We start from the raw sequence: 45,244 nt of genomic DNA, 5'->3' as shown, positions 1-45,244 counted from the left end.
CTGTGCGGGGAGGGACCGCGCGCCGCCGTCGGAGCCGCCGGCCGAGGCGGCTTCGTTCTTGAGACCGCGCAACGCCTCGTCCGGCGTCGGCAGGTCGGCGGCATAGGCGAGGCGCACCAGCGCCATCTCCGCCGCCGCGAGCGGGCGCGGCGCGGCCTGCACCTCCGGAATGGCCTTGAGCAGGATCTGCCAGGCGCGCGACAGCGCCCGGATCGAGAGCGTCTGGGCGAATTCGGCGCCGCGCGCGCGCTCGACGTCGCTGAGCGACGGATCGGCAGCCGCCGCCTCGGGCACCAGCTTAAGACGCGTCACGAGATGCGTGAAGCCGGCGAGATCCGAGAGCACCACGGCCGGGTCTGCCCCGGATTCGTACTGCCCCCGCAACTCCGAGAAGGTCGCCGGGATGTCCCCGCGCATGGCGGCCTGGAACAGGTCGACGATGCGGCCGCGATCGGCGAGCCCCAGCATGTCGCGAACCGATGCGCCGCTCACCGCGCCGGCCCCGTGCGCGATGGCCTGGTCGAGCAGCGAGAGGGCGTCGCGCACCGAGCCCTCGGCAGCGCGCACGATCGCGGCGACCGCCTTGGGCTCGGCTTCGACGTGCTCGGCTGCGCAGATCTTGTTGAGGTGCACCGAGAGCACATCCGCCTCGACGCGACGCAGGTCGAACCGCTGGCAGCGCGAGAGGATCGTCACCGGCACCTTGCGGATTTCGGTGGTGGCGAAGACGAATTTCGCGTGTGGCGGCGGCTCTTCGAGCGTCTTCAGGAAGGCGTTGAACGCCTTCTCCGAGAGCATGTGGACCTCGTCGACGATGTAGACCTTGTAGCGCGCCGAGACCGGCCCGTAGCGGATGCCGTCGATGATCCCGCGCACGTCGTCGATGCCGGTATGCGAGGCGGCGTCCATCTCCAGCACGTCGAGATGGCGCGACTCCATGATCGCCTGGCAGTGCAGGCCGAGTTCCGGCATCACCACGGTGGGGCCGGTATCGGGCTGGCCGGCCCGGACGTAGTTGAGGCCGCGGGCCAGGATGCGGGCAGTCGTCGTCTTGCCGACGCCGCGCACGCCGGTAAGCATCCAGGCCTGCGGTATCCTGTTCGCCTCGAAGGCGTTGGCCAGCGTGCGCACCATGGCGCCCTGGCCGATCAGGTCGTCGAAAGTCTGGGGGCGGTACTTGCGGGCGAGCACCCGGTAGGGCGTCGCGGCGGTCACCTGCGCGGGCGCCGGCATGCCGGGGAACCCCGGCTCGTCGATCAGCGTGCCGAGGGTGTCGTCCATGCCGCTTCGGATGTCGGTGGGTTGCCCTCGGGGGGCGCCGCTCTCGCCAAGGGCGAAGGTGGGAGGCTGGACGAAGACCCGCTCGGTCTCGTTAGGGCTGCTTCCTTCCGGACCTGACCCGGTTGGCGAGTGAAACGTCCCTCGCCAACCTCCCGCGCCGTATATGGCCGGGCCGCGCGGGCGATGCAAGCCGGTCCGCGCGGCTTCCGGGCGGAGGTTCGTCGGGGCGCCAGACCCGCCGTCATCCCCGCCCGCCTTGGCCGAAGCCCGGCCCCATCACTCTCCGTGTCTCTCCGACAGGGGAGGGACGGAGGGCGCCGCCGTGAAAAAGCTACTCGGCCTTGCGCTTCACGATTTCCAGCGTCTTCGGATCGAGCTTCAGGTCGGACTTCTTGCCGTCTGCACCGATCGCGTCGTCGACTTCGATGAAGCCGTCGTCGAGCTCGATCTCCTTCCACTTGGTGAAGCCCTCCTTCTTGAGGACGTCCTCCACCTTGGCCTGCTGATCGGCCGGCAGCTTCTCGTCGGCGAAGGCCGGGGCGGCGAAGGCGAGCGACAGGGCGAGGGCGGACAGGCCGAGTGTGCGAACCAGCATGAGGGTCTCCAGATCCGAGGGGAACGGCGTTCGAACGGTCGAGCGCCCGGAGGGTTCCGGACCCATCCCCTGCGAGACGGCGGCCTACGATTGTCACGGCACGCCGCCACGCCTAAGCTTCCGCCCCGCACAGGGGGCTCGCTTTTCGCCATGGTCACGCGCGTCGCCACCGTGGCCTTCGAGGGGATCGAGGCGCGCGCCGTCGACGTACAGGTCCAGATCGCGGCGGGCATCGTCGCGTTCAACGTCGTCGGGCTGGCCGACAAAGCAGTCGCGGAATCGCGCGAGCGGGTGCGCTCGGCGCTGATCGCGTCCGGTCTGGCGCTGCCGGCCAAGCGCATCACCGTGAACCTTGCCCCGGCCGACCTGCCGAAGGAAGGCTCGCATTACGACCTGCCGATCGCGCTGGCCGTGATGGGCGCCATCGGCGCGCTGCCCTCGGATGCGCTCGCCGGCTATTGCGTCCTCGGCGAACTGGCGCTCGACGGAACCATCACCCCGGTCGCTGGGGTGCTGCCGGCGGCGATGGCCGCAAATGCGCGCGGGCTCGGCCTGATCTGCCCCGCCGCCTGCGGGCCGGAAGCAGCCTGGGCGGCCAGCGACATGGACGTGCTGGCCCCGCGCTCGCTGATCCAGCTCGCCAACCACTTCAAGGGCAGCCAGGTCATGGCGCGGCCCGAGCCGGCCATCGCCGCATCGGGCGGCCCGCTGCCGGACCTGCGCGACATCAAGGGCCAGGAGGCCGCCAAGCGCGCCCTGGAGATCGCGGCCGCCGGGGGCCACAATCTGCTGTTCAACGGTCCGCCGGGAGCCGGAAAGTCGATGCTCGCCGCACGGCTTCCGTCGATCCTGCCGCCCCTGTCGCCGCGGGAATTGCTCGAAGTCTCGATGATCCAGTCGGTGGCCGGGCAGATCAAGGGCGGCGCGCTCTCGAACCGCCGGCCGTTCCGCCAGCCGCACCATTCGGCCTCGATGGCCGCGCTCGTCGGCGGCGGGCTCAATGCGCGGCCGGGCGAGGTCTCGCTCGCCCATGGCGGCGTGCTGTTTCTCGACGAGCTGCCGGAATTCGTGCCGCAGGTGCTCGATTCCCTGCGCCAGCCGATGGAGACGGGCGAGGTGATGATCGCTCGTGCGAATCACCGCGTCACTTATCCGGCCCGCTTCCAGCTCGTCGCCGCGATGAATCCGTGCCGCTGCGGGCAGGCGCTGGAGCCGGGCTATGCCTTCCGGCGCGGGCCGAACGAGCGCTGCATGGCACAGTACGGGGCACGCATCTCCGGGCCGCTGCTCGACCGCATCGACCTGCGCATCGAGGTGGGCGCGGTGTCCGCCGCCGACTTGATCCTACCGCCGCCCGCGGAGGGCTCGCGTGAGACCGCCGCCCGCGTCGCCGCCGCCCGCGAACGCCAGAGCACCCGCTATGCCGAACGGGGGCTGGGGCCCGCCATCACCAACGCCACCTGCCCGGCGACGGTCATCGAAGAAGTCGCCGCCCCCGACGCCGAGGGCACCGCCCTGATCCGCAACGCTGCCGAATCGATGCGCCTGTCGGCCCGGGGCTTCCACCGCACGCTGCGGGTGGCGCGGACCCTGGCCGATCTCGACGGGGAGGAGACGGTGCGGCGGCTCCATCTGGCGGAGGCCCTGTCGTACCGGGCGAGGGCGGACAAGCCGGCGACGGGCTGAAGCGATCCCGCAGGCAGGACGCGCCTCCGCAGCGCGAAGGACCGGAGGATCATCCCGCCACGAACGACCCGTTGCTCTGATCGAAATCCAGATAGGCCGTCTCGATCACGATCTGCGTCCGGCTGATCACTTCCAGCTTGCGTAGGATCTCGGAGACGTGGGCCTTCACGGTGGAATCGCCGACCTGGAGTTCGTGGGCGATCTGCTTGTTGAGCTTGCCCTGGCGGATCATCATCAGCACGCGCATCTGCTGCGGCGTGAGGAGCGCCACGCGCACGTCCAGCGGCGATTTCGTCCCGCGGGCCGGGTTCGGCTCGGGCGAGCCAGCCAGTTCCGGCGGCATGAACAGGGCACCGCTCATCACCTCGGAGATCGCGCGGGTCAGTGTCGCCTTGTCGACCGCCTTCGGCACGAAGCCGGCGGCACCGTGGCGGAGCGCCTCGCGCATGATGCGCGGATCTTCCAGCCCCGACACGATGAGGATCGGGATTCGCGGAAACCGGGTGCGGATGGTGACGAGGCCGTCGAAGCCGGTGACGCCCTGCATCGAGAGATCGAGCAGCATCAGGTCGATGGACGGCGTGGCGGCAAGCACCTCGCAGGCGGCGCGGATCCCGTCTGCCTCGCGCAGATGGGCCTGTGGGAAGGCGAGGGTGATCGCGCTGGCGAGCGCTTCCCGAAACAGCGGATGGTCGTCGATGATGAGAAGCTGCAACGCGAGGCCCTCCGGCCGGGCGTTCATACCCTCGCCCGCGGGCATCATATCTGCCCCCGACGGAGAAATCGTCCGGTTGGTTAATGCGCCCGGCTTTTCGGCCGGGTTCAGGCCGCGATCTGGCGCCGCGCCGACACCTCAGGCGGCCCGTCCTGGACGTACCGGTCGGCGTCCATCTTCGACATCGGCTTGCCGAAAAGGTAGCCCTGGCCGAAATCGCAGCCCTGGCCCTCCAGCCAGTCGAGGCTGCCGGAGCACTCGATGCCTTCGGCCGTCGTGACGAGCCCGAGGCTCGACCCGAGCTTGATGATCGCATCCACGAGCTTCGCGCGTTCGTCGCTCATGGTGATCGTGTTCACGTAGCTGCGGTCGATCTTGAGCTTGTCGAACTTCAGCTCGCGCAGGTGATACAGGCTCGAATAGCCGGTGCCGAAATCGTCGAGCGCGATGCGCACGCCGAGATTCTGCAAGGCGGTCAGGGTCGCGCGCGTCGCCTCAAGGTCGTGGATCAGGGCGCTCTCGGTGATCTCCACCTCGAGCCGGTTCGGCGGGAAGCCGGTCTCGTCGAGGATCGCGAGAATCTGCTCGGCGAGCCAACGGTCCTGAAACTGCTGCGGCGAGATGTTGACGGCGAGTTGGAGGTGCGGGGGCCAGGTCGCGGCGTCCCGGCAGGCGCGGCGGAGCAGGGCGTAGCAGAGATCGCCGATCATCCCGGTCTCCTCGGCGACCGAGATGAACTCGCTCGGCAGCAGCACGCCGCGTTCGGGATGCAGCCAGCGCGCGAGCACCTCGAACCCGATCAGCTCGCGGCCGGGCAGCGCGACGACCGGCTGGTAGAACGGCTCGATCTGCCCTTCGGTGATCGCCTTGCGCAGGTCGCGCTCCAGCAGGGCGCGGGCGCGAAGCTCCTCGTCCATCCCGCTCTCGAAGAAGCGATAGGTGCCGCGGCCGTCCTTCTTGCCCTGATACATGGCGAGATCGGCCGCATGCAGCGCGGCTTCCGCGTCGCCGACGGCACCGTTGGCCAGCGCGATACCGATGGTCGCGCCGATCTTCAGCTCCGAGCTCTGCCAGGTGATCGGGGCCGACAGCGTCGTGATCACGGCCTGGGCGAGGCGCGCGATCGTCTCGCTGCCGATGGACGACGGCAGCAGAGCCGCGAACTCGTCGCCCCCGAGTCGGGCGGCGATGCTGCCGGGTGGAAGCACCTGTTCGAGGCGTTCGGCGACGGTGCAGAGCACGACGTTGCCAGCGGCATGTCCGTAGAGGTCGTTGATCGGCTTGAAGCGGTCGAGGTCGATCAGGAGTACGGCCGCGGCCGCTCCCTCGGGAACGCGCCGGAATGCGGCGTCAACGCCCTCGACGAAGCGGCGGCGGTTGGCGAGGCCGGTCAGGGAATCGTGGCGCGCGACCGACGCGGCCTGACCCTCCGCGAGGTCCCGCTCGCGCATCGTCCGGCGCAGCCTCAGGGACTTGTGGACGCTGGCCATGAAGGCCGCGATCCCGACGAAGAAACCGAGCATCACGATGTCGGACAGACCGTAATCGATCATCACGGCATCCAGCAGGCGGAAGGCGCCGAGCTGGATCCCGGCGATCCAGCCGCAGACGCCGATCATCATCAGGCAGAGAACTTCGTAGAGTTCGGTCTCGCCCCAGCTCACCCGCTTTGCCACGCAACGCCTCCCTGCCTGAAATCAAGGAACGGGCAAGGCAATTAACGTATGTCTAATTCTCTCGCCCTCGCCGGCGCGAACCGGCGATCGGCCGCGTCGAACTGTCTAAATGGTGACCGAAGGCTCAACGGCCGGCCTCAAGTCCGTCCAAGTCTTGCGGACGCCCGAATTCGCGATACCCGCGCCGCCATTCCATGACGTCCGGGTCGGATCGGGACGCCGCGTCGCCCCGAAGGACCACGACGTGCGGGACGTCTTCCGCCGGGCGGCGTCCCGAGGGCCGTCCGGGCCGCGATTGCCAGGGTTCTGCGATGCGGACATATAGTTCCGTCGCGAAGATCCGCCGGACGCGGTCCCTCGCGCGTGGGAACGAAGCAGTGATGCAGGCAACGCAGATGCGCGCGCATCTCTGCGGGATCCAGACGGCCTGGACGGATGCCTCCGACGCGCGGGAGGCCGTCGAGGCCGTCGCGTCCGTGATCGATCGTGCGTCGATCGGGCATCTGCTCGTGTTCTTCTCGCCCGCCTATTCCACCGCCGAGCTCACCGCGGCCATCGCCGAGCAGTTTCCCGGCGTCGGCCTCGCCGGATGCAGCACCTCCGGCGGGATATGCCCGGCCGGCGCGATCGATCGCGGCTTCGTCGTCATCGCCTTCCCGCGCGAGGGGTTTCGTATCGTTTCGGGCGTGCTCACCGAGATCGACCGGCTCGACGTCGAGACCACAGCTTCCTCCGTCAGGGCGCTGCGCCGCGCCCTCGACCAGGGCCGGCCCGACCGCGATCCCGGCCAGCGCTTCGCCCTGTCGCTCATCGACGCCCTGGCGAATGCCGAGGAGACCGTCGTCTCCGCCGTGGCCTGGGCGCTCGACGGCATCCCCCTCGTTGGCGGTTCGGCCGGCGACGACCTCGCCTTCGCCGGAACCGTGCTGATCCACGACGGCGGGATCCACACCAATGCGGCCGTGCTGATCCTCGTCGAGACCGACTTTCCGGTCCGGATCTTCAAGAGCGACAATTTCGAGCCGACCTCGCAGAAGTTCGTGGTGACCGCCGCCTCGGAGGAGAATCGCCGGGTCCACGAGCTGAACGCCGAACCCGCCGCGCACGAATACGCCATGGCGGTCGGGCTCGACCCCGAGCATCTGACGCCGATGAGCTTCGCGGCCTATCCGCTCGCGGTGAAGATCGGCGGTGAATACTATTGCCGCTCGATCAGCCGGCTCGACCCGGACGGCTCGCTGACCTTCTTCTGCGCGATCAGCGAGGGCGCGGTGCTGACGCTGGCCCAGCCGCGCGACATCGTCGAGGCGACCCGGGCCGAGCTGGCGAGCCTCGACACGGCGCTCGGCGGGATCGACGTGGTGATCGGCTTCGACTGCGTGCTGCGCCGGCTCGATGCGGAGAGCCGGCAGGTCCGCCACAAGATCTCGGACCTCTACCGGCGCTACGGCGTCGTGGGGTTCGAAACCTACGGCGAGCAATATCGCTCGATGCACCTCAACCAGACCTTCACCGGCATCGCCATCGGCCGCGGCAACGCCGCCTGATGTCGGCCGGAGACGCTACAGCCGCCGATCCGCCGCCGGCCGGCACCGTCGAGGCGCTGGGCCGGCGCGTGTACAAGCTCGAGCGCATCAACGCCTCGCTGATGGCCCATGTCGAGCGGGCCATGGACCAGCAGGGCGGCGCCTACTCGCTGTTCCAGACCGCGATCACCCTCGAAGGCCGGGTCCGCTCGCGCACCGAGGAGCTGACGGCGCTGATGCACAGCCTGGAGCGCTCGAACGAGGCGCTGCAGGCCGCCAAGGAGGAGGCCGAGACCGCCAACCGCTCCAAGACCCGCTTCCTTGCCGCCGCGAGCCACGACCTGCTGCAGCCGCTCAACGCTGCCCGCCTCTCGCTCTCGGCGCTGACGGACCTCGCGCCGAGCCATGAGGCGCAGACTATCGCCGGACAAGTGGAGCGGGGTCTCCAAACCATCGAGGACCTGATCAAGACGCTGATCGACATCTCGAAGCTCGATGCCGGCGTGGTGCACCCGGTGCCGAAATCGGTGCGGCTCGCCGACCTCGTCGCCAATATCGAGGCGAGCTTTCGCCCGTTCGCAGAGCGCAAGGATTTGCGCCTCGTCACCCGCTGCCGCGACGTCGTGGTCGAGACCGATATCGTGCTGCTGCAGCGCATCCTGCAGAACCTCGTCTCGAACGCCGTCCGCTACACGGAGCGCGGCGGCGTGCTCATCGCGGTGCGGCGCCGGGGACAACACTGCCGCATCGACGTGGTCGATACTGGCCGCGGCATTCCGGTCTCCGAGCAGTCGCTGGTCTTCGAGGAGTTCTATCGCGGCAGCAAGGATACCGACGACGCCGAAGTGAGCCTCGGGCTGGGGCTCGGCCTGTCGATCGTGCAGCGCATGGCGAGCGCGCTCGGCCACACGATCACGCTGCATTCGCGGGTCGGCCACGGCACGCGGATCACCATCGACCTGCCCTGCGGCAAGACGCGGCCCGACGCGCCGGTGCGCATCGCGCCCGTGGCCACGACGCTGACCGGCGCCCGCGTCCTCGTCGTCGAGAACGACGCCTCGACCGCCGAGGCGCTGGAGCGCCTTTTGACGAACTGGGACGCGCAGGTGCGCACCCACCGCGACCTCGCCGGCGTCGCCGAGGCCCTGCGTACCGGCATGAAGCGGCCGGACGTGATGATCATCGACTACCACCTCGACGACGGCACCTGCGGCCTCGACGTGGTGGCCTATCTGCGCCGCACGCAGGGGTGGGTGACGCCCGTGATCGTCACGACGGCCGATTACGGCAACGCGATCGAACGTCAGGTCATCGAGACCGGCGCCGAACTCGTCCACAAGCCGATCAAACCGGCGCAGCTTCGCTCGCTCCTCGCCTACATGCTCGCCTGAACCTCTCCCGCGCTCTGGACGGAATCGGGTGGCCTGTGCCATTCAGCTTCGACGGCAGACCCAAACCTCGCGATCGTCGTGAGCGAAGACGGCACTGCCGCATGCGGGCGTGGTGGAACTGGTAGACGCGCCGGACTCAAAATCCGGTTCCGCAAGGAGTGTCGGTTCGATTCCGACCGCCCGCACCACTTTTTTCGATGTCTGCGCCCGCCATCTTGCTTCGGCCGAAGCATCGGATTGCCGCCGAATCTGTCAACGACGCTTTACATCGCCCGCTCGCGGCGGTTGGATGCGCTTCGAGAACGGGCTGGCCGTTGAAGCCAGCAGCTTCGGAGTGACGTGGACGTGTTCGGAATGGTTCTGCGCCCAAGCGAGCCATCGTGACTGCGGTTCACGCCGAGACCCACATGGCCTCCGCCCCGCCGGTCTGGGCGCCCGCGGTCGCCGACGCAGCCCCGCGAGACCTCTGCACAGATTGCGGCGTCTCGCGCATGGACGACGCCCGGCGTTGCGGACGGGCCTGCCAGTTCATCAAGCCGGATTACGCTGCGCTGGAGACCAGGGTCCACGGCCGGGCGCGCGATCCGGAGCGGACCGACGAGCGCTTCTTCGGTCCGTTCCGGCGGATGCTGCGGGCGAGCCTCGTGCGGCCCATCGACGGCGCGCAATGGACCGGGATCGCCACGCGCCTCGCGGAGCGCCTGCTGGAGACCGGGGCGGTCGACGCCGTTCTCGCCATGGCGCCCGACCCGGACGACCGCTGGCGGCCGATGCCCGTGCTAGTGACCAAGGCCGAGGGCATGGCCTCCTGCCGCGGCATGCGCATGGGCTACGCGCCGCTGCTGGCGCTGCTCGAACCGGCGCGGGCGCGAGGTTACCGCCGTCTCGCGATCATCGGCATTCCCTGCCAAGTCTACGCGCTGCGAGCGTTGGAGACGGAACTCGGCTTCGAGCGGCTCTACGTCATCGGCACGCCCTGCTCGGACAACACCACCACCGAGCGCTTTCACGACTTCCTCGCGCTGCTGAGCGATGCGCCCGAGACCATCGTCTATCTCGAATTCCGGGCCGATTATCACGTGGAGCTGCGCTTCGCCGACGGTCGGGTGAAGGAAATCCCGTTCCTGCAATTGCCGATCTCGCAATTGCCGCCGGATTTCTTCCCGCTGACCTGCCGCACCTGCGTGGACTATACCAACGTGCTCGCCGACATCACCGTCGGCTATATGGCGGGCCAGGGCGAGCAATGGCTGATCGTGCGCAACGCGCGCGGCGAGGAGCTGCTTGATCTTCTTGGAGATGAAGTTCGCACGCAGGCACCGGGCAGCGCCGGCAAGCGCCAGGGGGCGGTGAAGGGCTTCATGGCCAATGTCGAGCGCGCGGCCGGCGGGCTGCCGCTGCGGCGCATGCCGAACTGGGTCCGTCCCATCGTCGGCTGGATGATGCCGCGGTTCGGTCCGCGCGGGCTCGAATTCGCCCGCACCCGCGTCGAGATGAAGGCCGTCGAGACGGTGCTGCACCTGCGCCGCGAGGTGCCCCGGCGTCTGCGCCACATGGTGCCGCCGCATGTCTGGGCGCTGGTCGAACCCTATGGGCTGAGGCCGCATGCGGACGAGTTGCCCCGCGGCGAGCGCCGTCTCGATGAATCGTGAGGAGCCGGAGATGCAGGGCGTGACCACGACCGCCAGGACCTATCCCGCCCCGTCGGCCGTGCTCGAACTCCTCAAGCCGGTGACGTGGTTCCCGCCGATGTGGGCCTTCGGTTGCGGCGTGGTCGCGTCGGGGGTGCCGCTCGCCGGCAACTGGGGCATCGCCCTCGTCGGCATCCTGCTGGCGGGTCCCCTGGTCTGCGCCACGAGCCAGGCGGTGAACGACTGGTACGACCGCGAGGTCGACGCGATCAACGAACCGCACCGGCCGATCCCCTCGGGACGCATTCCCGGCTCCTGGGGCTTCTTCATCGCCGTGGCGTGGACGGGGCTGTCGCTGCTGGTGGCGGCGAGCCTCGGTCTCTGGGTCTTCGTCGCCGCGGTCGTCGGGCTGGCCCTGGCCTGGGCCTACAGCGCGCCGCCGCCGCGGCTGAAGCGGAACGGCTGGTGGGGTAACGCCGCCTGCGGGCTCTGCTACGAGGGGCTCGCCTGGGTCACCGGCGCGGCGGTGATGATCGGCGGCGCGCTGCCGCCGGCCCCGACCCTGATCCTCGCGTTCCTCTACAGCGCGGGCGCCCACGGCATCATGACCCTAAACGACTTCAAGTCGATCCGGGGGGACCTGCAGATGGGCATCCGCTCCCTGCCGGCGATGCTCGGGCCGGAGCGCGCCGCCCGCGTCGCCTGCTGGGTCATGGCCGTGCCGCAGGTCGTGGTGATCGGGCTGCTGCTGTCGTGGGGCCGGCCGATCGAGGCGGGGATCGTCGCCACCTTCCTGCTCGGCCAGATCGCGATGATGCGGCGCTTCCTGAAGGCGCCGAGCGAGCGGGCGATCTGGTACAGCGGCTTCGGCGTGCCGCTCTACGTGTTCGGCATGCTGGCGAGCGCCTTCGCGATTCGCGGGATCGTGGCGTAGCGCGGCGTCGTCCGTTGCCTCCCGGACGACGAATGCTCTATCTCCCCGCGACACCAACAAAAAACTGGAGAGAACGCCATGGTCCTGATCAGCGTGATGTATCCCGCCGGAGCCGGCACGCGCTTCGACATGGACTACTATCTCAAGAAGCACATGCCCCTGGTGAGCGAGCGCTGGTCCGCCCAGGGCCTGCACGGCTACGAGGTGATCAAGGGCGTCGCCACGCCGGACGGCACGACGCCGCCTTTCCAGGTGATCGCGCTGCTGCGCTTCGAATCGGCCGAGGCCTTCAAGGCGGCCGCCGCGGCGAACGGCCCGGAGATCTTCGGCGACATTCCGAACTTCACCGACACCCAGGCCGCCGTCCAGATCAACGACTTCGCCGAGTAGGGCAGGCCTTCCCCCGATGATCGACGTCATACAGCAGGTCCGGGGGAGCAATCCGTCGCTCCCCACGACCATCATCGTGCTGCGTTCGGATTCCCGCGCACTCGCCGACCCCGAAACCCTGATGCCGGAGGCCCAGGCCTGGATCGACGAGAAGACGCCGGGCGCCCGGCTCTCGCGGGAATCGGTGCTGCTCGCACCGTATCCCGGCGCGATGCCGACCGAACGCAAGGTCACGGTTCTGGCTTTCACCGACGCCCGCCACCTCGCGGCCTTCGCGACGGCCTGGACGGCGGACCCGATCCCCGAAGGCGAGGACTGAGCCTGAGAGGCCCCGATCCGATTGCATCGGCTCGGGGCCTCTCAGCTCTCGTTCTGCCGCGCTTTCTTTCGACCGACGGCATCCCCCCGGTCGGAGAGCGTTCTAGGCCGCGCGAAGCGCCTGGATCGTCCGGATCGTGCCGCCGCGCAAAGCTGTGAGGCGGCGGATCAGGGGACCGAGATCGTCGCCGGCATGGCAGGCGGTCTCGACCTCGCGGCAGAGCGCCGAGAGGCCGGCGAAGCCGAGGATGCCGGCCGCCGAGATCATGGCATGCGCATCGTGTGCGAGCTGGTCCCTGTCGACCTCCGCCTGCCTGCCCAGGTCCATCGCCGCGAAGCGGGCGCGCAATTCGGCCTCGAGCAGCATCAGCAGCGATTGCGTCCGCTCCGGCCCCATGCGGTCCCGGATGCTGGCGAAGGCGTCCGCATCGAGGATCGTCTCGCCGCGCTCGGTCTCCTCCGGATGCAGCGTGGCCGGAGCCGCCTGGTCGCGGCGCCGGGCGCGCTCGCGGCCGACCCAGAGATCGATGGCCGCGTAGAGCTCCGGCCGCTTGAACGGCTTCCCGACATGGTCGTTCATGCCGGCATCCTGCAGATCGTCGATCTGCCGTGGCAGCACGTTCGCCGTCATCGCGACGATCGGCACCTGGCCGGCATGGCCGGGCATGGTGCGGATCAGGCGTGTCGCCGTCAGGCCGTCCATGCCGGGCATCTGCACGTCCATCAGGACGAGGTCGTAGGGATCCGATCCGTTCGCCGCGGCCCGGACCCGGGCGACCGCGTCGGCACCGTCGTCCACGACGTCGACCCGGTAACCCTTGACCTCCAGAACCGCGCGAGCGAGCTCCTGGTTGATCCGCACGTCCTCGACGAGGAGTAGGTGTACCCGGGGCTCGCCGTCCTCGCTCTCGGGTACGGCCGCAGTGGCGACGGGGCACACGGCGGCGTCGGCGAGATCCGGCACGCCCTCGCGCCGCGGCAAAGCCAGGGTGAACCAGAAGGTCGAGCCGATGCCGGCCTCGCTCTCGACGCCGATCTCGCCGCCCATCATCGTCAGCAGATGCCGGCAGATGGCGAGCCCGAGGCCGGAGCCGCCGAAGCGTCGGCTGATCGAACCGTCGACCTGGCTGAAGCGCTTGAACAGCCGCTCCAACTGCTCCGGGGCGATGCCGATGCCGGTATCGGTGACCGTGAAGCGCATCGCCTCCGCCGTCTCGCCCGTCGGCAGGATGCGTTGGCCCTCGTGCGTGACCGCGAGCGTCACCGAGCCGGTCGGCGTGAACTTCATCGCGTTGTTCAGGAGGTTGAGCAGTACCTGCCGCAGGCGGTTGGCATCGCCGAACACGAAATCCGGCAGGGCCGGATCGATCCGGCATTCGATCGCGAGCGGGCTCTTGAGGGCGCTGCCGCGCACGATCGAGACCGTGTTGTCGACGAGCCCGTGCAGCGGAAAGGCGATCGGATCGAGTTCGAGCTGGCCCGCCTCGATCTTCGAGAAGTCGAGGATGTCGTTGACGACCGTCAGCAGCGCCGCGCCCGAGCCCTGAATCAGTTCCAGCCGGCGGCGATCCTCCGGCGTGTGTCGCTGGGCTTCGAGGAGCAGGTCCGCGTAGCCGAGGATGCCGTTCAACGGCGTACGGATCTCGTGGCTCATGGCCGCGAGAAAATCGCTCTTGGCCTCGCTGGCGCGCTCGGCCTCGGCACGGGCCGCCTCCGCCGCCGCCGTCGCCGCCTGGAGCGCGGCTTCCGCGCGCTTGCGTTCGGTCACATCGAAACTCAGGCCGACCATGCGGGTCGGCCGGCCGGCGGCGTCGTAGAGCGCGCGGCCGCAGACATGCATCCAGCGCTCGGACACGCCGGCGACGATCCGGTACTCGGCAACGTAATCCTCGCGCAGATCGACGGCCCGGCGAACCGAGTCCCAGACGATGCTGCGGTCGTCGGGATGGACCATGCCCGTCCAGGCCGCGGCCGGCATCGCGACCGGGCCGTCGTCGGGCAGGCCGTAGAGCCGCTGGTGCTCGCGGTCGAGGGCGACGACCCCCGTCAGCATGTCGTAGTCCCACGCCCCCGCGTCGGCGGCTTCCTGGGCGAGGCGCAGGAGGTCGCCGGTCTCCTGGAGACGCCTCTGCGTCGTGATGATGTCGTCGACGTCGAGCGCCGTGCCGAGCCATTCCGCCGCCGCCCCGTCATCCGACGGCGCGATCGGGATCATCACGATCCGGTGCCAGCGGTAGACGCCGTCGTGCCGGCGCAGCCGCACCTCGACGTTGAACGGCGTGCCGTCGGTCCGTGCCTGCCGCCAGGCCGCATCGAGGCGCTCGGCGTCGTCGGGATGGGCACGGTCGCGGCGGTCGGACCGCTCGCGGCCGATTGGGCCGTAATACTCGTTGAACCAGGTATTGGCGTAGGTCGCCGTACCGTCCACGGTGCGCGCGGCCCAGACCAGGAGCGGCAACGCCTCGGCGAGAATCCGATAGCGCGCCTCGCTGCGGGCCAGCGCCGCTTCCGCGGCCTTGCGCTCGGTGATGTCGAGGACGGTGCCGAACAGTCCGGTGACGTTCCCCTCCGGCCCGGTCTCGCAGATCCCGCTCACCGTGACGTCGCGGATCTCTCCGTCGGGACGCAGGACCCGCGCCTCGTAGGCGTAGCCGGTACCGGCCTGCATGGCATTCTGAACGATGGCGGAGACATGCGCGCGGTCGTCCGGATGGTAGACCTCGGTCAGCGCGCTGCCGAGCAAGGGCACCGGCGAGCCCGGCTCGAGGCCGAGGATGCCGTAGGTCCCGTCGGACCAGACCGGCCTGCCGTCGGAGAGGGCGACCCGCCAATGGCCGACATGCGCCATGCTCTCGGCCAGCGTCAGCAGCCGGTTGGCATCGCCGAGGGCGGCCTCCCGGATGCGGAGCTGGGACGCCTGGGCCTCGATCACCTGTTCGCGGGCCGTGCGGGCCGCGGCTTCGTGCTCGCGCAGGGCGTTGGCCTCCTGCAGGTGCAGGTGGGCGACGACGATTTCGGCGAGGTCGCGCAGGGCCGCCGCGTCGTCATCGGAGAAGGCACGCGGCGTCGTGTCGACGAGGCAGAGGGCGCCCACCCGGATGCCCGAGCGCAGGATCAACGGAGCGCCGGCATAGAAGCGGAGATTGGCCGCGCCGGCCACCAGATCGCTTGCCGCGAAGCGTGGATCCCGGCTGGCGTCGGAGACGACGAAGACGGCGTCGCTGCGGATCGTGTGGTCGCAGAAGGCCTCCGAGCGCGGCAGATTCTGCGGCATCAGCGGGCAGGCGGTCTTGAGCCATTGCCGGTCGGATTCGACCAGCGACACGAAGGCCGCCGGCACGGAGAACAGGCGCTTGGCCGTGCGGCAGACGGCCTCGAAATGCTCTTCCGGCGGCGTGTCGAGGATATGCAGGCCGCGGAGTGCGGCGAGACGATCCGCTTCTCCGAACGCAGACATAGTCACCTGATGAGGGCTCCCGGCATCGCGCACCCGACGCACGTTCCGTGTCTGCGCGCGCAGCCGTTAACGGGATCGGTAATTAACGATGATTAACGCGTCGTTAATGGCCCAGATTCGGTCTGTGGAGCGCGCGCGTTGCGGGCGAGCCAAAGCAATCGGGCGGCCTCCATACCCCAGACCATGCCCAGCATCATGTAGACGTGGCGCCATTTCTCGATGTCGATCTGCATCGCCTGCAGGAAGAACATCAGCAGCGCCGGCCAGACCACCTGCGCGTGGGCACGCAGCGGCGTCCGGCAGGTCGTCAGCCTGAAGCCGACATGCGCCGTCGCCAGGACGAGTACGATGAAGACTGCGCCGCCGAACCAGCCGCCGTTGGCGAAGCTTCCGATATAGGAATTGTGCGGCTCCAGCTGGAAGATCAGCCGCCAATGCATCGGGCCCATGCCGAAGGGTCGTTCGAGCAGCATGGCGATGCCGCGCAGCTGGTTGCCGAAGCGCCCGGTCTCGCCCTCGTCGTAGTCCTGCGTCACCGAGGCGCGGCTCTCGAACATCTTGGCGACGTGGTCGACCGAGAGCAGCCCGATCACCGCGACGATCCCGAGCGCGACGGTGACGAGGGTCAGGGTCACGATGCGTCGGCGCAGCCGGGCCGAATCGCTGGTGCGGTACACCGTGAGGACCATCAGCCCGGTCGCCACCACCGTCCCGCCCCAGGAGCCGCGGGAGAAGGACAGGAAGATGCCCGTGAGGATGATCAGCAGCCCCACGAACGACAGCAGCGGCCGCCGGGTCGTGCCGGTGAGGAGGGCATGCATCAGGTAGAGCGCGCCGAGCGTCAGGAACGAGCCGAACACGTTCGGATCCTGGAAGGTGCCCGACGCGCGGCCGTACTTGTAGAAGAGGTCCTCGATGCCGAGCACCTGCAGGTAGCCGACGATGCCGAGGAAGGCCGAGAAGACGCAGCTCGCCGTGTAGGCCTTGAGCGCGAGATCCATGCGGTTCTCGGTGTCGTCGGAGAACAGCATGGCGAAGAAGATGCCGGTGAGCACGAGATAGACGAGCTGGATCGTCCAGGTGACCGGGAACGGCTCGGCCAGATACGGCATCAGGCTGGTGCCGATCGCCACGAGGTAGAGCAGCAGCAGACCGAACAGGGGCATCACGCCACGATGCAGCCGGATGCCGAGCGCGAACCACAGCGCCATCGTCGGGAAGGCGACGACGTCGTAGGGCGCGACGTCGGAGAAAGCGAAGCAGGCGAAGAAGATGAACGCCGCGAGCAAGACCTTCGCGAACCCCGTGAGGGCCGCGACGACCGGGATCTCGGCCCAGGCGCCCGCGCTGTCGCGCGAGGGCAGGGCGGCGGCCGTGGACGGCATGGCTCGACGCACTCCGCTTATCCGCCCGACGCAACACCCGGAACGCCGTCCCGCTCACGCGCGGTCCCGTACAGGCTCCGATACAATCATCGAATGGTTGAGATTCATGAAAGACGCCGAGGAACCGGCGTCAGGCAGCCGCCCGGCGCAAGGGCTGGATGCGGTCGATCTCAGGGCCGATCTCGCGGGCCAGGGTATCCATCTCGAAGCTTTGTTGGAGGTTGAGCCAGAATTGCGGCGTGGTGCCGAAGTACCGTCCAAGCCGAAGCGCCGTATCGGTGGTGATGCCGATGCCTTCCGCGGCAACGCGCTCGATCCGTGTGCGGGGCACGCCGCAGGCGCGCGCGACCACGCCGGCCGACAGACCGAGAGGGATCAGAAATTCCTCACGCAGCACTTCGCCAGGGTGCAGCGGCGGCAGGATTTTGTCAGTCTCGTACGCGATGCCCATCACGGGACTCCTCTTGAGCTGGACGTTACCCGCTAGTGATAATCGACGATCTCCACGTCGGCCGGTCCGAGTGCGGTCCAGCGGAAGCAAACCCGGAACTGGTCGTTGATCCAGATGGCATGCTGTCCGGCGCGATCATCCTTCAACGGATGGAGCCTGTTACCCGGCGGTTCCTTGAGATCGGCCAGTTCGCCAGCTGCATGGACCATCCTCAGCTTGCGCCGAGCCGTCTTGAGAAGATTGGCTGGGAAGCCTTTCGGATGCCGGCCACGAAATACCGCTTCCGTCACCGGATCGATAAAGCCCTGGATCGGCAACGTCGCGCACCCAATGACCCGAACATGCGCAGTATCACTGAGTGAGACATATCCGTCAAGAATTTGTATCACTTCGTGATCGACAGGGCGGCAACAGGCCGGCAGTGCGATACTTTGCGGAGAGCTGAACCCAAGGGCGTTTCCCGAGAATCCTTGGGACGTCCGAACATCTCGGGCGTTGCCCCTCTTTAGGAGGCCGCATGAAGAATCCCGTGATGAGCTTCTGGCTCTCTTCCGCCAACCAGGCCGCCGGCTGGTGGATGGGCCACGCCGCCAATGCCGTCCGGGCGCAGCAGCGCGCGGCGGTCAGTGAGATGACGAAGGCCGTCGCCGGCGCCAAGCCGAAGCGCAGGCGGCGCGTGAAGCGGAAGACGGCGTCGGTCCGCCGCTAAGCCGGCCCCCCCGCCCGTCGCGGGACGTCGGCCTACCGTACCGCCGTCTCGTCGGCCATCGTGCAGTGATGATCGAGCAGCCACTCGGTGTGGCTGTCGCCTGCCCGATAGGCGAGGAGAAAGGCGCCTTGGACCGGATCGTCCGCCGCCGTGACGACCATGGCGAAGCTCGTGCGCCGCAGGTCGTGCGGCCCCGGCAGCCGCGCGAGTTCCGCGAACGGGTTGAGGCCGTCGAGGGATGCCGCAGGGACCAGCCTGCCATAATAGCGCTCGTCTTCGAGCGGGAAGGGCAGCGGCCGCCACTCGCCGGTGAAGGTCCCGGCATTGGCGTGGAGCGCCGCGCGCACCGCCGGCCGAACGCAGTCGAGGTGGATGTGCAGCTGGTCCTGCGACCGGCCGCCCCGCGAATTCACCGCCATCGCCACGTCACGCAGGTCGAGACGACCCTTCAGGGCGTCAGTGACATGGAAGCGGGCCTCCATCGCCGCGCCCCAATAGGCGGCGCCCGCCGGGCCGCGCAGGGACGCCTCTTCGAGGCCGACGACCTTGGCGGTCGGCATCACCACGACCTCGGTCTTCAGGAGCGGCGCCTTCAGTACCGCGAAACCGGGTTTCTCGGAGCTGCCGGGGTCGACCCGGAGGCAGGGGAAGGGCTTTCCGAAGGTGGATTGCGCCGCGACGCAGGTCCGCGTCACCACCCACAACGTGTCGCGCGTCACCCCGGCGGCGGCCGCGCTGGCGGCGGCGAGCAGGACGAGCGAGGCGAGGGCGGCGCGCATGGATCCGTGTACCGCGCAGGGCCGGCCCGCGCATAGGTCACCCACGGCGAAACGGCCCGCCGGCTTCGATCCCAATGCAAGTACGGCCGGCACACCCGGCTGCACGCGGAGCCCTGGACATTTCAACGCCGGGCTGTCTCCCTCCGGCCCGGAAAAGCAGGAAGCGGGAAAAACGGATGCTGTCCAAGTTGCGGAGGTTGGCCGACGGCCACACCGTTCACGTCTGGGACCGGGCCGAAGCCGGCGTCTGGGGCGATCCGCTAGCGACCCTCGAACGGGTGGCCGAGCGCTGGCGCCGGTATCGCAGCGCCACGGTCGACCCGGCCGTGACGGAGCACGACGACATGCTGGCCGAGCAGCCCGGCGGCGACGCCGCATACCGGCAAATCGGGGAATCGGCCCTGCGCGTCATCGCCGAGGCGATGATCCTGTCCGGCCGCACGCAGTTCGACACGATCCTCGACCTGCCCTGCGGCGGCGGACGAGTGACGCGCCATCTCGCGCAATTCTTCCCCGATGCGGACATCCACGTCGCCGACATCGATGCGGCGAAGCAGGAAGCCGTGGTCAAGCAGTTCGCCGCGACACCCTTCGCCTTCCCGCATGATTTCCGGGGTAGCCCGAACCGAAGCTTCGATCTCGTCTTCGTCGGTTCGCTGCTGACGCATTTCGATCGGAAGCTATTCGAGCGCGCCCTCGACTTCTTCATCAAGGCCCTGTCCCGGGGCGGTATCGCCGTGCTGACCACGCATGGCCGCAACAATGCCGCCGAGGTCGTCCGTTCGCCGTCGTTCCCGGAATTCAAGGCGAAGCAATTCGAGTTCATTCGGCACATCGAGGATACGAAGGCGAAGATCAAAACGAACTTCGATCCCGAAAAGGCGATCGTCGAGCAATTCCGGAAGGACGGCTTCGGATACTTTGCGACGCCGATCCATTCGTCCCTCTACAAGCAGAGCTACGGCGGATCGTTCTCGTCGCCGTCCTGGCTGCTGCGGCGGATCGAACGGCGGGCCGACTGCGCGGTGCTCGGATTCAAGGAGCGAAGCTACGGAAACATGCAGGACGTGCTGATCCTGCAGAAGCTCTGATCGGGCGGACGACGGCATCGACGGGCCGGCGCTTCGCGGGCGATGTGCCGCGCAGCGAAACAAATGGCCGCGTTCGCCGTTCGTGACACGCAGAGGGAGATCATCGATGGACCGCGAACGCGACCGCGACGCAGCAACGAGCCTGATCGAGGAGCACGACGAGAAGGTCGGCCGCGACACGCCGGATCGGGACCGGCCCGGCCAGGGCGACCCGTCCAGCAAGCCGGTCGACAGCCAGAAGCCGCCGCCGAAGACCGACAAGACCTCTGAGGAGGACGAAGCGCCCCGGAGCTCCGACCCGAGCCCGTTCGCGCCGCGCTGAACCTTGCCGAACGATCGAGTCCAAGCCGCCGTACCGCCTCGCAGGGGCAGACGGCGGCTTTTTCGCAAATAGGGACGGCATCGGCCTCAGGGTCGGGAGATCGGTTGCAGGGCGAGGACGTCAGACCGGATCGCCATCGTCCAGCCGCCCGCGCACGAAGCCGCGCGAGATGAGCCGGCTGCGTTCCCGTGCACGGCGTTCGCCCTCCATCAGGTCGGAGAGCGCGTCGGTGACGGCGCAACGCAGGGCCAACCCGGCATCGCCCTGGGCAGTCTCGAGATAGGCGCAGACGATGGTCTCGATCGGACAGGAAGGCTGTGCCTCCCGTCCGGTTGGCGCGTTCGTCGGCATGAACCTGTCCTTCGACTCGAATTAGAACGAAAGAAGAACACGCCATGAGGCCGATGGTTCGGTCAACCGTCGGATTGGCGGTTTCCGACGACGGCGACGCCGCAGCCGCCATGCGCGGTTTACCCCTTGCCGAGCTAAGCCGCCGACCGCGCCGGCGCCCGGCCGCCGGCCTCATCTCAGGCCTTGCAGGACAGAAACCCTTCGCGGATCGCCTCCGGGTCGAGCTTGCGCCCGATGAAGACGACGCGCGACACGCGCGCCTCGCCGTCCTTCCACGGTCCCTGGAGATCCCCGTCGAGGATCTGATGGACACCCTGGAACACGAAGCGCTGCGGCTCGTCGGGGAAGGCCACGATGCCCTTGCAGCGCAGGATATCCGGCCCCTGGACCTGGGTCAGGGTCGAAATCCACGGCATGAATTTTTCCGGATCCACCGGCCCGTCGATCTTTGCCGAGACCGACTGCATGTCGTCATCGTGGTGATGGTGGTGGCCCTCCTCGAGGAAGTCGGGCTCGATGTCGAGGATGCGCGACAGGTCGAAGGCGTTGCGGTCGAGCACCTGGTCGAGGGGCACGTCGCAGCGGCTGGTGCGGTGGACCTTGGCATAGGGGTTGATCGCGCGGATCAGGCCCTCGACGCGGTCGAGATCGGCGGGCTCCACGAGGTCGGCCTTGTTCAACAGGATCACGTCCGCGAAGGCGATCTGGTTTTTGGCCTCCGGCGCGTCCTTGAGCCGGTCGGCGAGCCACTTGGCGTCGGCCACGGTCACAACGGCGTCGAGGCGTGCGGCCCCGCCGACATCCTCGTCGATGAAGAAGGTCTGGGCGACGGGGGCCGGGTCGGCCAGCCCCGTGGTCTCGACGATGATCGCGTCGAACTTGCCGCGCCGCTTCACCAGCCCGTCCATGATCCGGATCAGGTCGCCGCGCACGGTGCAGCAGACGCAGCCGTTGTTCATCTCGAACACCTCCTCGTCGGCGCCGATGACGAGGTCGTTGTCGATGCCGATCTCACCGAACTCGTTGACGATCACGGCATAGCGCTTGCCGTGGTTCTCGGTGAGGATCCGGTTCAGCAGCGTGGTCTTGCCGGCGCCGAGATAGCCGGTGAGCACGGTGACGGGGATCTTGTCGGAGGCGGGGCGCGCGGTGTCGGACATGGTGGCTCGTCGGGCTGTTGGCGGGCGGACGGTGGATGACCGCGTGCACCTCACGAAACTCCCGATCGAAGGGAGTCTCTCCGCCGGCCGTGACGGCGCGGCGGGAGTTTCATGAGGACACTTAGCGGACCGTCATATTGTGTCATCGGACGCCGGATAGAAGGCATCCCGCATCGAACGCATGGAGCGCTCGCCGCAGCGTCTCGCCATGTCCCGCCTGCCCTTGCTCGGCCTGCCCTTGCCAGCGCAGCTCAAGCTTGGCAGTGCAACCCCTATGGAACGGCTTTCGCCGGGCCTTCGAAAGATGCCGCGGACCTTGCCTTATAGAAGCCGGAACAAGTGGTTCTGTGCATCGCTCGGTGTGGTTCGCTTCGCTGATTCGCGCACGATCGACGACACCCGCGGCACCGTGAGCTTGAGCCTGAGACCGAATGGACGCGCGCACACCCATTGAGCCCGAAGCGGATTCCGCCCGGGACATGTTCGAGGAGACGCGCGAGCGGCCCCGCCGCACGATGCTGAGCCTCGTACTTCTGCTGTCGGTCGTCGTCGTGCTCGTCGCCGCCGTGGCGATCTGGCCGCAGCCGGTGCGAGACCTGGCCGAGAAGGCCGTCGCCTTCGCGCAGGGCATAATGCCCGGCAAGAGCGAGCCCAAGGACGACACCGCCGAGACGGCGAAGGTCAAGAAGGACGCCGCCGCGGGCGAGCGCGTCTTCCGTCCGACCAAGGAGCAGCGCACCGCGCTGGAGATCAAGCCGGTCGCGGCCATCACCTTCCGGCCGGAATACTCGGCGGAGGGCCGCATCGCGGTCAACGAGGACGACAACGTGCCCGTCACCTCGCCCTATTCGGGCCGCGTGACCAAGGTGCTGGCGCGGGCCGGCGACGACGTGAAGGCCGGCCAGGTCCTCCTGACCATCGAGGCAAGCGACATGGTCCAGGCCCAGAACGACTACCAGGGTGCCCTCAACGGCTTGAACAAGGCTCAGGCCCTGTTCAAGCTCGAGCAGAACATCGCCGGGCGCCAGGAAGAACTGTTCAAGGCCCGCGCCACCGCGCTGAAGGACTACGAATCCGCGCAGAACGACGTCATCGCCGCGCAGAGCGACCTCAAGACCGCCGAGGCGACGCTGCAGGCCGGGCGCAACAGGCTGCGCCTGCTCGGCAAGACCGACGAGGAGATCGCGGCCTTCGAGAAGGCCGGCCGCATGACCGCCGAGACCGAGGTGCGCGCGCCGATCGCCGGCACCATCGTCCAGCGCAAGGTCGGCGTCGGCCAGTACATCTCGTCCTCCGGCGACCCGCTTTTCGTGATCGGCGACCTCTCCACCGTCTGGCTCATCGCCAACGTCCGCGAGAGCGAGGTGCCGAAGATCCGCATCGGCCAGGAGATCGACGCCCGCGTCGTCGGCTTCCCGCGCACGATCTTCCGGGCCAAGATCAGCTACATCGCCACCAGCCTCGACGCGGCGACGCGGCGCCTCAGCGTGCGCAGCGAGCTCGACAACCCCGACCGCTCGCTCAAGCCCGAGATGTTCGCGAACTTCACCATCGTCACCGGCGGCGAGCGGTTCTCGCCGAGCGTGCCGAGCGCGGCCGTCGTCTACGAGGGCGACAAGGCGCATGTCTGGGTGTCCCGGGCGGACGGCGCGATCGAGGCGCGGGACGTCCGGCTCGGCCTGACCAACGGCGACAACGTGCAGGTGGTCGAGGGCCTCAAGACCGGGGAGGAGGTCGTCACACGAGGCGCCATCTTCATCGACCGCGCAGCGACCGGCAGCAACGCGTCCTGACGATCGGACCGAGGGCGCACCATGAACAGTCTGATCGTCTTCTCCCTCAAGCAGCGCGTCCTCGTCTTCCTGCTGTTCCTGATGACCCTCGGGATCGGCTACGCGAGCTATCTGCAGCTCAACATCGAGGCCTATCCCGACCCGGTGCCGCCGCTCGTCGACGTCATCACGCAGGTGCCTGGGCAATCGGCCGACGAGATCGAGCGCTACATCACGATTCCGCTGGAGGTGCAGCTCGCCGGCATCCCCAACGCAACGGTGGTGCGGACGATCTCGCTGTTCGGCCTCTCCGACGTGAAGGTGCAGTTCAACTACGAATTCACCTACCAGGAGGCGCTGCAGCGGGTGCTGAACCGCCTGTCGCAATTGCCGGCGCTACCGAACAACGCACAGCCGCAGATCTCACCGACCAGCCCGGTCGGCGAGATCATGCGCTACAAGGTGACCGGCCCGAAGGGTTTCACCCCGACCGACCTCAAGACGCTGCAGGACTGGGTGCTGCAGCGCCGCTTCAAGGCGATCCCCGGCGTCGTCGACGTCACCGCCTTCGGCGGCAAGGCCAAGGAATACGAGATCGCGGTCGACCTCAACCGGCTACAGGCCTACGGCCTGACGCTGGTCCAGGTGATCACCGCGCTCAACAATTCGAGCATCAACGTCGGCGGTCAGACGCTGAACGTCGGCGAGCAATCGGCCGTGGTGCGCGGCGTCGGCCTGATCCGCGACATGGACGACATCCGCGAGACCATGCTCACGCAGGTCAAGGGCGTGCCGGTGCTGGTGCGCCACGTGGCGGACGTGCGCGTGTCCAGCGCGCCGCGCCTCGGCATCGTCGGCCATGACGGCCAGAGCGACATCGTCGAGGGCATCGTCCTGATGAGCCGCGGCGGCGAGAGCCTGCCGACGCTGCGCCGGGTCGAGGCCGAGATCGAGCGGATCAATTCCTCGACGATCCTGCCGCCGGGGGTGAAGATCGAGCGGATCTACGACCGCAGCGGGCTGATCGAGACCACGACCCACACGGTGATGCACAACCTCGTCTTCGGCGTGGTGCTCGTCTTCGTGGTGCAGTGGCTGTTTCTCGGCTCGCTCCGCAGCGCGATCATCGTCGCGGCGACGATCCCCTTCGCGCTGGGCTTCGCCATCGCCATCCTCGTCATCCGCGGCGATTCCGCGAACCTGCTCTCCCTCGGGGCCATCGATTTCGGGCTGATCGTCGACGCGACCGTGATCATGGTCGAGAACGTCTTCCGGCACGTGGCCGAACCCGAGCACAGCGAGGGCCAGACGGCGCCGGGGGGGCTCACCGGGCGTCTCGGCATCATCGGCATCGCCGGAGCCGAGGTGAACCGGGCGATCTTCTTCTCGGCGACGATCATCATCGTCGGCTTCCTGCCGCTCTTCACGCTGACCGGCGTCGAGGGCCACATCTTCGGGCCGATGGCCAAGACCTACGCCTACGCCCTGATCGGCGGCCTGCTCGCGACATTCACGGTGTCGCCGGCGCTGGCCGCGCTGATCCTGCCGAAGCACGTCGAGGAGCGCGACACGCTGATCGTCCGGGCCATGCGCTTCGGCCACGTCATCATCCTGCGCCTCGCCCTGACCCACAAGGTGATGGCGCTCGGCATCATGATCGCGGTGCTGGCGGCGGCCGGCATCGCCGGCAAGACGCTGGGCCTCGAATTTCTGCCGAAGCTTGAGGAGGGCAACCTCTACATCCGCGGCACCATGCCCGGTTCAATCTCGCTGGAGGCCGGCAACGCCTATGTTGAGAAGATCCGCGGCATCGTGCGCGAGGTGCCCGAGGTCGTCACCGTGCTCTCGCACCAGGGCCGCCCGAGCGACGGCACCGACGCCACCGGCTTCTTCAACGTCGAGATCCTGGCGCCGCTGAAGCCCATCGACGACTGGCGCAAGGGCGTCAGCAAGGAAGAGATCATCGCCGACCTGCAGGCCAAGTTCGCAGCCGATTTCCCCGGGATCGAGTTCAACTTCTCCCAATACATCGAGGACAACGTCCAGGAGGCGGCCTCGGGCGTGAAGGGCGAGAACTCGGTCAAGATCTACGGCAGCGACCTCGAGGAGATCACCAAGGCCGCCAACAAGGTCAAGGCGGTGCTCGCCACCGTTCCGGGCGTCGAAGACCTCGCGGTCTTCACCTCGCTCGGACAGCCGACGGTGCGCATCGACGTCGACCGTCGCAAGGCGGCGCGGTTCGGGCTCTCGCCCGGCGACGTGAACACCACCGTCCAGGCCGCGATCGGCGGACAGGCGGCGGGCGACCTCTACGAGTACGGCTCGGACCGGCATTTTCCGATGCGCGTGCGCCTCGCGCCCGAGTACCGCCGCTCGCTGGAGACCATCCGCAACATCACCATCGGCGCCAACGCCCCGAACGACACCGTGGTGCAGGTGCCGCTCTCGGAGATCGCGAGCGTCGACCTCGTCTCGGGCGCGGCCTTCATCTACCGCGAGGATCAGGAGCGCTACATCCCGGTGAAATTCTCGGTGCGCGGGCGCGACCTCGGCAGCGCCGTGATCGAGGCGCAGGAACGCGTCGCCCGCGAGGTCGAGCTTCCGGCCGGCTACCACCTGGAATGGGTCGGGCAGTTCACCAACCTGCAGGACGCCGTGGCCCGCCTGTCCGTGGTGGTGCCGATCACCCTCGCGCTGATCGCCCTGCTGCTCTACGTCAACTTCGCCTCCGTCGTGGACATGCTGCTCACCCTCAGCGTGATCCCGATGGCGATGATCGGCGGCATCTTCGCCCTGGTGTTCACGGGCACGCCGTTCTCGATCTCGGCGGCGATCGGCTTCATCGCGCTCTTCGGCATCTCGACGATGGAGGGCGTGATCCTGCTCGCCTACTACAACCAGCTGATCGAGGAGGGGCAGACGCGCAAGGACGCGGTCTGGAACGCGGCCAACATCCGCATGCGGCCCGTCATGATGACCTGCGTCGCAGCCTGCGTCGGGCTGCTGCCGGCGGCGGTCTCGACCGGGATCGGCTCGCAGGTGCAGAAGCCGCTCGCCCTCGTCGTCGTCGGCGGAATCACGCTGGCGCCGAACCTGATCCTCGTCGTCGTGCCGGTCCTGATCTCCCTGTTTTCGCGCCGGCGCCCCCAGCCGATGGCCGCGGGGCAGGGCGCTCACCGGCATGCAGTCGCGGCCTGATCGGACACGCCCCGTGATGCACCGGCAACAGCCTGACGAAAGGGTCGTGCGTGCGCGAAGCTTCGCGTTGACTCCACCTCCCGGCGAGCGCCTGTGCAGTGCGAATACACGGTGCGGATCGCCGGACGGGGGCATGACGGCAGCCACACAGATCTCGAAGCGCCTGCGCTCGACCGTGGCCGTCCTGGCGCTGGCCGCGGGCCTCGGCGGCTGCGCCGTCGGCCCGGATTTCATGGCGCCGGCCGACCCCGCAGTCGCCGGCTACACCAAGGAACCCCTGCGCGATCCCCGCGCCGCAAGCGGCCTGACCACGCGCCAGGGCGGCTCGGCCGACCAGGACTTCGTCAAGGGCGCCGACGTCTCGGGCCAGTGGTGGACGCTGTTTCGCTCAAAGGCGCTGAACCGCCTCGTCACCGAAGCGCTCGCCAACAACCCGTCCCTCGACGCGGCCCAGGCCGCGCTCCGCATGGCGCGCCTGAACACCGAGGCGCAGCGCGGCACGCTGTTCCCGCAGGTCGGCTTCAACGGCCTCGCCTCGCAGCAGCGGGCGCCGGGCGGCGAGTTGCAGAGCCCACTGAACGACCAGCGCCAGCTGACCTACAGCCTGTTCACGCCGCAGGTGCAGGTCGCCTTCGTGCCGGACGTGTTCGGCGGCAACCGACGGCAGGTCGAGGCCCTCGAGGCCCAGGCCGAGAACCAGCGCTTCCAGCTGGAAGCCGCCTACCTGACGCTGACCACCAACGTCGTGCTCGCCGCGATCCAGGAAGCGTCGCTGCGCGCCCAGATCGACGCCACCAAGAAGGTCATCGCGGCCCAGACCGAGGTGCTCAACCTCTACAACAAGCAGCTGTCCCTCGGGCAGATCGCCGGGGCCGACGTGCTCCAGCAGCAGGCCCAGCTCTCGGTCTCGCAACAGCTTCTGCCGCCGCTGGAGAAGGCGCTGGCGCAGCAGCGCAACCTCCTCACCGCCCTGGTCGGCCGCCTACCGAGCGACGAGGTCTCGGAGACGTTCGCTCTGAACGCGCTTCACCTGCCGACGAAGCTACCCGTCAGCCTGCCCTCCATGCTGGTGCAGCAGCGGCCGGACGTGAAGGCGGCCGAGGCGCAGGTCCAGCAGGCGAGCGCCGGCGTGGGCGTGGCGGTCGCCAACCGGCTGCCGCAGTTTAACATCACCGCCGCCGGCGGATCGAGCGCGGTGCGGATCGCCCAGCTCGCGAGCTCCACCGCGTTCTTCTACAGCGTGGTTGGGTCCGTAGCGCAGCCACTCTTCGACGCCGGCACGCTGTTCCGTCGCCAGCAGGCCGCCGAAGAGGGGCTGAACCTCGCCCAGGCCCAGTACCGCCAGGTCGTGCTCACCGCCTTCCAGAACGTCGCCGACGTGCTGCGCGCCCTGCAATCCGACGCGGACGCCGTCGCCGCCGCCACGGCCGCCGAGAAGGCCACCGGCGACAGCACGGCCCTCATTCGCAAGCAGTTCGAGGCCGGTGCCATCAACAGCGCCCAGCTCCTGATCGGCCAGCAGGCCTATCTCTCCGCCCTAGTGACCTCGGCCACGGCCCGCGCCAACCAGTATTCGGATACGGTCGCGCTGTTCCAGGCGCTTGGCGGCGGCTGGTGGAACCGGGTGGATGTGAAGCCGCCGCGTAAGGACAACGATCCGGCGCCATTCCTATGAAGGATCAGAGGGTAGACCCTCTTTCGGCGTTGCCAGAAAATAGATTTTGTTGAACACTCCTCGCGCATAGCGTGATGGGTAGGCATTCGACCATGGCAGGAAAATCGAAGACGGCGACCATCGATCAGGCGGCATCCAATGACGGCGCCTCGCCCGGCGGCAACCGAGATCGCATCGCGGCGGTCCTGACGCGCGCCAGCGAGAGTGGCCTGACCGCCGGCAAGGGCGGTCGCATATCGGGGCGCGTCTCGCCCGCGCTCATCGAACGCGCGAAGATGCGGACCGGGCTACAATCCGACACCGAACTCGTGGAATTCGCACTGGCGAACGTGGCAGTCGAAGACGATTTTGCGCGCGTATTTCGCGAGTTGCGCGGCACGGTGCCCGCCGACCTGGACCTCGACGTCTAGGGGCATGGCCTTCCGCTTCGAGACGTCCGCACGCGTACGTCGGCACGATCCGAAGTCCACGCTCAGCCGGCGCCCCGACGAAGCGCTGCCCTTCGTCGGGGCGCGGGTCGAGGCAGGGAATGGGCTGCTGCTCGATACCTGCGTCTACATCGACCAGATGCAGGGCAGGACGCCTCAGGTGCTCGACCACTTGATCGCCATCAGGGTCGTGAACCACAGCGCCGTCGCCGTGCAAGAGTTGCTCCAGACCGTCGGTGTACTCGATCCGGGCGACCCGCGCAGCAAAACGGCCATCGCTGCGATCAAGACGGCCGTGGACGCGATGCCACCGCATCGTCTCTTCACGCCCGATCTCGACACCCTGGCCGTGGCAGCGATCTACGCTGGAATTCTCTGCCGGACACAGGGCTACGCCAAGGACGACCGGATGCGGGCGCTTCACGACTGCACGCTGTTCGTACAAGCCATGAGGCTCGGCCTGACCGTCCTCACCCGCAGCGTCCGCGATTTCGATGTCTTGCTGCAGTTACGACCGCGCGGGCGCGTACTGTTCTACCGCTGAGCGGGAATTAGAGCGCTTTCCGACCAAGTGGATACCGGTTGGTCGAAAGAAAGCGCGGCAAAACAAAACCTTAGAGACGCCGAGCCGATGCAATCGGATCGGATACGGCTCTAGCCTCGCGCGGGCCGCAAGCTCTCACCCAGCGCCGTCAACGTATTCCCGAAACCCTTCGCGCCCGCCAGCAACCGTTCCAGCAGCAGCGCCCCCTCCAGCGTGGCGACGACCATCCGCGCGGACGCGGCCGGGTCGACGCTCGCGCGGATGCTGCCGTCGGCGACGCCCTCGGCCAAGACATGCTCCAGCCAGGCGATGTGCTTGTCGAAGAAGCGGGCGACATCCGTCCGCACCGCCTCGGGCAGCGTGTCGAGTTCGACGGCCAGCGCCGCGCAGAGGCAGCCGAGGCCCGTCTCGACGCCGCTGAGGTAGAGCCGGCCATAGGCCTCGATCCGCGAGAGGCCATCCGCGGTCTCGTCGAGGATCGCGGCCAGCGCCTCGTCGTAGCGCGCGTCGTAGGCGGCGACGAGGGCGACGGCGAGGTCTTCCTTCGTGCGGAAATGATGGTGGATGCTCGCCTTGCGGATGCCGACGGCGTCCGCGAGATCGGCATAGCTGAAACCGGAATAGCCGCGGCCCCGCACCAGGGTCTCGGCCTGCATCAGCAATTCGCTGCGTGTGTCCCTCATCGTCTGCCGTCCGTGTTCATCAAGCGCGCTTGATTGTAGATCTTGCCGACCACGGTCGCCGGGCACTTGACCGGAACTCTGGCTACCTACTAAATGGTAGAAAGACAAGACGGAGGAAACGGCAGATGGTCGCGCCCGCATTCGGCGGAACGGCGTTCCGTGCCCAAGTTGCCTCGGGGCTCGCCCGATGAGAGGGGCTGCGAACCGGCGCGAGGCCTTGTTCGGCGGCTTCTGTCTCTGCTGCCTGCCGACGCTGGGGCGCTCGGCCGAAGGCTTCGCGATGGACGAGGTCGGCCCCGGCATCTTCATCCGGCACGGCGTGATCGCCGACGCGAGTGCCGAGAACAACGACGCCATCGCCAATATCGGCTTCGTCGTCGGCAAGGAGTCCGTGCTCGTCACCGAGTCGGGCGGAAGCCTCGTCGACGGGCAGTGGCTGCGCGGCGAGATCCGGAAACGTACGACCAAGCCGATCAGCCACGTCGTTCTCACGCACGTCCACCCCGACCACGTCTTCGGCGCCGCCGCCTTCACTGAGGACAAGCCGGTCTTCATCGGTCACGCCTCGCTCCGCGAAGCCCTCGACTCACGCGGCGAGTATTATCGGAAGCGCCTCGTGGACATGCTCGGCGCCGACAAGGCCGGCAGCGTGGTCTATCCGACCCTCGAGGTGAAGGACGCCGCCGAGATCGATCTCGGCGACCGCAAGCTCAGCTTCCACGCCCACGGCAAGGCGCACACCAACAGCGACCTCTCGATGCTGGATTCGCAGAGCGGTCTGCTGTTTCCGGCCGACCTGCTCTCAGTCGACCGGATTCCCTCGCTCGACGGCAGCCTGCTCGGCTGGTTCAAGGAGATCGAAAAGCTCAAGAGCTTCGGCGCCACGGGCGGCATCCCGGGCCACGGCCCGACGCGGGTCGAGCTGGAGCCGGCCTTCGCGGCCATCACCGGCTACCTCGCAGCGCTACGCGACCAGACCCGCAAGGCCATCGCCGCGGACGTCCCGATCGAGAAGGCCGTGAAGACCGTGGCCATGGACCAGCGGGACAAGTGGCAGCTCTTCGACAACTACAACACTCGAAACGTCACCCAGGCCTACCAGGAACTCGAGTGGGAGTGACCCGCGCGAGCCCGCATCCCCATCGTCGACACTTGCGCTAGATTCGTCAGCAATCAGGAGGACGCCATGAAAGCCTTGATCCTAGCCCTCGGCCTCTCGCTCTCGGTGACGGGGATGGCGCATGCAGCCGGAGCTTCGGACACCGATCAGGAGCGCGTCGCGCGCTGGAACGATCTCAAGAAGGAAATCTTCGCCGGCAAGACGATCGAGCCGAGCGAGACGATGGTCCGGATCGATGCCCCGAAGCGCGCCGAGGACGCCGCGCTGGTGCCGATCACCCTGGCCATGTCCGACAAGGACAAGGTCAAGGGCGTGTCGCTGATCATCGACGACAACCCGACGCCCTATGCCGCCCATTTCATCTTCGGGCCGGCAGCCGACCCCGGCGAGATCAAGCTGCGCGTGCGCGTCAACAACTACACCGACGTCCACGCCGTGACCGAGACCAAGGACGGTAGATTCTTCGAATCGAAGCAGTTCGTGAAGGCGTCCGGTGGTTGCTCGGCCCCAATGGGCATGAGCGACGAGGAAGCCATGAAGGGCATGGGGGACATGCGCCTGAAGTTCGGCGAGGCGACCCCCGGCAAGCCGGCCGAGGCGACCCTGATGATCCGCCACCCGAACTTTTCGGGAATGCAGATGAATCAGGTCAGCCGCGACTACACCCCGGCCCGGTTCATCCAGAAGCTCGATGTGTCGTACGGCGACACGCTGATCTTCCACATGGACGGCGACATCTCGATCGCCTCGAACCCGGTGATCAATTTCGGCTTCAAGCCCGAGGGCAAGGGCCCGATCAAGGTCGTCGCCTCCGACAACCAGGACGGCCGGTGGGAGAAGACCTTCGAAGTGCCGTCGGCGAGCAACTGAGGCTTTCGATGCATCGCTCGCGTCTCGTCCGGCCGCTCGCGCTCGTCGCTCTCGCCGCCTTGCTCGGGGCGGCGGGCCCGGCGGATTCGCCGGTGAACGTGACGGAGCCGGCCGGGCTCTATGAAGGCCCCCAGCACGGCTACACGCCGCCGACCCTCAACGGCGCGACGGTCGTCGACCTCGCCGCCCTCGACAGGCTGATCGCTGCCGACGAGCCTGTGCTGCTCGACGTGGTGCTCGCCGACCGCAAGCCGCAGGGCCTGCCCCCGGGGACGCCCTGGCTGCCCTCGCACCGCTCCATCCCCGGCGCGGTCTGGCTGCCCGGCGCCGGCGTCGTGCCGCTGACGGCCGAGCAGGAGGCGGAATTCCTCAAGCGCATCGCCGCGCTCACCGGCGGCGACAAGGCGAAGCCCATCGTCACCTTCTGCCGGCCGGAATGCTGGGGCAGCTGGAACGCCGGCAAGCGTCTGGTCGAGGCTGGCTACAGCCGCGTGCATTGGTGGCCGCTCGGCGTCGAGGGCTGGCAGGACACGCACGACACCACCGTGGTGAAGGCCGACAAGGCCTGGACCGCCATCGCCAGCGAGAAGGCGACGCCACCGGCCCAGCCGTAACGCTGACGGCCGAGTGGAATGGCTCGAATCGTTCCGGGAAAAGACCCTCTGAGACCGGCGGTGGGGAGCACGTGCCCGGCCCACGGGCAATCCTTACCGTAAGCCTAAAAATTCAGCGATTTCAAAACCATCGCTACAGATATCCTTGTTGACACTCGTCCACTTGTGGCAGAAAAAAGGCTGCCCGGAGACGGACCGAAGTCCAGGGAGGAAACGCTCGTAAAAACGGGCAAGCGGGACGGTTAGCCGTACCACGCATGCGATGCAGGCCTCTCCGGGCCGCTTCCGATCTCAACAGTCCCGGTTCGCGCGGTGCCGCCATCGCGGCCGAACTCGTGTAGAGTGCCGCGCCGTAAGCAACGCCCTCGCGGCGTGACCCGGCCCGACGGGTCCGCGAGGCAGGCGAGGCAGGAGCCCATGTCGCAGTTCAGTCAGTCCCGGCGCGTGCGGGCCGGCGATCTCGCCCGGCGCAAGGCCGAAGGCCGCAAGATCATCGCGCTGACCGCCTACCACGCCCACACGGCGGGCATCCTCGACGCCTATTGCGACTTCATCCTCGTCGGCGATTCCCTCGGCATGGTGATGCACGGCATGGAATCGACCCTGCCGGTCACCGTGGAGATGATGATCGTGCAGGCCCAGGCCGTCATGCGCGGCACCAGCCGGGCTCTGATCGTGGTCGACCTGCCCTTCGGCTCCTACGAGGCGAGCAAGGAGCAGGCCTTCCACACCGCCGCCCGGGTCCTCAAGGAGACCGGCGCCGGCGCGATCAAGATGGAAGGCGGCGCCAAATTCGCCGAGACGGTGGCGTTCCTGGTCGAGCGCGGCGTACCGGTGATGGGCCATATCGGCCTCACCCCTCAGTCGGTGAACACCATGGGCGGCTTCAAGGTGCAGGGCCATACGCCCGAGAGCGCGGAGGCCGTGATGGCGGATGCCGTGGCGATCAGCCGGGCAGGGGCCTTCGCCATGGTGATGGAGGGCATCGTCGAGCCGGTGGCGCGCGCCGTCGCCGCCTCGCCCGAGGTGACGGCCCTCACCATCGGCATCGGCGCCAGCGCCCAGTGCGACGGCCAGATCCTCGTACTCGAGGACATGCTCGGCCTCTCCGACCGCGCCCCGAAGTTCGTGAAGAGCTACGGCGCGCTCCGCGGGCACATCGAGGACGCCGTGAAGGGCTACGCGGACGACGTGCGCGAGGGCCGCTTCCCGGCCCTGGAGCATACCTACCCGCCACGCGGCTGAAATCTTCGCTGCCTTGACGGGCGAGGGCCGATCGGGCATTCACGCGCTCGAATTCCGGCCGGGTTTCAACCCGGCCTTTTGCGTTTCGCCCGAGCGGAATGCGTTCACCCACCGCTTCAGGGGCATAGCGCCATGGCCAAGGCCGTCACCGTCAAGATCAAGCTCATCTCGACCGCCGACACGGGCTTCTTCTACGTCACCAAGAAGAACTCCCGCACGCAGACCGAGAAGCTGACGATGCGCAAGTACGACCCGGTCGTGCGTAAGCATGTCGATTTCAAAGAGACCAAGATCAAGTAATTTTCGGCTTCCAAGCCGTTCGAAGAAGCCGCCCCGTCGCAGGGCGGCTTTTTTCGTTTGGGATCCTGCCTCGAGATTGGCACGAAACAGGTCCGCCGCCGGCCCAGGCGATGGTGCCTTTTCCCGTGCAGGGTGTGGCCTGCCGGTCGTCACGAACCGTGAATCGGCGGGCTCGGCCGGGCGGCGGGTGACGGCCGAGGTTCGGCGGGGTATGTTCGGTAACCAAGAGACGAGGGCGCGCGGTTCGGGGGGAGCCGGTGCGGTCGTTCCCTTCATGCGTTTCTCCGCCCCCACGATTGCCGACAGCGATGCCGTTCTCGATCCTCGATCTCGTGGTGCTCGGCATCGTGGTGATCTCCGCCCTGCTCGCCGCGGTGCGTGGCGTCACGCGCGAAGTCCTCGCCATCGTCGCCTGGGTGGTGGCCGGCGCCGTCGCCTGGACGCTGCACCCGATGCTGCTGCCGACGGTGAAGGAGCACGTCACCAGCGACACCGTGGCGCTCGTCGCCTCGATCGCCGCGATCTTCCTCGGCACCCTCATCGTCGTGTCGATCATCACGGTGAAGATCTCCGACATCGTGCTCGATTCTCGCATCGGCGCGGTAGACCGCTCCCTCGGCTTCCTGTTCGGCGCCGGGCGCGGCTTCCTGATCTGCGTGATCGGCTGGGTGTTTCTGGCCTGGCTCGTCCAGGGCAAGATGCCGGAATGGGCTGCCCAGGCGAAGAGCCGGCCGATGCTGGAAAAAGCCGGCGACACCCTGGTGGCGCAGCTTCCGGCCAACCCCGAAGGCTTCCTGAAGAACCTGCGCAAGCCCAAGGGCGACGGCACCGGCGAGCCCGGCGAACCGCCGGCCGAGACCGAGACCGGCGGCCAGCGCCGCAGCGACGTCGCCCCTGCCACGCCGGCACCGGGACGCTGATCTGCGTGGAACCATTCTTGGTTGCGGGTGCGAGGCCGACTAAGTAGCGCTTCTTGAGCGCAGTCCGGAGCCAGGTTCCGGCAACGAGGATTTCGTATCGGCATGCCTGCACCCGGCGCGAGCGTCCCCGATTCCGAGATCGACCGCGATCCGCTGGGCGAATACGGCGACACGTTGCGCGAGGAATGCGGCGTCTTCGGCATCTTCGGCCACGACGACGCCTCCGCCGTCACCGCGCTGGGACTCCACGCCCTGCAGCATCGCGGCCAGGAGGCGGCCGGCATCGTCTCCTTCGACGGTGCGGTGTTCCATTCCGAGCGCCGCCAGGGCCTCGTCGGCGACAACTTCTCCGACCGCGGCACCATCGAGCGCCTGCGCGGCCGGGCCGCCATCGGCCACGTGCGCTATTCGACCACCGGCGGCACCATCCTGCGCAACGTCCAGCCGCTTTTCGCGGAATTGGCGAGCGGGGGGCTCGCGGTCGCGCATAACGGAAACCTCACCAACGCCCTCTCGATCCGGCGCGACCTCGTGCGCGACGGCGCCATCACCCAGTCGACCTCCGACACCGAGGTGATCCTGCATCTGGCCGCCCGCAGCCGGAAGCCGCGCATCGTCGAGCGCTTCGTCGAGGCGCTGCAGCAGATCGAGGGCGCCTACGCCATCGTGGCGCTCACCAACAAGAAGCTGATCGGCGCCCGCGACCCGCTCGGCATCCGTCCGCTGGTGCTCGGCGAGCTCGACGGCCGCTACATCCTCGCCTCCGAATCCTGTGCGCTGGACATCATCGGCGCGCGCTTCGTGCGCGATGTCGAGAACGGCGAAGTCGTGGTGATCTCCGAGGAGGGCGTCGAGTCGATCCGCTTCGCCGAGAAGCAGCCGATGCGGCCGTGCATCTTCGAGTACATCTACTTCGCCCGACCGGATTCGGTGGTGAACGGCAAGAGCGTCTACGGCATCCGCAAGAACATCGGCCACGAGCTAGCCCGCGAGGCCCCAGCCGACGCCGACATCGTGATTCCGGTGCCGGATTCCGGCGTGCCGGCGGCACTGGGCTTTGCGCACGAGGCTGGGCTGCCGTTCGAGATCGGCATCATCCGCAACCACTATGTCGGGCGCACCTTCATCCAGCCGACGCAGACCGTGCGCGAGCTCGGCGTGCGCATGAAGCACTCGGCCAACCGCGCCGCCGTCGAGGGTAAGCGCATCGTGCTCGTCGACGACAGCCTCGTGCGCGGCACCACCTCGATCAAGATCGTGCGCATGATGCGCGAGGCCGGCGCCCGCGAGGTGCATTTCCGCATCGCCTCGCCACCGATCACGCACCCGGACTTCTACGGCATCGACACGCCGGAACGCGAAAAGCTGCTCGCCGCGACCTACGATCTCGAAGGCATGCGCGACTATATCGGCGCGGATTCCCTCGCCTTCCTCTCGATCCCCGGCCTCTACCGCGCCATGGGCGAGGAGGGCCGTGACGCGACCTGCCCACAATACACCGACCATTGCTTCACCGGCGACTACCCGACCGGCCTGACCGACCTGCAGATCGCCGGGCCGAAGCGGTTCGCGATGCTGGCTGAAGCCGACTGAGCGTCCGATGACGATGACGATCGAAAAACCGCTTGCCGGCCGCGTCGCCGTCGTCACCGGGGCCTCGCGCGGCATCGGCCGTGCCGCCGCGCTGGCACTGGCCGGGGCCGGCGCGCACGTCGTCGCGGTGGCGCGCACGCAGGGCGCCCTCGAAGAGCTCGACGACGCCATCCAGGGCGTCGGGTCGAGCGCCACGCTGGTGCCGCTGGACCTCACCGACTACGACGCCATCGACCGCCTCGGGGGCGCCATCGACGCGCGCTGGGGCAAACTCGACATCGTCGTCGGCAATGCCGGTATCCTCGGCGCGCTGATGCCGCTCGGGCACATCACGCCGAAGGTCTGGCAGCAGACCATCGACATCAACGTCACCGCCAACTGGCGCCTGATCCGCTCCCTCGACCCGCTGCTGCGCCGCTCGGATGCCGGCCGCGCGATCTTCGTGACCTCCGGCGCGGCCCACAAGTGCAAGGCCTATTGGGGCCCGTACTCGATCTCCAAGGCGGCGCTCGACGCCATGGTGCGCACCTATGCAGCCGAGACCGAGACGACGCCGATCCGCGCCATGCTGCTCAGCCCCGGACCGCTCCGCACCGCCATGCGCCGCTCGGCCATGCCGGGCGAGGATCCCGAGACGCTGAAGACGCCCGAGGATCTGGCGCCGCATTTCGTCAGGCTGGCCTCGCCGGACTGGACGGAGTCCGGCAAGATCTTCGATTTTCCGACCGGACAGGTCTTGGCATTTCGGCCGCCCGAGTGATCTGACGGGCAAGGCTGACGCCTTCGGCGCAGCCCCGACCGATCCCCATCATCCTGAGGTGCCGCGCAGCGGCCTCGAAGGAGGGCTCCAGACACCACCGCGATCCCTGGAGCCCTCCTTCGAGGCCTCCGCTTCGCTGCGGCACCTCAAGATGAGGGAATGTGTTGGGGCACCAGGTCGATAACCCCACCCGAGGACCCACCATGATCGACGTCCGCTGCATCTGCGCCATCGGCCAGCGGGGCCAGCTCGGCCTGAACGGCCAGCTTCCCTGGGAGGGCAACACCGATCCGCTCTTCGTCGAAGACGTGACGCGCTTCTTCGCGCTGACCATGGGCCACGTTCTCATCGCCGGCCCCAAGACCATCGGCGCGGTACCCGAATTCGCGTTCAAGGACCGGACCATCGACGTGATCCGCTCGCACGAGGATCCCGAGCAGGTGCTGGCGCGCTATCCCGGCCGGCGCATCTTCGTCGGCGGCGGCATCTCGGTGTGGAACGTATACGCGAAGTACATCCAGCACTGGGACGTCACCCGTCTCCCCTACGACGGCGAGGCGGACCGCTGGTTCGATCCGGCCTGGATGGTGGGTGGCGCGCTGCGGCAAAGCTGAACCGAACCCTCTCCGCACACGTTCACAGAGCCCGGCAAAAGCCGGCCGTCCAGGGGAGGGCGCGCGATGACCGGCCACAGCTACCGTTTCGGCATCGAGGAAGAGTACTTTATCGCCGACGCCGAGACCCGCGGCACACCGCGGCGCTCGGTCAAGCCGTTCCATGTCGAGGCGGCCGAGCGGCTGCCCGAGATCGGCCGCGAACTGCTGCAGTGCCAGGTCGAGGTCTGCACGCCGCCCTCCACCGAGTTCGCGGCCGCGCGCGACGTCCTGCACCGGCAGAGGCGGCAGCTCGGCGAGATCGGACGCGAGCATGGCTTGATGGTCTTCGCCGCCGGCACGCATCCCGTGGCGGATTGGGCGCGGCAGCTGCCGACCAAGGGCGACCGCTATCGCGGCATCCTGCGCGATGTCGGCCTGGCCGGGCGGCGCAGCCTCATCTGCGGCATGCACGTGCATGTGGAGGTCGAGAACCCGGGCGAACGCGTCGGCCTGATGAACCGGCTGCTGCCGTTCCAGCCGCTGCTGTTCGCGCTCTCGGCCTCCTCGCCGTTCTGGCAGGGCAAGCCGACGGGCCTCTCCGCCTACCGCCTCAGCGCTTTCGGGGAATTGCCGCGCACAGGCCTGCCGGAGCTGATCGCCACCGAAGAAGATCACGCCCGCTACGTACGGATCATGGTCAATGCCGGCTCGATCCAGGATGCGAGTTTCCTCTGGTATTCCCTGCGGCCATCGATCAAGTTTCCGACCCTGGAGCTGCGCATAGCCGACAGCTGCACCCGGCTCGACGACGCGCTCACCATCGCCGCACTGTTCCGCTGCCTCGTGCGCCTCGTGGAACGGCGGCCCGACCTCAATGCCGGGCTCACCGGCGTCTCGCGGGCGCTGGCGCAGGAGAACCTGTGGCGGGCGCAGCGCAGCGGCATCGAGGCCGAGCTGATCGACGAGGCCTCGGAGCAGGCCTTCGCCTTCGCCGACACGCTCGACACGGTCCTCTCGCTCATCGCCGAGGATGCCGAGGCGCTGGGCTGCCGCGCCGAGGTCGAGGGTGCCCACCGCATCCTGCGCGAAGGCACCAGCGCAGACCGCCAGATTGCGACCTTCGAATCGGCCCGCGGCGGCGAGACCAGTAATCGCCAGGCCCTCGATGCGGTGGTGGACTGGCTCGCGGAGACGACGCAGGGAATCTGATCCGCGCTATCCACACCCACGAGCGCCGAGGCAGGTCGAATTCTTGCCCCGGCGTTCCAATCTTCAGCTTGGCCATTGAGACCGCGCCCACAGGCTCCTAGCACCAACGAACGGCCCGAACTTCGTTCAAATCAGAGGCCGGTCACACGTGCCTTGGGGCTACCATGAAGAAACTTCTGTTTTCCGCTAAAGGCCGGATTGGCCGCGGCCAGTTCTGGAAGGCGAACATCCTGCTGATGCTGGCGATCCTGGCCATCGGGCTCGCGGTGAATCTAGCCATCGCCCAGTTGATTCCCAATCAGACGGACGAGGCCGGCAACTACTCGGTGAACGGCGCCGCCGCGGTTCCGTTCATCCTCGTCAACCTAGTCTTGTTCGTCGTTCCGGCCTGGGCCGGCATCTGCCTCGGCATAAAGCGCTACCATGACCGCAACAAGCCGGGCGTCTGGCTGCTGATCATGTTCGTGCCGTTCATCGGCGGGATCTGGTACTTCATCGAGACCGGCTTCCTGCGCGGCACCATCGGCCCGAACCAGTTCGGCCCCGACCCGGTCCCGAATGCCGGCGTCGCCACGCCGATCACCTACTCGGCCGCCTGATCGAGACGACCGATCGGCCGGAGTTGTTCCGGCCGATCGAACGATGGCTGCGGTCACGCGAGCAACTTCACCAGGTTGTAGATGCTCAGCGCGGAGATCAGCACGCCGACAATGATCATCAGGGCGCGGGTCGGCAGCTTGCTGCAGATGAACGCTGCGATCGGTGCTGCGAACAGGCCGCCGATCACCAACCCGGCGATCGTCGTCCAATGCGTGAGCCCGCCGAGCAGGGCGAACGACAATCCCGTCGACACCGCGATGAAGAACTCGGCCGCGTTGACCGAGCCGATGGTCGTGCGCGGGTCCTGCCCGCTGCCGACGAGCGAGGTGGTGACGACCGGCCCCCATCCCCCGCCGCCCACGGCGTCGACGAAGCCGCCGGTGAGGGCCAGCGGCGCCACCAGGGTCGGCGGCTCGGTGCGGATGCGGATCGTCCGGAACGCCTTGATCAGGATGTAGACGCCCATCAGCAGGAGATAGGCCGTGATGAACGGCTTGATCGTGCCCCCGTCGATCGACGTGAGGATGTAGGCGCCGAGCACGCCGCCGATCACGCCGGGGATCACGAGGCGCTTGAAGAGGTCGTTGTTGACGTTGCCGAGCCGCCAGTGCGAGGCGCCGGAGAAGGCCGTGGTGAACACCTCAGCGATATGCACCGAGGCGGAGGCTGCAGCGGGGGGCACGCCCGTCGAGAGCAGGAACGTGGTCGAGGTGATGCCGTAGGCCATGCCGAGTGCACCGTCGACAACCTGCGCGACGAGGCCGACGCCCGCAGCGGTCCAGAAACCACGCGTGGACAGGCCCTCGCGGGCCGCCGCGAGCACGGCGCCCCAGTCGCCGTCGGCGTAGAGCTGAACCAGAAACACCGCGGCGCCGAGGCCGACCAGCGCGGCGAGCGATCCGCCGACCAGAAGCGCGAGCGTGCGGGGGTCGATACGCCCGGTCACCTGCGGCGACGCGGCGGAAGTCTGTACGGCCATGGAAAAATCACCTTGGTAGCAGGCTCGATGCTACGGATTTTCCCAATCAGAACAAGAACTTGCTTTCCCAATGATTCCCCCGCGCCGGAGAAGCCCGTTCCCTTCCGTCCCTGGATCGGAGATGCGGCTTCTCCCCGGCCCGGGATCGGGCGTTCAGCCCTTGTCGAACGGGTTCTTCGTCGTCCGCAACGAGAGCCGGATCGGCGTGCCGGGCAGCTCGAACGCCACGCGGATCTCGTTGACGAGATAGCGCGTGTAGGATTTCGGCAGCGCGTCGAGCTGGTTGCCGAACAGCGCGAAATGCGGCGGCCGGGCCTTCACCTGGGTGGCGTAGCGGATCTTGATGCGCCGGCCCGAGACCGCGGGCGGCGGATTGCGCCCGGTGGCGCTGCTCAGCCAATCGTTGATCTTCGAGGTCGAGACGCGGCGGCTCCAGACTTCGGCCGCCTCCGTCACCGCCTGCATCAGCTTGTCGAGGCCTTCGCCCGCGAGGCCGGACAGCGGCACCACGGCGACGCCGCGCACCTGCGGCAGCAGGCGGGTGCAATCGGCTCTGAGTTCCTTCAGCAGACCCGGCTGGTCGGCGACGAGGTCCCACTTGTTCAGGCCGATCACCAGGGCGCGGCCCTCGCTCTCGATAAGGTCGACGATGGTGAGGTCCTGCTTCTCGAACGGGATCGTCGCGTCGAGCAGGATCACGACCACCTCGGCAAAGCGCACGGCGCGGATGCCGTCCGAGACCGCGAGCTTCTCGAGCTTGTCCTCGATGCGGGCGCGGCGGCGCATGCCGGCGGTGTCGTGCAGCTTGATCCGCTGGCCGCGCCACTCCCAGTCGAGCGAGATCGAATCGCGGGTGATGCCGGCTTCGGGGCCGACGAGCAGGCGCTCCTCACCGAGCATGCGGTTGATCAGCGTGGACTTGCCGGCATTCGGGCGGCCGACGATGGCGACGCGGAGCGCCTTGCCGCGGGGATCGCCGTCATCCTCGTCGTCCTCGTCCGGCTCCGGCAGCACCTCCTGCAGGGCGCTGTGGAGCTCGCCGACGCCCTCGCCATGCTCGGCGGAGAACGGGATCGGATCGCCGAGACCGAGGGAGAAGGCGTCGTAGGCGCCGGTCAGCCCATCCCGGCCCTCGGCCTTGTTGGCGACGAGGATCACAGGGCAGCCTGAGCGGCGCACCATCTCGGCGAAGGGCCGGTCGGCCGGGAGGATGCCGGCGCGGGCATCGATCACGAACAGCACGACGTCGGATTCGACGATCGCGGCTTCCGTCTGCAGGCGCATGCGGCCGGTGAGCGAGTCGGCGGCCGCGTCCTCCAGCCCGGCGGTGTCGATCACGCGGAACTTGAGGCCGCCGAAGGCGACGTCGCCCTCGCGGCGGTCGCGGGTGACGCCGGGGCGATCGTCGACGAGGGCGAGCTTGCGGCCGACCAGCCGGTTGAACAGGGTCGACTTGCCGACGTTCGGGCGGCCGACGATCGCGACTGTCGGCAATTCCATGGTGGTTTCAGTCTTCTGGTGTTGAACGTGCGAAACCGTCAGTCCGGGGCCGCGCAGCGGAACCCGGAACCCGCGATCGAGAACTGCGCAGTGCGCGGCATCTCGCGTGGGTTCCGGGTTCTCGCCTGTGGCGAGCCCCGGAATGACGGCAAAGGATCGTATCGCTGCCGCTGCTATGTCAGAAAGCGACGGATTGAGCCATGGCGTGGTCAGCGGGTCATCGGCGGGGGCGCTGCGGCGTCGGGCTTGGCCTCGATCACGGTGACCGGGCCGCCGGAGACCAGCGCCTCGTAGACCTCGACCCGCTGGCGCAGGCCCTGCGGGGTCTCGGCGTCGCCCGCGATCTGGTCGAACCAGCGGCCGGCGGCCTCGTATTCGCCCCGTCGCAGCGCGGCGAGACCGAGCATCTCGCGGGCGGTGTGGCGGAAGGCGCCGGTCGGCGCGGCGAGACCCTGGAGACTCGTCAGCGCCGGGGCGGGATCGGCCGCGTCGAGGCGAATCAGGCCGGCGCGCAGCCGCGCGAGATCGCGCAGGCCGTCGCCGAGGCTCGTGTCGGCCGCGAGCTTTTCGTAGTCGGCGGCCGCGGCGGGGGCGTCGCGCTTAGAGAGGTCGGCGGCAGCGCGGAAGCGGGCCAGGATCCTGTAGCCGCCGGGGCCGTCCTTGCTCAGGGCCTCGAAGGCCTTGTCGGCCTCGGGGCCGCTGCCGCCGGTGGCGAGCTTGGTCGCCGTGTCGAATTGCGCGGAGGCGGTCTCGGCCCGCACCAACTGGTCGTGCTGCCAGTAGCGCCAGCCGCCGACGCCGGCCGCGATCAGCACCGCGGCGGCGATGATCAGCGCGCTATAGCGCCTCCAGATCGCGGCGATCTGGTCCCGGCGATAGTCTTCGGCGACCTCGCGAAAGAACTCGTTGTTCTCGGCCATTCCGTTCCGGACGCCCCTTTCGGGCGATGCCCGCCTCAACCCGTCTCAAGGGGGCGCGCCTAGCACGGCGGCCCGGCTTTGGCGAATGCGGAATCGGTCAGGCCTGTCCCGGCCAGGCCGCGACGCCGATCAGGATCGGATGCAGGAAGCGCGCGAAAAGGAACCACACGGCCGTTCCCGCCACCACGGCGACGATGTCCCGGGTCCAGCCGGCAGGCGCGGGTTTTGGGAGTTTGCGCGCCGGCTCGTCGGCGCGGCGCTTGAGGCTGATCCGGGCCGCCACCGCCCAGGCGAGGAAGCCGCCGAACAGCAGGATCGAGCCGAGATCGCCGTTCGCCAGCAGATGCGCCGTCGCCCAGATCTTGATGGCGAGCAGCATCGGGTGCTTCACCGCCGCCTGGATGTGGCTCGGCCGCGGCCCCATCGCCGCGAGGCTGATGAAGGCGAACAGCGTCAGCGTGAGCGCGAGATGGCGCGTCCAGACCGGCGGATTCCAGACCGGGATCATGCCCTCGGCCCGGTAGCGGCCGAACCCGTAGATCATCAGCGCGAAGCCGAGCAGCGACAGAATCGTGTAGCCGAGCTTGTAGCGGTTCTCGCCGACACGGCCGATCATCTCCGCGCGCCGGCTGCGGATCATCGTGAAGGCATGCGTGCCGAGAAACAGCACGAGGCCGAGGATCAGGATCGCCATGGTCTTCCCGGAAAAGTCGTCGAATCCGCGAGGACCGGTCGCCGTAGGGACCGGACGCGAACACTCTATAACGATTCAAGACTGGTTTTTTCAGGCGATGTCCAGGCCGCTCCGATGATCCCACGCATCCTGCTCGCCCTCCTGGCACTCGCCGACACCGCTCGCGCGGCCGGCGAGCCGCCGCTCTCGGCGCTGACGCTGGTCGGGCCGCCGATTCCGGTCTTCGTCGCCGCGCGCGATGCCTGCGACGGCGCCGACGTGCCGGACGCCCCCGCCCGCGCCTTTCGCGACGCGACCGGCGCTGTGGCCCTGTTCGGCCTGCATTACCGCAACCGGGCCCTGCGCGGCCCCGACCTGGACCACCTGAAGATCGACTGCCGCGTCGTCCTCGAATCCGGCGAAAACCCCGATCCCGCCGCCTACGACGACCGCTCCTGGATCACCGCCACCTGGACCGAGGACGGCAAGACCGTCGCCGCGCTGCTGCACCACGAATACCAGGCCGACAAGCATCCGGGCCGCTGCCGCTCCAAGGTCTACATGGAGTGCTGGTACAACACCGTCCTCGGCGCGAGTTCGACGGATGGCGGCCTGACCTTCACCCGAAAGACCCCGCCGGCGGTGGTGGCCGGCCCGCCCTTCCGCCAGGAGGTCGACCAGGGCCGGCACCGGGGCTTCTTCAACCCCTCCAACATCTTTGCTGACGGCCGCTACCGCTATGTCTTCGCCTCGACCACGGGCTGGGACCGGCAAGCCGCGCAGACCGGCAGCGACCAGCCGCACGGCGTCTGCCTGTTCCGCACCGAGACCCCGGCCGACCCGTCGAGCTGGCGCGCCTGGACCGGCACCGGCTTCACCGCCGCCTTCCCCGACCCGTACCGGCCCGGCCCGAAGCGCACCGACACCTGCAAGCCGATCGCCCCGTTTCCCGCCCCCGTCGGCTCCGTCGTCCGCCACCGCGCCAGTGGCGCCTTCATCGCGGTGTTCATGGCCAAGACCGGCGACGGTTTCTCAAAGTCGGGCTTCTACTGGACGACGTCTCGCGACCTTCTGAGTTGGGACGTGCCGCGGCTGCTGCTGGCTGGGGCGACGCTTTACGATGATCCGTGTGGGGCGGCGGGTGGGCTGATCGCTTATCCGGCGTTGCTCGATCCAGCGGCGCGGGGGCGGAATTTC

At 68.2% G+C, this 45,244-nt stretch carries 43 protein-coding genes, 1 tRNA gene and 1 other RNA gene; 28 read left to right on the top strand and 17 right to left on the bottom strand.

What is annotated here, in order from left to right:
- The 3 genes from FV217_RS10555 to FV217_RS10545 form a co-directional block, all read right to left on the bottom strand.
- Positions 1-1,281 (bottom strand): DNA polymerase III subunit gamma/tau (locus FV217_RS10555; protein ID WP_147817137.1); only part of this gene is annotated, 1,281 nt, incomplete at its 3' end.
- Positions 1,282-1,337: 56 nt separating this feature from the next.
- An RNA gene (ffs, locus tag FV217_RS10550) (signal recognition particle sRNA small type) lies at positions 1,338-1,436 on the bottom strand.
- Positions 1,437-1,612: 176 nt separating this feature from the next.
- Entirely contained in the window at positions 1,613-1,876 is a 264-nt protein-coding gene (locus FV217_RS10545; protein ID WP_147817136.1) for a PepSY domain-containing protein, read from the bottom strand.
- A gap of 150 nt (positions 1,877-2,026) precedes the next feature.
- On the opposite strand from FV217_RS10545, the gene FV217_RS10540 reads away from it, so the two are divergent.
- A complete protein-coding gene (locus FV217_RS10540; protein WP_147817135.1) occupies positions 2,027-3,562 on the top strand; it encodes a YifB family Mg chelatase-like AAA ATPase in 1,536 nt (511 codons plus the stop codon).
- Between the two features lie 49 nt (positions 3,563-3,611).
- Here the strand turns inward: FV217_RS10540 and FV217_RS10535 are convergent, their stop codons facing one another.
- Both FV217_RS10535 and FV217_RS10530 read right to left on the bottom strand, forming a co-directional pair.
- Entirely contained in the window at positions 3,612-4,322 is a 711-nt protein-coding gene (locus tag FV217_RS10535; protein ID WP_147817145.1) for a response regulator transcription factor, read from the bottom strand.
- 62 nt (positions 4,323-4,384) lie between these two features.
- Positions 4,385-5,899, bottom strand: a complete 1,515-nt coding sequence (locus FV217_RS10530) for an EAL domain-containing protein (protein WP_147817144.1) — start codon at positions 5,897-5,899, stop codon at positions 4,385-4,387.
- A 431-nt stretch (positions 5,900-6,330) separates the two neighbouring features.
- On the opposite strand from FV217_RS10530, the gene FV217_RS10525 reads away from it, so the two are divergent.
- The 7 genes from FV217_RS10525 (at position 6,331) to FV217_RS10495 (ending at position 12,144) form a co-directional block, all read left to right on the top strand.
- On the top strand, positions 6,331-7,500 hold the full coding sequence (locus tag FV217_RS10525) for an FIST N-terminal domain-containing protein (RefSeq protein WP_147817134.1): 1,170 nt from the start codon (positions 6,331-6,333) through the stop codon (positions 7,498-7,500).
- Positions 7,500-8,870 (top strand): hybrid sensor histidine kinase/response regulator, encoded by a 1,371-nt coding sequence (locus FV217_RS10520; protein ID WP_147817133.1) that lies wholly within the window; start codon positions 7,500-7,502, stop codon positions 8,868-8,870. Before FV217_RS10525 ends, FV217_RS10520 begins: the two co-directional genes overlap by 1 nt.
- Positions 8,871-8,973: 103 nt before the next feature.
- Positions 8,974-9,058, top strand: a tRNA-Leu gene (locus FV217_RS10515).
- A 219-nt stretch (positions 9,059-9,277) separates the two neighbouring features.
- Positions 9,278-10,522 (top strand): Coenzyme F420 hydrogenase/dehydrogenase, beta subunit C-terminal domain, encoded by a 1,245-nt coding sequence (locus tag FV217_RS10510; protein ID WP_147817143.1) that lies wholly within the window; start codon positions 9,278-9,280, stop codon positions 10,520-10,522.
- Positions 10,512-11,435, top strand: a complete 924-nt coding sequence (gene chlG, locus FV217_RS10505) for a chlorophyll synthase ChlG (protein WP_238230557.1) — start codon at positions 10,512-10,514, stop codon at positions 11,433-11,435. Before FV217_RS10510 ends, chlG begins: the two co-directional genes overlap by 11 nt.
- Before the next feature lie 78 nt (positions 11,436-11,513).
- A complete protein-coding gene (locus tag FV217_RS10500) occupies positions 11,514-11,825 on the top strand; it encodes an EthD family reductase (protein ID WP_147817131.1) in 312 nt (103 codons plus the stop codon).
- A gap of 16 nt (positions 11,826-11,841) precedes the next feature.
- Positions 11,842-12,144: a hypothetical protein gene (locus FV217_RS10495; protein WP_147817130.1), complete on the top strand. Its 303-nt coding sequence runs from the start codon at positions 11,842-11,844 to the stop codon at positions 12,142-12,144.
- Between the two features lie 102 nt (positions 12,145-12,246).
- On the opposite strand, the gene FV217_RS10490 is transcribed toward FV217_RS10495, so the two are convergent.
- The 4 genes from FV217_RS10490 to FV217_RS10475 all read right to left on the bottom strand — a co-directional run bounded on the left by FV217_RS10490 (position 12,247) and on the right by FV217_RS10475 (position 17,753).
- The gene (locus FV217_RS10490) at positions 12,247-15,600 is read right to left on the bottom strand and encodes a PAS domain-containing protein (protein WP_147817142.1); all 3,354 of its coding nucleotides are present in this window, start codon (positions 15,598-15,600) and stop codon (positions 12,247-12,249) included.
- A 92-nt stretch (positions 15,601-15,692) separates the two neighbouring features.
- On the bottom strand, positions 15,693-16,985 hold the full coding sequence (locus FV217_RS10485) for an O-antigen ligase family protein (RefSeq protein WP_147817129.1): 1,293 nt from the start codon (positions 16,983-16,985) through the stop codon (positions 15,693-15,695).
- Between the two features lie 130 nt (positions 16,986-17,115).
- A complete protein-coding gene (locus tag FV217_RS10480) occupies positions 17,116-17,436 on the bottom strand; it encodes a HigA family addiction module antitoxin (RefSeq protein ID WP_147817128.1) in 321 nt (106 codons plus the stop codon).
- Positions 17,437-17,468: 32 nt separating this feature from the next.
- A complete protein-coding gene (locus FV217_RS10475) occupies positions 17,469-17,753 on the bottom strand; it encodes a type II toxin-antitoxin system RelE/ParE family toxin (protein WP_147817127.1) in 285 nt (94 codons plus the stop codon).
- A gap of 200 nt (positions 17,754-17,953) precedes the next feature.
- On the opposite strand from FV217_RS10475, the gene FV217_RS10470 reads away from it, so the two are divergent.
- Positions 17,954-18,145, top strand: coding sequence for a hypothetical protein (locus FV217_RS10470; protein ID WP_147817126.1), 192 nt, complete (start codon positions 17,954-17,956; stop codon positions 18,143-18,145).
- A gap of 32 nt (positions 18,146-18,177) precedes the next feature.
- Here the strand turns inward: FV217_RS10470 and FV217_RS10465 are convergent, their stop codons facing one another.
- Positions 18,178-18,924, bottom strand: coding sequence for a CDP-diacylglycerol diphosphatase (locus FV217_RS10465; RefSeq protein ID WP_147817125.1), 747 nt, complete (start codon positions 18,922-18,924; stop codon positions 18,178-18,180).
- A 176-nt stretch (positions 18,925-19,100) separates the two neighbouring features.
- On the opposite strand from FV217_RS10465, the gene FV217_RS10460 reads away from it, so the two are divergent.
- A complete protein-coding gene (locus FV217_RS10460) occupies positions 19,101-20,015 on the top strand; it encodes a class I SAM-dependent methyltransferase (RefSeq protein ID WP_187272516.1) in 915 nt (304 codons plus the stop codon).
- Between the two features lie 106 nt (positions 20,016-20,121).
- Entirely contained in the window at positions 20,122-20,337 is a 216-nt protein-coding gene (locus FV217_RS10455) for a hypothetical protein (protein WP_147817123.1), read from the top strand.
- A gap of 120 nt (positions 20,338-20,457) precedes the next feature.
- Here FV217_RS10455 and FV217_RS10450 read toward each other — a convergent pair whose 3' ends face one another.
- Positions 20,458-20,688, bottom strand: a complete 231-nt coding sequence (locus FV217_RS10450) for a hypothetical protein (protein ID WP_147817122.1) — start codon at positions 20,686-20,688, stop codon at positions 20,458-20,460.
- A 176-nt stretch (positions 20,689-20,864) separates the two neighbouring features.
- Positions 20,865-21,848, bottom strand: a complete 984-nt coding sequence (locus FV217_RS10445; protein WP_147817121.1) for a GTP-binding protein — start codon at positions 21,846-21,848, stop codon at positions 20,865-20,867.
- Between the two features lie 431 nt (positions 21,849-22,279).
- Between FV217_RS10445 and FV217_RS10440 the strand changes: the two genes are divergently transcribed.
- From FV217_RS10440 to FV217_RS10420, 5 genes are all read left to right on the top strand, one after another.
- Positions 22,280-23,641 (top strand): efflux RND transporter periplasmic adaptor subunit, encoded by a 1,362-nt coding sequence (locus FV217_RS10440; protein ID WP_246682759.1) that lies wholly within the window; start codon positions 22,280-22,282, stop codon positions 23,639-23,641.
- Between the two features lie 21 nt (positions 23,642-23,662).
- On the top strand, positions 23,663-26,818 hold the full coding sequence (locus FV217_RS10435) for a CusA/CzcA family heavy metal efflux RND transporter (protein ID WP_147817120.1): 3,156 nt from the start codon (positions 23,663-23,665) through the stop codon (positions 26,816-26,818).
- A gap of 133 nt (positions 26,819-26,951) precedes the next feature.
- Positions 26,952-28,493 (top strand): efflux transporter outer membrane subunit, encoded by a 1,542-nt coding sequence (locus FV217_RS10430; protein WP_147817119.1) that lies wholly within the window; start codon positions 26,952-26,954, stop codon positions 28,491-28,493.
- Between the two features lie 92 nt (positions 28,494-28,585).
- Positions 28,586-28,903: a hypothetical protein gene (locus FV217_RS10425; RefSeq protein ID WP_238232201.1), complete on the top strand. Its 318-nt coding sequence runs from the start codon at positions 28,586-28,588 to the stop codon at positions 28,901-28,903.
- Positions 28,904-28,907: 4 nt separating this feature from the next.
- Positions 28,908-29,465 (top strand): type II toxin-antitoxin system VapC family toxin, encoded by a 558-nt coding sequence (locus FV217_RS10420; RefSeq protein ID WP_147817118.1) that lies wholly within the window; start codon positions 28,908-28,910, stop codon positions 29,463-29,465.
- Between the two features lie 110 nt (positions 29,466-29,575).
- On the opposite strand, the gene FV217_RS10415 is transcribed toward FV217_RS10420, so the two are convergent.
- The gene (locus tag FV217_RS10415; protein ID WP_147817117.1) at positions 29,576-30,148 is read right to left on the bottom strand and encodes a TetR/AcrR family transcriptional regulator; all 573 of its coding nucleotides are present in this window, start codon (positions 30,146-30,148) and stop codon (positions 29,576-29,578) included.
- 187 nt (positions 30,149-30,335) lie between these two features.
- Here FV217_RS10415 and FV217_RS10410 point away from each other — a divergent pair, with 187 nt between their 5' ends.
- The 11 genes from FV217_RS10410 to FV217_RS10360 all read left to right on the top strand — a co-directional run bounded on the left by FV217_RS10410 (position 30,336) and on the right by FV217_RS10360 (position 39,974).
- Positions 30,336-31,268 (top strand): quinoprotein relay system zinc metallohydrolase 2, encoded by a 933-nt coding sequence (locus FV217_RS10410; protein WP_147817116.1) that lies wholly within the window; start codon positions 30,336-30,338, stop codon positions 31,266-31,268.
- 66 nt (positions 31,269-31,334) lie between these two features.
- Entirely contained in the window at positions 31,335-32,138 is an 804-nt protein-coding gene (locus tag FV217_RS10405) for a quinoprotein dehydrogenase-associated SoxYZ-like carrier (protein ID WP_147817115.1), read from the top strand.
- Between the two features lie 8 nt (positions 32,139-32,146).
- Positions 32,147-32,752 carry a rhodanese-like domain-containing protein gene (locus tag FV217_RS10400; RefSeq protein ID WP_147817114.1) on the top strand — a complete coding sequence of 202 codons (606 nt, stop codon included), beginning with the start codon at positions 32,147-32,149 and terminating at the stop codon, positions 32,750-32,752.
- A 417-nt stretch (positions 32,753-33,169) separates the two neighbouring features.
- A complete protein-coding gene (panB, locus tag FV217_RS10395; protein WP_147817113.1) occupies positions 33,170-33,997 on the top strand; it encodes a 3-methyl-2-oxobutanoate hydroxymethyltransferase in 828 nt (275 codons plus the stop codon).
- A 132-nt stretch (positions 33,998-34,129) separates the two neighbouring features.
- Positions 34,130-34,297, top strand: coding sequence for a 50S ribosomal protein L33 (rpmG, locus tag FV217_RS10390; protein WP_147075972.1), 168 nt, complete (start codon positions 34,130-34,132; stop codon positions 34,295-34,297).
- Positions 34,298-34,605: 308 nt separating this feature from the next.
- Positions 34,606-35,217, top strand: a complete 612-nt coding sequence (locus FV217_RS10385; protein ID WP_147817112.1) for a CvpA family protein — start codon at positions 34,606-34,608, stop codon at positions 35,215-35,217.
- A 102-nt stretch (positions 35,218-35,319) separates the two neighbouring features.
- Positions 35,320-36,810: an amidophosphoribosyltransferase gene (gene purF, locus FV217_RS10380; RefSeq protein ID WP_238232203.1), complete on the top strand. Its 1,491-nt coding sequence runs from the start codon at positions 35,320-35,322 to the stop codon at positions 36,808-36,810.
- 13 nt (positions 36,811-36,823) lie between these two features.
- The gene (locus FV217_RS10375; protein WP_147817138.1) at positions 36,824-37,570 is read left to right on the top strand and encodes an SDR family NAD(P)-dependent oxidoreductase; all 747 of its coding nucleotides are present in this window, start codon (positions 36,824-36,826) and stop codon (positions 37,568-37,570) included.
- 203 nt (positions 37,571-37,773) lie between these two features.
- Positions 37,774-38,184, top strand: a complete 411-nt coding sequence (locus FV217_RS10370; RefSeq protein ID WP_147817111.1) for a dihydrofolate reductase — start codon at positions 37,774-37,776, stop codon at positions 38,182-38,184.
- Positions 38,185-38,250: 66 nt separating this feature from the next.
- Positions 38,251-39,375, top strand: a complete 1,125-nt coding sequence (locus FV217_RS10365) for a carboxylate-amine ligase (protein ID WP_147817110.1) — start codon at positions 38,251-38,253, stop codon at positions 39,373-39,375.
- A 164-nt stretch (positions 39,376-39,539) separates the two neighbouring features.
- Positions 39,540-39,974 (top strand): DUF805 domain-containing protein, encoded by a 435-nt coding sequence (locus FV217_RS10360; protein ID WP_147817109.1) that lies wholly within the window; start codon positions 39,540-39,542, stop codon positions 39,972-39,974.
- A gap of 53 nt (positions 39,975-40,027) precedes the next feature.
- On the opposite strand, the gene FV217_RS10355 is transcribed toward FV217_RS10360, so the two are convergent.
- From FV217_RS10355 to FV217_RS10340, 4 genes are all read right to left on the bottom strand, one after another.
- Positions 40,028-40,954, bottom strand: coding sequence for a sulfite exporter TauE/SafE family protein (locus tag FV217_RS10355; RefSeq protein WP_147817108.1), 927 nt, complete (start codon positions 40,952-40,954; stop codon positions 40,028-40,030).
- A gap of 153 nt (positions 40,955-41,107) precedes the next feature.
- The gene (gene der, locus FV217_RS10350; protein WP_147817107.1) at positions 41,108-42,454 is read right to left on the bottom strand and encodes a ribosome biogenesis GTPase Der; all 1,347 of its coding nucleotides are present in this window, start codon (positions 42,452-42,454) and stop codon (positions 41,108-41,110) included.
- Between the two features lie 209 nt (positions 42,455-42,663).
- Positions 42,664-43,374, bottom strand: coding sequence for a tetratricopeptide repeat protein (locus FV217_RS10345; protein ID WP_147817106.1), 711 nt, complete (start codon positions 43,372-43,374; stop codon positions 42,664-42,666).
- 97 nt (positions 43,375-43,471) lie between these two features.
- The gene (locus tag FV217_RS10340) at positions 43,472-44,068 is read right to left on the bottom strand and encodes an NnrU family protein (RefSeq protein ID WP_147817105.1); all 597 of its coding nucleotides are present in this window, start codon (positions 44,066-44,068) and stop codon (positions 43,472-43,474) included.
- A gap of 114 nt (positions 44,069-44,182) precedes the next feature.
- On the opposite strand from FV217_RS10340, the gene FV217_RS10335 reads away from it, so the two are divergent.
- Positions 44,183-45,244, top strand: a 1,062-nt coding sequence (locus FV217_RS10335) for a hypothetical protein (RefSeq protein WP_147817104.1), incomplete at its 3' end; no start/stop codon positions are given.

This window comes from Methylobacterium sp. WL9 (genome assembly GCF_008040035.1).
In the GTDB taxonomy this organism is placed as follows: domain Bacteria; phylum Pseudomonadota; class Alphaproteobacteria; order Rhizobiales; family Beijerinckiaceae; genus Methylobacterium; species Methylobacterium thuringiense.
The sequence above is the reverse complement of the archived record's forward strand: the minus strand, read 5'-3'. Positions and strand labels throughout refer to the sequence as shown.

Bases quoted from the DNA above. Each gene is read 5' to 3' on its own strand.
- FV217_RS10375 (WP_147817138.1), top strand. From the start codon at position 36,824: ATGACGATCGAAAAACCGCTTGCCGGCCGCGTCGCCGTCGTCACCGGG.
- der (WP_147817107.1), bottom strand. From the start codon at position 42,454: ATGGAATTGCCGACAGTCGCGATCGTCGGCCGCCCGAACGTCGGCAAG.
- FV217_RS10450 (WP_147817122.1), bottom strand. From the start codon at position 20,688: ATGCCGACGAACGCGCCAACCGGACGGGAGGCACAGCCTTCCTGTCCG.
- rpmG (WP_147075972.1), top strand. From the start codon at position 34,130: ATGGCCAAGGCCGTCACCGTCAAGATCAAGCTCATCTCGACCGCCGAC.
- FV217_RS10540 (WP_147817135.1), top strand. From the start codon at position 2,027: ATGGTCACGCGCGTCGCCACCGTGGCCTTCGAGGGGATCGAGGCGCGC.
- FV217_RS10495 (WP_147817130.1), top strand. From the start codon at position 11,842: ATGATCGACGTCATACAGCAGGTCCGGGGGAGCAATCCGTCGCTCCCC.
- FV217_RS10430 (WP_147817119.1), top strand. From the start codon at position 26,952: ATGACGGCAGCCACACAGATCTCGAAGCGCCTGCGCTCGACCGTGGCC.
- FV217_RS10435 (WP_147817120.1), top strand. From the start codon at position 23,663: ATGAACAGTCTGATCGTCTTCTCCCTCAAGCAGCGCGTCCTCGTCTTC.
- purF (WP_238232203.1), top strand. From the start codon at position 35,320: ATGCCTGCACCCGGCGCGAGCGTCCCCGATTCCGAGATCGACCGCGAT.
- FV217_RS10545 (WP_147817136.1), bottom strand. From the start codon at position 1,876: ATGCTGGTTCGCACACTCGGCCTGTCCGCCCTCGCCCTGTCGCTCGCC.
- panB (WP_147817113.1), top strand. From the start codon at position 33,170: ATGTCGCAGTTCAGTCAGTCCCGGCGCGTGCGGGCCGGCGATCTCGCC.
- FV217_RS10385 (WP_147817112.1), top strand. From the start codon at position 34,606: ATGCCGTTCTCGATCCTCGATCTCGTGGTGCTCGGCATCGTGGTGATC.
- FV217_RS10460 (WP_187272516.1), top strand. From the start codon at position 19,101: ATGCTGTCCAAGTTGCGGAGGTTGGCCGACGGCCACACCGTTCACGTC.
- FV217_RS10510 (WP_147817143.1), top strand. From the start codon at position 9,278: ATGGCCTCCGCCCCGCCGGTCTGGGCGCCCGCGGTCGCCGACGCAGCC.
- FV217_RS10500 (WP_147817131.1), top strand. From the start codon at position 11,514: ATGGTCCTGATCAGCGTGATGTATCCCGCCGGAGCCGGCACGCGCTTC.
- FV217_RS10535 (WP_147817145.1), bottom strand. From the start codon at position 4,322: ATGCCCGCGGGCGAGGGTATGAACGCCCGGCCGGAGGGCCTCGCGTTG.
- FV217_RS10405 (WP_147817115.1), top strand. From the start codon at position 31,335: ATGAAAGCCTTGATCCTAGCCCTCGGCCTCTCGCTCTCGGTGACGGGG.
- FV217_RS10345 (WP_147817106.1), bottom strand. From the start codon at position 43,374: ATGGCCGAGAACAACGAGTTCTTTCGCGAGGTCGCCGAAGACTATCGC.
- chlG (WP_238230557.1), top strand. From the start codon at position 10,512: ATGAATCGTGAGGAGCCGGAGATGCAGGGCGTGACCACGACCGCCAGG.
- FV217_RS10470 (WP_147817126.1), top strand. From the start codon at position 17,954: ATGAAGAATCCCGTGATGAGCTTCTGGCTCTCTTCCGCCAACCAGGCC.
- FV217_RS10440 (WP_246682759.1), top strand. From the start codon at position 22,280: ATGGACGCGCGCACACCCATTGAGCCCGAAGCGGATTCCGCCCGGGAC.
- FV217_RS10355 (WP_147817108.1), bottom strand. From the start codon at position 40,954: ATGGCCGTACAGACTTCCGCCGCGTCGCCGCAGGTGACCGGGCGTATC.
- FV217_RS10410 (WP_147817116.1), top strand. From the start codon at position 30,336: ATGAGAGGGGCTGCGAACCGGCGCGAGGCCTTGTTCGGCGGCTTCTGT.
- FV217_RS10360 (WP_147817109.1), top strand. From the start codon at position 39,540: ATGAAGAAACTTCTGTTTTCCGCTAAAGGCCGGATTGGCCGCGGCCAG.
- FV217_RS10530 (WP_147817144.1), bottom strand. From the start codon at position 5,899: ATGATGATCGGCGTCTGCGGCTGGATCGCCGGGATCCAGCTCGGCGCC.
- FV217_RS10455 (WP_147817123.1), top strand. From the start codon at position 20,122: ATGGACCGCGAACGCGACCGCGACGCAGCAACGAGCCTGATCGAGGAG.
- FV217_RS10425 (WP_238232201.1), top strand. From the start codon at position 28,586: ATGGCAGGAAAATCGAAGACGGCGACCATCGATCAGGCGGCATCCAAT.
- FV217_RS10420 (WP_147817118.1), top strand. From the start codon at position 28,908: ATGGCCTTCCGCTTCGAGACGTCCGCACGCGTACGTCGGCACGATCCG.
- FV217_RS10340 (WP_147817105.1), bottom strand. From the start codon at position 44,068: ATGGCGATCCTGATCCTCGGCCTCGTGCTGTTTCTCGGCACGCATGCC.
- FV217_RS10480 (WP_147817128.1), bottom strand. From the start codon at position 17,436: ATGGGCATCGCGTACGAGACTGACAAAATCCTGCCGCCGCTGCACCCT.
- FV217_RS10445 (WP_147817121.1), bottom strand. From the start codon at position 21,848: ATGTCCGACACCGCGCGCCCCGCCTCCGACAAGATCCCCGTCACCGTG.
- FV217_RS10490 (WP_147817142.1), bottom strand. From the start codon at position 15,600: ATGTCTGCGTTCGGAGAAGCGGATCGTCTCGCCGCACTCCGCGGCCTG.
- FV217_RS10465 (WP_147817125.1), bottom strand. From the start codon at position 18,924: ATGCGCGCCGCCCTCGCCTCGCTCGTCCTGCTCGCCGCCGCCAGCGCG.
- FV217_RS10415 (WP_147817117.1), bottom strand. From the start codon at position 30,148: ATGAGGGACACACGCAGCGAATTGCTGATGCAGGCCGAGACCCTGGTG.
- FV217_RS10365 (WP_147817110.1), top strand. From the start codon at position 38,251: ATGACCGGCCACAGCTACCGTTTCGGCATCGAGGAAGAGTACTTTATC.
- FV217_RS10520 (WP_147817133.1), top strand. From the start codon at position 7,500: ATGTCGGCCGGAGACGCTACAGCCGCCGATCCGCCGCCGGCCGGCACC.
- FV217_RS10485 (WP_147817129.1), bottom strand. From the start codon at position 16,985: ATGCCGTCCACGGCCGCCGCCCTGCCCTCGCGCGACAGCGCGGGCGCC.
- FV217_RS10400 (WP_147817114.1), top strand. From the start codon at position 32,147: ATGCATCGCTCGCGTCTCGTCCGGCCGCTCGCGCTCGTCGCTCTCGCC.
- FV217_RS10370 (WP_147817111.1), top strand. From the start codon at position 37,774: ATGATCGACGTCCGCTGCATCTGCGCCATCGGCCAGCGGGGCCAGCTC.